The organism is Myroides pelagicus (genome assembly GCF_009711055.1).
GTDB classification, from domain to species: Bacteria; Bacteroidota; Bacteroidia; order Flavobacteriales; family Flavobacteriaceae; genus Flavobacterium; species Flavobacterium pelagicum.
In genome coordinates, this window is record NZ_WMJY01000017.1 from 1 (window position 1) to 52,003 (window position 52,003).

General features: G+C 34.2%; 35 protein-coding genes, 2 tRNA genes, 1 other RNA gene and 1 riboswitch. Of the genes, 13 read left to right on the plus strand and 25 right to left on the minus strand.

Annotation, left to right across the window (positions count from 1 at the left end; genetic code table 11):
* Positions 1-98 precede the first annotated feature (98 nt).
* Positions 99-2,081 (minus strand): S8 family serine peptidase, encoded by a 1,983-nt coding sequence (locus tag GJV77_RS08570; protein WP_155035960.1) that lies wholly within the window; start codon positions 2,079-2,081, stop codon positions 99-101.
* Positions 2,082-2,257: 176 nt separating this feature from the next.
* Between GJV77_RS08570 and GJV77_RS08575 the strand changes: the two genes are divergently transcribed.
* Both GJV77_RS08575 and GJV77_RS08580 read left to right on the plus strand, forming a co-directional pair.
* A complete protein-coding gene (locus GJV77_RS08575) occupies positions 2,258-4,381 on the plus strand; it encodes a M3 family metallopeptidase (RefSeq protein WP_155035961.1) in 2,124 nt (707 codons plus the stop codon).
* Positions 4,382-4,840: 459 nt separating this feature from the next.
* Complete coding sequence (locus GJV77_RS08580) at positions 4,841-6,091, plus strand: alpha/beta hydrolase family protein (protein WP_155035962.1); 1,251 nt, start codon at positions 4,841-4,843, stop codon at positions 6,089-6,091.
* A 436-nt stretch (positions 6,092-6,527) separates the two neighbouring features.
* Here the strand turns inward: GJV77_RS08580 and GJV77_RS08585 are convergent, their stop codons facing one another.
* A complete protein-coding gene (locus GJV77_RS08585) occupies positions 6,528-8,612 on the minus strand; it encodes a S9 family peptidase (RefSeq protein ID WP_377087553.1) in 2,085 nt (694 codons plus the stop codon).
* A 275-nt stretch (positions 8,613-8,887) separates the two neighbouring features.
* Here GJV77_RS08585 and GJV77_RS08590 point away from each other — a divergent pair, with 275 nt between their 5' ends.
* Positions 8,888-9,151, plus strand: a complete 264-nt coding sequence (locus GJV77_RS08590) for a hypothetical protein (RefSeq protein ID WP_155035964.1) — start codon at positions 8,888-8,890, stop codon at positions 9,149-9,151.
* Positions 9,152-9,445: 294 nt separating this feature from the next.
* Here the strand turns inward: GJV77_RS08590 and GJV77_RS08595 are convergent, their stop codons facing one another.
* The 6 genes from GJV77_RS08595 to ffs form a co-directional block, all read right to left on the minus strand.
* Positions 9,446-12,391: an alpha/beta hydrolase family protein gene (locus GJV77_RS08595; RefSeq protein WP_155035965.1), complete on the minus strand. Its 2,946-nt coding sequence runs from the start codon at positions 12,389-12,391 to the stop codon at positions 9,446-9,448.
* Between the two features lie 177 nt (positions 12,392-12,568).
* Positions 12,569-12,901 (minus strand): hypothetical protein, encoded by a 333-nt coding sequence (locus GJV77_RS08600; RefSeq protein WP_155035966.1) that lies wholly within the window; start codon positions 12,899-12,901, stop codon positions 12,569-12,571.
* A gap of 166 nt (positions 12,902-13,067) precedes the next feature.
* Positions 13,068-14,459, minus strand: a complete 1,392-nt coding sequence (locus GJV77_RS08605) for a sigma-54-dependent transcriptional regulator (RefSeq protein WP_155035967.1) — start codon at positions 14,457-14,459, stop codon at positions 13,068-13,070.
* A gap of 412 nt (positions 14,460-14,871) precedes the next feature.
* Positions 14,872-17,181, minus strand: a complete 2,310-nt coding sequence (tamL, locus tag GJV77_RS08610; protein ID WP_155035968.1) for a translocation and assembly module lipoprotein TamL — start codon at positions 17,179-17,181, stop codon at positions 14,872-14,874.
* Positions 17,165-22,207 carry a translocation/assembly module TamB domain-containing protein gene (locus GJV77_RS08615; RefSeq protein ID WP_155035969.1) on the minus strand — a complete coding sequence of 1,681 codons (5,043 nt, stop codon included), beginning with the start codon at positions 22,205-22,207 and terminating at the stop codon, positions 17,165-17,167. The genes tamL and GJV77_RS08615 overlap by 17 nt, the downstream gene beginning before the upstream one ends.
* A 705-nt stretch (positions 22,208-22,912) precedes the next feature.
* Positions 22,913-23,011: signal recognition particle sRNA small type (gene ffs, locus GJV77_RS08620), an RNA gene on the minus strand.
* Between the two features lie 88 nt (positions 23,012-23,099).
* On the opposite strand from ffs, the gene GJV77_RS08625 reads away from it, so the two are divergent.
* The gene (locus GJV77_RS08625) at positions 23,100-24,191 is read left to right on the plus strand and encodes a glutaminyl-peptide cyclotransferase (RefSeq protein ID WP_155035970.1); all 1,092 of its coding nucleotides are present in this window, start codon (positions 23,100-23,102) and stop codon (positions 24,189-24,191) included.
* A 64-nt stretch (positions 24,192-24,255) separates the two neighbouring features.
* Here the strand turns inward: GJV77_RS08625 and GJV77_RS08630 are convergent, their stop codons facing one another.
* The 3 genes from GJV77_RS08630 to GJV77_RS08640 all read right to left on the minus strand — a co-directional run bounded on the left by GJV77_RS08630 (position 24,256) and on the right by GJV77_RS08640 (position 26,400).
* Complete coding sequence (locus GJV77_RS08630; protein ID WP_155035971.1) at positions 24,256-25,236, minus strand: hypothetical protein; 981 nt, start codon at positions 25,234-25,236, stop codon at positions 24,256-24,258.
* 70 nt (positions 25,237-25,306) lie between these two features.
* A complete protein-coding gene (locus tag GJV77_RS08635) occupies positions 25,307-25,981 on the minus strand; it encodes a DUF2461 domain-containing protein (RefSeq protein WP_155035972.1) in 675 nt (224 codons plus the stop codon).
* On the minus strand, positions 25,978-26,400 hold the full coding sequence (locus tag GJV77_RS08640) for a DNA-deoxyinosine glycosylase (protein WP_240142844.1): 423 nt from the start codon (positions 26,398-26,400) through the stop codon (positions 25,978-25,980). Before GJV77_RS08640 ends, GJV77_RS08635 begins: the two co-directional genes overlap by 4 nt.
* A gap of 263 nt (positions 26,401-26,663) precedes the next feature.
* Between GJV77_RS08640 and GJV77_RS08645 the strand changes: the two genes are divergently transcribed.
* Complete coding sequence (locus GJV77_RS08645) at positions 26,664-26,861, plus strand: hypothetical protein (protein WP_155035973.1); 198 nt, start codon at positions 26,664-26,666, stop codon at positions 26,859-26,861.
* A 228-nt stretch (positions 26,862-27,089) separates the two neighbouring features.
* Here the strand turns inward: GJV77_RS08645 and metE are convergent, their stop codons facing one another.
* On the minus strand, positions 27,090-29,399 hold the full coding sequence (gene metE / locus GJV77_RS08650; RefSeq protein ID WP_155035974.1) for a 5-methyltetrahydropteroyltriglutamate--homocysteine S-methyltransferase: 2,310 nt from the start codon (positions 29,397-29,399) through the stop codon (positions 27,090-27,092).
* Positions 29,400-29,572: 173 nt separating this feature from the next.
* A riboswitch (cobalamin riboswitch) is annotated at positions 29,573-29,760 on the minus strand.
* Positions 29,761-29,923: 163 nt separating this feature from the next.
* Between metE and GJV77_RS08655 the strand changes: the two genes are divergently transcribed.
* Together GJV77_RS08655 and GJV77_RS08660 are read left to right on the plus strand one after the other, a co-directional pair.
* A complete protein-coding gene (locus tag GJV77_RS08655) occupies positions 29,924-30,385 on the plus strand; it encodes an Lrp/AsnC family transcriptional regulator (RefSeq protein ID WP_155035975.1) in 462 nt (153 codons plus the stop codon).
* Between the two features lie 101 nt (positions 30,386-30,486).
* The gene (locus tag GJV77_RS08660; protein ID WP_155035976.1) at positions 30,487-30,975 is read left to right on the plus strand and encodes a GNAT family N-acetyltransferase; all 489 of its coding nucleotides are present in this window, start codon (positions 30,487-30,489) and stop codon (positions 30,973-30,975) included.
* Positions 30,976-31,002: 27 nt separating this feature from the next.
* On the opposite strand, the gene GJV77_RS14905 is transcribed toward GJV77_RS08660, so the two are convergent.
* The 3 genes from GJV77_RS14905 to dnaK all read right to left on the minus strand — a co-directional run bounded on the left by GJV77_RS14905 (position 31,003) and on the right by dnaK (position 33,605).
* A complete protein-coding gene (locus GJV77_RS14905) occupies positions 31,003-31,155 on the minus strand; it encodes a hypothetical protein (protein ID WP_240142845.1) in 153 nt (50 codons plus the stop codon).
* Positions 31,156-31,345: 190 nt separating this feature from the next.
* Positions 31,346-31,579 carry a hypothetical protein gene (locus tag GJV77_RS08670; protein WP_155035977.1) on the minus strand — a complete coding sequence of 78 codons (234 nt, stop codon included), beginning with the start codon at positions 31,577-31,579 and terminating at the stop codon, positions 31,346-31,348.
* A gap of 130 nt (positions 31,580-31,709) precedes the next feature.
* Complete coding sequence (gene dnaK, locus GJV77_RS08675; protein WP_155035978.1) at positions 31,710-33,605, minus strand: molecular chaperone DnaK; 1,896 nt, start codon at positions 33,603-33,605, stop codon at positions 31,710-31,712.
* A 346-nt stretch (positions 33,606-33,951) separates the two neighbouring features.
* Here dnaK and GJV77_RS08680 point away from each other — a divergent pair, with 346 nt between their 5' ends.
* From GJV77_RS08680 to GJV77_RS08690, 3 genes are all read left to right on the plus strand, one after another.
* Positions 33,952-35,376, plus strand: coding sequence for an L-serine ammonia-lyase (locus GJV77_RS08680; RefSeq protein WP_155035979.1), 1,425 nt, complete (start codon positions 33,952-33,954; stop codon positions 35,374-35,376).
* Positions 35,377-36,119: 743 nt separating this feature from the next.
* Positions 36,120-36,938, plus strand: coding sequence for a 3-methyl-2-oxobutanoate hydroxymethyltransferase (gene panB, locus GJV77_RS08685; protein ID WP_155035980.1), 819 nt, complete (start codon positions 36,120-36,122; stop codon positions 36,936-36,938).
* Positions 36,939-37,014: 76 nt separating this feature from the next.
* Entirely contained in the window at positions 37,015-37,710 is a 696-nt protein-coding gene (locus GJV77_RS08690) for an RluA family pseudouridine synthase (protein ID WP_155035981.1), read from the plus strand.
* Between the two features lie 72 nt (positions 37,711-37,782).
* Here GJV77_RS08690 and GJV77_RS08695 read toward each other — a convergent pair whose 3' ends face one another.
* Positions 37,783-38,634: a sulfurtransferase gene (locus tag GJV77_RS08695; protein ID WP_155035982.1), complete on the minus strand. Its 852-nt coding sequence runs from the start codon at positions 38,632-38,634 to the stop codon at positions 37,783-37,785.
* 188 nt (positions 38,635-38,822) lie between these two features.
* On the opposite strand from GJV77_RS08695, the gene GJV77_RS08700 reads away from it, so the two are divergent.
* Positions 38,823-41,360: a heavy metal translocating P-type ATPase gene (locus GJV77_RS08700; protein WP_155035983.1), complete on the plus strand. Its 2,538-nt coding sequence runs from the start codon at positions 38,823-38,825 to the stop codon at positions 41,358-41,360.
* Positions 41,361-41,711: 351 nt separating this feature from the next.
* Here GJV77_RS08700 and GJV77_RS08705 read toward each other — a convergent pair whose 3' ends face one another.
* On the minus strand, positions 41,712-42,035 hold the full coding sequence (locus GJV77_RS08705; protein ID WP_155035984.1) for a DUF6804 family protein: 324 nt from the start codon (positions 42,033-42,035) through the stop codon (positions 41,712-41,714).
* Positions 42,036-42,407: 372 nt separating this feature from the next.
* Between GJV77_RS08705 and GJV77_RS08710 the strand changes: the two genes are divergently transcribed.
* Positions 42,408-42,788 (plus strand): hypothetical protein, encoded by a 381-nt coding sequence (locus GJV77_RS08710; RefSeq protein ID WP_155035985.1) that lies wholly within the window; start codon positions 42,408-42,410, stop codon positions 42,786-42,788.
* A gap of 151 nt (positions 42,789-42,939) precedes the next feature.
* Positions 42,940-43,407: a DUF4265 domain-containing protein gene (locus GJV77_RS08715; protein WP_155035986.1), complete on the plus strand. Its 468-nt coding sequence runs from the start codon at positions 42,940-42,942 to the stop codon at positions 43,405-43,407.
* A gap of 75 nt (positions 43,408-43,482) precedes the next feature.
* Here the strand turns inward: GJV77_RS08715 and GJV77_RS08720 are convergent, their stop codons facing one another.
* From GJV77_RS08720 to GJV77_RS08755, 8 genes are all read right to left on the minus strand, one after another.
* A complete protein-coding gene (locus GJV77_RS08720) occupies positions 43,483-45,144 on the minus strand; it encodes an MBOAT family O-acyltransferase (RefSeq protein ID WP_155035987.1) in 1,662 nt (553 codons plus the stop codon).
* A 9-nt stretch (positions 45,145-45,153) separates the two neighbouring features.
* Complete coding sequence (locus GJV77_RS08725) at positions 45,154-46,590, minus strand: LysM peptidoglycan-binding domain-containing protein (protein WP_155035988.1); 1,437 nt, start codon at positions 46,588-46,590, stop codon at positions 45,154-45,156.
* The gene (locus GJV77_RS08730; RefSeq protein ID WP_155036013.1) at positions 46,587-48,062 is read right to left on the minus strand and encodes an SGNH/GDSL hydrolase family protein; all 1,476 of its coding nucleotides are present in this window, start codon (positions 48,060-48,062) and stop codon (positions 46,587-46,589) included. Before GJV77_RS08730 ends, GJV77_RS08725 begins: the two co-directional genes overlap by 4 nt.
* Positions 48,063-48,122: 60 nt before the next feature.
* Complete coding sequence (gene argS / locus GJV77_RS08735; RefSeq protein ID WP_155035989.1) at positions 48,123-49,901, minus strand: arginine--tRNA ligase; 1,779 nt, start codon at positions 49,899-49,901, stop codon at positions 48,123-48,125.
* Between the two features lie 122 nt (positions 49,902-50,023).
* Entirely contained in the window at positions 50,024-50,761 is a 738-nt protein-coding gene (locus GJV77_RS08740) for a hypothetical protein (protein ID WP_155035990.1), read from the minus strand.
* 461 nt (positions 50,762-51,222) lie between these two features.
* Entirely contained in the window at positions 51,223-51,516 is a 294-nt protein-coding gene (locus GJV77_RS08745) for a hypothetical protein (RefSeq protein ID WP_155035991.1), read from the minus strand.
* A gap of 283 nt (positions 51,517-51,799) precedes the next feature.
* A tRNA-Val gene (locus GJV77_RS08750) sits at positions 51,800-51,874 on the minus strand.
* 50 nt (positions 51,875-51,924) lie between these two features.
* Positions 51,925-52,002, minus strand: a tRNA-Val gene (locus GJV77_RS08755).
* Between the last annotated feature and the right edge of the window lies 1 nt (position 52,003).

Below are 52,003 nucleotides of genomic sequence, written 5' to 3' on the forward strand. Positions count from 1 at the left end.
CTCTAGTTTACTTTGTTTTACATATCAATGTTTTTTTTTAGAAAACGTAAATAAGTTACTTTACTGTAAAAGAAGAAATCTTCCCTCCTATTAAAATATTATTTTTTTAAAACCTTCTTACTATACTCTTGACCATTAATTTCATAATAAACAAAATATACTCCTCTTTCAAAATTTGAAATATCAACAATAGCTCTATTTGTAGAAGCTACTTCAACAGACTTAACCAACCTACCATTAATGTCATACAACCGTATCATTCCACTGCCAAACACATATTCTTTTTCTAATTCAATATAAAAGAAGTCCTCTACAGGGTTAGGCCATATTTCGGTACTATGCTCAAAAGAAGCCATACCAATCTTTTCTTCTAGCCCACCATAAGAATTATCACTGACAACCAATGAAAAATCTTGAACTTTTCTTGTAAGATTATTCTTATGTGAAATCACTACTTCATACTCTCCTCTTTCTGGATTATCAATCTCTACTTTCTCTACATTATCTACATCATTATCTCCTTTCTCCGGATATAAATTCATAAAATCCTTATTGAGTCTCCAGGGCTTATATTCTACACCATCTTTAAATACACGAATATCCAAGTCATTCACTAAATCCTTCTTTTGCATATTCATTCCATTACCGACCCTATCACTACCTTCTGGATCAGTCCACACAAGCGTAAAAATTAACTTATCAGCTATAGTATTTAACTTTACAAGATGTTTGCTAATTTGTTGATTAAGCAACAGGGATTCTAAAACCAACGCTTTACTTTTTAGCGAATTTTCAAGTAACCGTATTCCACTATAAGCATTAATTCTTCCCCAGCCATATCGATAACTTGGTCCTTCATATTTTTCAACTTTATTTGCTGTATGAATCATAATCGCCTTCAGTGTTGCTGCTTTTAAAGGGAAATCATTATTTTCAATCGCCCATTGCTGCCATAGCGTAAGTACCCCTGTTACTACAGGAGCTGCCATAGAAGTACCGCTTAAACGTGTGTATACATTTCTATGAAAAGGTGCACCTTCAAACAATGGAGTTGAAAATCCTGTAGAAAGAATCGCTACTCCATCAGTAACTATGTCTGGCTTAATTCGAAAGTCATTTGTTGGACCAGTACTACTAAAAGAAGTCATCACATCATTGCCTACATACTCGGCAACCTCAATTGCCCCAACCACAATCGGGTTTTTAGCTGTAGTATATCCTACTAAAAGAACAGCTCCTTTCATAGCTGGATTAATAATATCTGCTGAGGCATAATCGTTTCCTGCAGCAATCACAGGAGTAAAATAAGGAAACAAGTTACATAATCGATCAAAGTCATGAGCATCTCTATTATATGTACCAAAATAATAATTTGGCAATATTGGGTTCCCTAAATTATCCAGAACAGCTATACCATATGAATGATTCGAAACCAAAATTCCTTCTTTAGCTATATTCGCTATTTTTTTCACATCATTTTGCCAATTATACGATAACACCTTTGCCTCAGGAGCCATGCCTTTTGCTTTCGGATTTATTCCTTTCGCTATAATAGTACCTGTAACATGTGTAGCATGAATCTTAGACTCTTCTCTTTTTTTCTTTAAGAAAACATCAGTAGGATACAAGTCAAACTGCACATCACCCGTCCTTACTCTTGACTCGTTATTTGAATCAACAAACTCTATATGTTTATCAAATGCAACATCTCCATCCACTACAGCCACAATCATTTTATTTCCTGTTAGATACTCTAATCCATTAAAGCTATTCAACTCATCCACACCACTAGTGTAACGAGCTCTCTCATTACTCAATGTATAATATATAGGTATCGTTTGATTATCTACACGCTTTAGTAATGCATGAGAATTTGATAATAATAAATCAGATGAAGCATTAGCATGTGTCCAATAGCGAACGGCAAGCGAATCCTCCAAATTACTTTTATCCATATAATGCATAAAATAACTTATATTCTCTTGACTATATTGCTCAACAATTTTATCCCTAATTACAAAGGTTTGTGCACAAATAGCACAATTAACAAAAACAAACAATACCCCAACACCTATACGCATACGCTAACTTCTTAGTTTACAAAACTATCTTTTTTATAATCACATCTAATTACCAATTATAAATATATCAATTATTTCGATAGTGTATTTCCTTTTCCTTTCCTTATCGTAATAAGAACAACAATTCTACATTATTTACCTATATTTGGAGCAAACTAACGTTAACTTTAAATATAATGTACGCAAAAAAAGCAATTTTGAGTGTTGTTATAGGAGCTTCTATATTTAGCACCTCTTGTAACAACGCAGCAAAACAAAAAGATGAAGCTATTGATTGGAACGAAAATAATGCCTTCTTTTCACCTAGCAAACTACCTTATCAAACAGCTGATTTTAACCAAATCAAAAATAAGGATTTCAAACCAGCCTTACTAGAAGGAATGCGTCGCCAAGTGGAAGCGATTGATTCAATCACTACTAGTACAGACAAACCAACATTCGACAATACACTTGTCGCTCTTGAAAAATCTGGAGAATTATTTGACCGTGTAACTTCAGTATTCTTCCTTTTAACTGGTGCACACACTAATGATGAACTTAAAGCCATCAACAATGAATTAGCTCCTAAATTCGCTGCACATAATGATGCTATTTACTTAAATGATGTATTATTCCAACGCATCAAATCGCTATATGATACTAAAGAAACCTTAAACTTAAAACCTGAACAAGCTAGATTACTAGATGTTTATTACCAATCTTTTATCAAAGCTGGAGCAAACCTTGATAAAGAAAACAAAACTAAGCTTAAAGAACTTAACCAAACAATTGCTACACTTAATAATCAATTTGGGGACAAACTATTAGCAGCAACAAAATCAGGCGGTGTTTCTTTTACTAAAGAAGAGCTAGCTGGATTAAATGAAGACGAATTAGCTGCTATCAAACAAGAAGATGATACCTACCTAGTTGAGTTAAACAATACAACTCAGCAACCAGATTTAAGCAAATTAACAAATAAAGAATCTCGAAAAAAGCTTTTCGACCAAGCATGGATCAGAGCTGAAAAAGGAGATGATAACGACACACGAGCTATAATAATCGAAATAGCTAAGAAAAGAGCTGAGAAAGCGAAACTTCTAGGCTTTAATAACTATGCTGAATGGAGCTTACAAGGTACAATGGCTTCTACACCAGATAATGCTTTAAAAATTCTTAAAGATTTAAGTCCTTTTGCTGTAGCTACTGCTAAAGAAGAAGCTAAAGAAATTCAAGACTTAATTAACAGAGAGTCTGACCCTTTTACACTATCTGCTGCAGATTGGAACTACTATGCAGAGAAGATCAGACAAGACAAATATGATTTAAATCAAAACGACTTAAAACCATACTTTGAAATGAATAGTGTATTAGAAAACGGCGTTTTCTACATGGCTAATCAATTGTATGGATTAACATTCAAAGCTCGTACTGACATTCCTGTGTGGCAAGAAGATGTAAAAGTTTATGAGGTATTCAATGAAGATGGTAGTAAAGTAGGTTTATTTTACACTGACTTCTACCAACGTGATTCAAAACGTGGAGGTGCTTGGATGAGTAACATTGTTGGACAATCAAAATTACTGAATCAATTACCTGTAATTTACAATGTTGGAAACTTCCCTAAACCAGCTGAAGGTCAACCAACTTTACTATCTTTAGATAATGTAATAACAATGTATCACGAATTTGGTCATGCATTGCATGGATTCTTTGCAAACCAAACTTATCCAACCTTATCAGGAACAAATGTATCTAGAGATTTCGTAGAATTCCCTTCTCAGTTTCACGAGCATTTTGCTTTCGAACCTTCTGTCTTGAAAAACTATGCGAAACATTACAAAACTGGAGAAGTTATCCCTGACGCATTAGTTCAAAAAATCAAAAGAGCTTCAAACTTTAATAAAGGGTATAGCTTAACAGAATTACTTGGAGCTTCATTAATCGATATGGAATGGCACGTAATCGGTGCGGACAAAGACATCAAAGATGCCGTTCAGTTTGAACAAGAATCACTTAAAAAATATGGTCTAGACTTAGCAACTGTTCCTCCAAGATATCGTTCTACTTATTTTAACCACGTATTCGCAGGTGGATATGCTGCTGGATACTATTCATATAAATGGTCAGAAATGCTAGACTATGATGCTTATGATTGGTTATTAGCTAATGGTGGTATGACAAGAGCAAATGGTCAAATCTTAAGAGACAAAGTATTCTCTAAAGGAAACTCTATGCCACTAGAGGTTATGTACAAAGACTTCCGTGGAAAAGACCCTTCTATTGATGCACTATTAAAGCATTTTGGATTTACAAAATAATATTAAAACCAGCATTAGTGCTGGTTTTTTATTTCTTCACAATTAAGAGCAACTCCATCTATCCACATTAACTTTCCCAAAAAAGTCAAAGCCTGCTCAGTCCTCAACGATCACCCTTCCTTATACGGTAACGCAAGTCAGAAGATATATAGACACCTTTTTGTTTGTCCAAAAATTAGCGCACACGATTGAACGAAGCACCTAGTTTTCCAATTCTTTTCACTTCACACTTAACTAAGAAAACTAAGTCAACAGAATTAATCACTGTTCAACCTCATCAACTACTACTTTTAATCCGCTAACATTAATCACTTACTCGATATAAAATATCTAAAACAAAACACAAATAGCGAATAAATCATTCAATTAGTGTTAAATGAAAGGATAAACCTAACACAAATAGTATATTACTCTCCATAATGTCTATATTTGATTTAATACTAACCAAACTTAATTAAAATGAAAAAACGACTTTTATTAGCAGGACTAATCTGCATATCAACCTTGAGCTTCGCAACTTTTACTTCTTGCAACAGCGACAATGGAAGTATCGATAAAACTCCTCCAAGCAACAAAACCTACGTCAAAGAAGAACCTTATACCTTAGGCCAATTAGAAGGTGCCTCAGAGATTAAGACCGCTACCTATAAGATGCCAAATGTACTAGAACTACAAGCAGAGGCGACTGCCTTAGTTTTCTACCCAAAAACTGCCAGACCAGCTGACGGATGGCGCACAGTAGTATGGGCTCATGGTACTGTAGGTGTCGGAGATGCTTGTGCTCCAAGTAAGAATGAGCTAGGAGCCAACTTCAGCATCTTAGCTGAAAGCCTTTTAAACGAAGGATATGTAATCATAGCTCCAGACTACGAAGGACTAGGAACCCCAGGTATTCACCCGTATCTACACTTAGAAAGTGAAGCTAATTCAGCTATTTATGCTGTAAAAGCAGTACACGAAAAATACGAAACAGAATTTAACCCAGACTGGATGTCCGTAGGACAATCCCAAGGAGGACAAGCATCCTTAGGTATTGCAGAATATGCAAACAACAACCCTAACTTCAAAGGAGCTGTAGCCGGAGCTCCTGCGTCAAGCTTAGGAAAAATCATCCTAGAAGTTGCTCCTTTAGCTTTGGCACAAATAGAAGCACAGGAAGATGCAGCTAATATACCGCATGAAAACAGAACTTCTATCAACTCTTATGCAACATTATTATCTTATGCAGGACTTGCAGGAGCAGGAATAAAAGCTTATCAAACAGATTTTGATTACATTAAATTATTTATGAGTCGTTCACAAGCTTTCGCTCCCTTAGCAGAAGGAAATAATGGTGAATGTTTAGATGAAATTCGTCAAGCTTTTAAAGGTGATATTATTGCCTTTATGAAAGAAGATAAAACTCATAAAATAATGGATTATCCTGGACTAGATGAAAACACTTTTAAGAAAGATCCTATTGTACAAGACTTTCTTAAAAGAAGTCAACCAGGCACAAAAAAAATAGATAAACCTGTACTAGTTATTCAAGGGACGAAGGACACAAATGTACCCTATCCTGTAACGGAAGAAATGGTAAAAAACTTACAAAATCTAGGTTCAGAAAACATTACTTTCCTACCTGTAGTAGGAGCTTCACACACAGAGGCAATCGTACAAGCAAACCCACAACTCGTGAAATTTATCAAACAATACTTACCAGCAAAATAAACAAAAAAAGCTAACCTTTCGGTTAGCTTTTTTTAATAGTTTCCACTAGCAAGGAAACTTAAAAATTCAATCTAAGTAATTTGAAAAGAATAAATACAAATCAACCAAAAAACTTCTTTTTTATAGATTTTTTGCTTATCCCCACAAATATATAACATTAAAATATATTTTTTTAACAAATAAATCGAATAACTCTCTACTTTTTAATGTCAAAAATTTACTCACTTTACCAATTCTTCAAAAATCAAAAATATTCCTTATTAATCTAATGATTTTAATTCTATAAATTTCTATAGTCTGTATTTTTAAAAACTATTTACAAAATCTGTATTTACTCAAAAAAACAACTCTATAATAGTATTTTTTAATCAATCTAAACAATAACTTCTATAAACTAAGCAAAAAAACAGACTATTAGAATCTATTGGATTCCTAATTATTTCAAATACTGAGATAAAAAACCTAACATACATTCATAAAAGCTAATGCTATTTTCTTCTTTTGCAAAACCATGACCTTCGTCATACTTCACCATATACGGAACCGCAAAGCCTTTTTCTCTAAGGGCTGATACTATTTGATCTGATTCACCAATTTTAACTCTAGGATCATTAGCTCCTTGTACTACAAACAGAGGTTTTGTAATTTTGTCTAATTGATATACTGGAGAAACTTCAGTTGCAATTATGCGCTCTTCTTCTTTATCTAAATCATACCAAATCTCTTTAACCATGTCTTTATAAGGTTTCCAATACTCTGGAAAAGATTCAAAAAAAGTAAATATATTAGACACTCCCACATAATCTACTCCACAACAATATAGATTTGGTGTTTTGACCAATCCCATTAGTGTCGCGTAACCACCATGACTTGCTCCATAGATTGCAATTTTTGACTCATCTACCCAGCCTTGCTCAATCACATACTTTACCCCATCTTCAACATCATCCATTACCTTACGTCCAATCTGCTTAAATCCAGCCTTAAAAAATGATTTACCATATCCTCCCGATATTCTGAAATTCACTTGTAACGTAGCATATCCTCTACTAGCAAACAATTGTGCTTCTGGATTAAATCCCCAACTATCTCTAATCCCCTGTGGACCTCCATGTGGATTAACAACCAATGGAGCTTTCTGCCCAACTTTCGATTGAGCTGGTAATGTAATATAACCATGAATTGTCAATCCATCACGACTAGTAAACGAAATCGGACGCATCACTCCCATGTCTTCTTCTTTAAGCTGGGGCATTAAATCATAAAGCAATGTTACCGCGCCTGTTGCTTTGTCATAGGTATAATACTTTCCGTACAATTTATCACTCTGAACAATGATTAGATAACGATCCTCCTTCTCCGTTTTAGCAGCAATACTAAACTCATAACCTTCAAAATGATTTAATAAGTCATTATTAATTTTCTTGAATGTTTCACTGATAGGCTCTATCACAACCTTTTCTCCTTCATACCCTAAATAGTCAATCTCCCAGTTTCGGTTACGCGAAAGCCCTATAATTGAAGCATCATAGTCCTCATTACTATATATTTCTTTAACAATAGTTTTTGTTTTGAAATTATACAAAATAATACGTTGCTTATCACTATCTAAATTTGTCAATACATAAGCTTCATCGCGGTCTGAAGATGCGTAATTAAAAGCCATCAGTGAAAAGGTATCTGACCAATCTATCGTTTGAAACAATTGGAAATCGCTGTCCCCTTCTGCTTTGTAGAAGTATTGAGATTGAACACCATTATACATTTTCGTATACCCTCTTAAAGTCCCATCTTTATCAAAGTCATAACCAGCAACAGGATTTGTTGGATCATTATTAGTAAACAGTTTTTCGTACTCACCTGTATGAATATTAATTTTATACGGCTCAAATATTTGAGCATTATCTAAATTCATACTAATAATCATATAATCCTTTTGCTCCCTCAAAACATTGAGTATTCCCGCTTGTACTTTGTCAAATGGCGTCAAGTCTATATTATTCGTCCCATCAACATTGACCGCGTATAAATGATAATTTTCATCTCCTCCCTGATCCATTACATAAACTAAACGATCGTCATTAATCCATCCATAGCCACGAATAAGTTCTGTCGATTCTTCTATAATTTGCGTTACTTTAGCTGTTTCAATCTCCTTTACATAGACATGTCGCTTATTATTCTCATCCTTTTCTCGATAAGACAAATACTTGCCATTTGGAGACAATTGAAACCCAGAAGAGCTCGGTCTTTGGAAATAATCTTTTACTTTATATGGATATGTACCAGATTCCTTTTGAGCTAAATTCACTAATTCTTCTTCCGAAGAAACTAACGTAGGATTACCTGGCAATTTTATTTCTATTTGTTCGAATACTGCTTCTATTTTATATCCCTGTATAGATAACTGGCCAACTAGCGTATTTGATGCAACTACACCAACAAAACTAGCACCCATTTCACGTAACTCAAAGCGAAGCTCACCCTCTTCACAACTACAATTTACTGCATTTAACCCCATAGCACCCTGTGCTGGAATATCAATTACCACTGTCACCTCACTTTCTAACTGATGCAACGTCAGCACTAACTCTAATTGTATTCCTTCTACTACTATATTCCCTCTATATCGTTGAATTTTATCAATCATATTATCTATTTTTACTGTCAATAACAAAGTTAATTGTTTTTTTGTAGAGTCAATGAACCATCAACTGGTATAAGAAAGTAATATAGAGAATTAAACAAAGCTGAGATGCTTATTATTTTTAGACTAACTAACAAATTGAGCACAATATGCAATGTACACTAAAAGATATATCGACAGAAGATTGGAACACAATTCTAACTTTTTTGCGTAAAAACAAATGGACAGTAATCAAACAATACCCACTACTTGCCTTTGACAAAGGAATAGATCAAGACTACTATCACCTAAAAAAGGAAAACACAATAATTAAAATGGATTGGTGCAATTGGTTCGAAGGAGAAATAACCGCAGATTCATTAATCATCGAATGGTTACTCAGTGAACTTAAATTCACTTATCTGTCTTCATAAATACTACTGTATTACACGACAATGAAGTAAAAGACTAGCATGTCTATCCTTTTTAGAACTTCTCCCCTTTCAACAACCTAAGGTATGAACAATCTATACGTAACTTTTTCTGACATGCTTCCACAATACGTGCAGTTTTCTTGCCCTTTTCTTGCCAAGAAGTCAACTCTGGGGTAGTATACTGCACCTATACTGCACGAATACCTCAATCTTGGCAACAAATACAGTGAAAAAAAGCCAAAAAAAACACTGCACAATTGTATTGTGCAGTGTTTTTTCAAATATAAAATAGAACTACTTTACTTCCTCATCTGTCAATTCAAACCCCCAATCTTTTCCTTTCATAGTAGCAGGAACTCCCTTAACCATCCATACAGGAGCTTGTTTACCCTTTAAGTAATAATCAAAGAACTGTTGCTGACGTATTTGAATATCTTTTCTATTTTGGCGTTTCATCAAATTGTGTTCATCGTCATTATAGTTAAGCAACCAAGCAGGTTTACCTAAACGACGTAAAGCCATAAACATTTCAATTCCTTGATACCATGGCACAGCTCCATCCATATCATTATGCATAATAGCTACAGGTGTGCTTACCTTCGTCATATGGAACAAAGGAGAATTCTCAATATATAAATCATATCCTTCCCACAATGTTTTGCCAATTCTACTTTGCGTACGTTCATATTGGAATTGGCGGCTCATTCCACTCTTCCATCGAATACCTCCGTAAGCAGAAGTCATATTTACTACTGGAGCACCAGACCAAGCTGCAGCATACATATCATTCACTGTAATAAGGTGGGCTACTTGATAACCACCCCAACTCTGTCCTTGGATACCAATCTTCTGTCCATCTACCCAACTGTTTTTCTTCAAGTATTCTACTCCAGAATTGATAAATTCTTCCGCAGACTTCCCAGGGTGCCCATCTTCGTAACTAATATCTGGTGTGAATACTAAGTATTCATTACTAACATAAAATGGGATATTCAAACGAGATGGCGTTGGTGCAGGAGCTTCATAACGATGTAAATTATCAGATAACTTCTCGTAAAAATACACAATCATTGGATACTTCTTCGCTGGATCAAAGTTCTCAGGTTTAAATAAAACACCTGTTGCTGGATGACCTTTTGGCGTTGTCCAATGCACTAGTTCATTAGTCCCCCAGTTATAATCTACTTGTTGTGTATTTGTATTACTTATCTTAAGCTCTTTATTGAAATCATTAGTCACATATAAGTCAGAAGATTCTGAAAAAGATCCTTTCAAATAAGCATAAACCTCACTTTCTTTTGCTTTAAACAAAGATTTAAATCCATCATAAGCCTGCATAAACACGACTTGTGGTTCTTTTGAAGATTTAACCGAAATACGGTAATATCCTGCATCTTTAGTTTTTTCGTTAAAAGCAGCTAAGACTAACACATCTGAACGATCATAAGCTTTCTTTTCTTTGTCTAGATTTAATAGTTCAAAGCGTACGTGATTTTCACGTCCATAACCTTTCGTAATCATACGAGGGGCTTTATTACTAGATAAGAAGAACTCCCAAATATCATAACGATCACGTATAAGAACAGACTCATCATTTGCCGTCCATCCTTCTATTCCGTAAGCATATGCATCATCAGGCATATCGAATAACTCATCTGCAAAAGAAACTGACAAACCTTTGTTTAACAACTTCTTTGTTTTTGACTTTACGTCATAAGCATACCAGTTTTTTTCTTCACTATTATAATAGACTACAGCTTTTCCTTTTGGAGAAATACGAGCAGTACCCTTTAGCCCACTAATCACTTCCGTACGCTTTCCAGTCTGTATATCGACAATATAGTAACTTGTATGCCCTGAAATATCCCATTGCTTCTCTACTCTATACCCAAAATCAGATGATCCAAAAACAATAGAGGCATCTCCCTGATCAACCAAAGACACACGATCCATCTGATCATCAGCTAAAGGTACAACTGTACTTCCTTTCGTAAAATCAACAACAGCTAAATAAGATTTCTTCAAATCTTTATCTAAATTAGCTAATTGCTGTGGTTGTAAATAATCCTCTTTGTAGTGCCAAATATCAAGTATAGCATGGTCTTCTACAACTAAAGTCGTATCCCTAGCAATTGGTCTAGGTGCTATTCCGATAAACATACGCTTACCATTTTTACTAAATGCTGGCTCATAATTCTCTGAAACCACCCAGTCTGAAGGTATTCCCTTTGACTGATCAGAAATCATAGGTTTTGCAGGTTTTGGTAACTGAGTATGGTATACAGTATACGTTTTCACTAAAGTCTTCTCCTCATCTTCATTAGCAATAAAGGCTAATTGATTACCCGTTTCATCAAAACTAAATTTAGTATACTTCCCTTTGCCTTCTAATAAAGTGTACTTCTTTTTACTTTTTAAATCAATAGCAAACACACCAAAAGGACCAGTAGCTTCTACTATATCTTGATCAGCCCTTGATTCTGCTTTTGTATTATCTTTTGCATCACTATCTGCTATCTCTTCCTCTTTCTTATCGTCATCATCCTTTTTCTTTGCACTTGGATCTTTAGTTATTACAACTAAATACTGTCCATTCTTATCAAAAAAGTAATCCACTACATCATCATAAGTAACCGTAGAATCAGCTAATAAATCTTTTAAGACCAATTTTAAAGGCGTATCTTTATCTGCTTTCTTTTTTGAAGCTTTCTTATCCTTAGCCTTAGCGGTATCCTTTTCTTTTTCCAATAAGTACGCTAAGAAATCTCCTTTATCTTCAGGTGTTTTAAAAGATTTCACATTTGCTATTTTATGAACATCACCCGTTTTCAGATTAAAAATACCTAAAGAATCTTTTGCGATTTCATCTTCTTTTTTCTTTTTAATCTTTACTGCTTTCAAATCAGCATAGGTAGGACGTATAGAAACGACAGCAAAATTAGAACTCCCTGTAAATACAGGTTTTTCACCTCTATCTACTTTTAATTCTTGTTTACCATCAATTGTTTTAAAATAGACTGTTTTATCACCTTCTTGAGGTTTAACTTGATACATGATCCACTGTCCATCATTTGTAATGGCTTTCTCACCGATAGACTCCCAACTATCATAAACAGAATGATCTAATGGTTTTTTTTGAGCATGTAATGATAAAGTACTCATTGCTAGTAAAGCAAACCCTAGATTTTTAAAGAAGCTAGTATTTTCCCTACTTGAGTAGGTTGGTTTTGTTTGTTTCATTATGTTAAGGTTGTTATTAAGCTTGGAAAGATACCGTATTTCCTTATATATGTCAAGTTATACACTAATTCCAACAGATAAATACATGAAATTTTAAATACGCAAAAGGCCCAATGAAATAACTATCATTGGGCCTTTTAATTATGTCTTTATTATTTCTTTATTCAATCAAATAACTTAGCTTCTTAAAGAAGCAATAAACTTTTCTACATCGGCATCAAAGGTTGTTTCTTGAATTAACTCTAAAGCAAGCTTAGTCATTTTATTAAAGTGAACTTTTGAAAAGCTTCTTCCACCAAAGCTATCTCTACAAAAATCTCCAATTATACCAAATACGCCATTCACCTCTTCCATCGTCACTTCCTTCTGATTAGCATAGCGTCCTCTTAATACAGCAGCGCCAACATAAGCGCCAATTTTGACTACTAATTCAGTATCTAATATCTCTTTCTTATCTGCTAAGTAAAACAATTCGTCTAAATTATGATGTATTAGCGTTTGTATATCCATAATTACCTAATCTAATTTATGCAAAGGTAAAAAGAAAATGAGATACTTTACCTATCCTAATATCGAAACACTTGAACAGAAGAACTAATCTTATGATTACCTTTTCATTATAACTAAAAAAGGCATTAATCCTTACAGAAGTAATGCCTTTTCAATAATTTATTATTTACAACTCGATATTGTATAATTTCATTTTATTATAAAGTGTCTTTCGGTCTATACCTAAAACTTGAGCTGCTTTTGTTTTATTAAACTTAACCTTCTCCAAAGCCGTACGAATCGCTTGTTCTTCATTTTTAGAAGAAAACAACTTTAGATCCTCTTCATCAACCACCGTTCTATCTTTAAGCGTAGTTTGCATTCTTGGTGATAGAATCTCTTGTGGTAATACCTGAACCTCAACCACATCACCTCTTGTCAAAAGAACAGAACGCTTAATAATGTTTTTCATCTCACGAAGGTTACCAGGCCAATCATAAGTTAGAAACACACGTTCCACTTCAGATGAAAACTTACCTACTTGTTTCTCTAATTCTGTATTAGACGTTTTCAAAAAATAATTGGCAAACATCAATATATCTTCTCCTCGATCTGCCAATTTCGGAGCAACAATTCCAAACTCATTAAGACGATGATAAAGATCTTCTCTGAACTCCCCTTCCTGAACAGCCTTCGGTAAATCTTCATTAGTAGCCGCTATTACACGAATATCTACATCAATCTCAATACTGCTTCCTACAGGTTTCACTTTTCTTTCTTGAAGTGCACGTAAAAGTTGCACTTGAACTTCATAAGATAAATTACCTACCTCATCCAAGAAGATAGTACCTCCATTCGCTGCTTCGAAGTGACCTACTTTATCTGTTACTGCCCCTGTAAAAGAACCTTTAATATGCCCAAAGAATTCACTAGAAGCTAAATCTTTAGGAATAGCACCACAATCAACTGCAATATAAGGTTTGTCCTTGCGCTTACTATTCAAATGAATTGAATGTGCAATATGTTCTTTACCTGTTCCACTATCACCGATAATTAGTACGGACATATTAGTAGGAGCGACTAATTCAATATATTCGTTTAATTGCTTAGAAACATTACTACTGCCTTTCACATAATCATCACCATCAGAAGGTGAGGAAGATTTTGTTTGTGTATTAGAAGAAGAATAATTGCTCGATTGTACTGTCTTAGCTTCCCGTTTCTCTAACGCTTGATTGATCGTCATGATGATCTCATCAGGGTTGATTGGTTTGGCAACATAATCAAATGCTCCTAATTTCATAGCATTTACAGCAGTTTTGATTTCTGTATAACCAGTCATTAAAATTACTTGCGTAGTCGGACAAGCTTTTTTGATATACTTCAATAATTCGATACCATCACTATCTGGTAATCTCACATCTGTCAATACAATATCAAAACACTCTTTATCTATCAACTGCTGCGCTTCCTGACTATTAAAAGCATTAGCTACACTATATCCTCTTTTTCCCAAAAAAGTCTTTAGCATTTCGCAGAAAGGAACATCATCATCTATTACAAGAATCTTCTGACTCATATTAATTTGTTTTACGTGGTAATCGCAAAAATAGCATTTTTATTGCATACAAACTATAACCAAATCAAATAACCTCTATAAACGATAAAAGGGAGCTATTGCTCCCTACTTACCTGAAGATTTCTCTTCTTCACCTTACTAACGATCTATTTGCTACTATTAAAAGCAGCATAACTCTTTTTAAACAAACACTTAAATTTTCTTTTTCTTAGCAAGACTTTCGTCTAATTTATTATAACACCTTATACTAATTATACTGTAAAAATCATGCCATGATAAACAAACTATCTAACAAAAATATAAAACACCTATTTACAAACACTTACACATATACTATTTTAGTATAATAAAATACTTTAAGAGAAATCCACAATTATTCCACAGTTTTAAATGTAGAATAATTCCACAATATTTAGAATGGATACCCAATTGCAAAGTTCAACATCAAGTTATCTTTACGCCATTGACGATCACCTAAGCGAATATCATCAATCACCCAACGACTACCTTCCTCGTAATACGGAACACGAAGTGGAAATGCTAAATCAAAACGCACCACTAAAAAGGTTATGTCAAAGCGAAGTCCTAAACCTGCTCCCATAGCAAATTCCTTATAAAAGTCTCCACTAAACTTTCCTCCTGGTCTATCTGACACTTCGCTTAAGTTCCATACATTTCCTGCATCCACGAATAAAGCACCGTGTATAATACTAATTAATTTCTTTCTATATTCTAAATTCATTTCAATCAAAACATCACCTGATTGATCTGGTATAAAGTTCGAATCTATAGATCTTGGGTCAAAAGAACCAGGACCTAATGTTCTTGCTCTAAATGCTCTAACGCTATTTGATCCCCCTACATAAAACTGCTTCGTGTAAGGCATCGCTGTTGAATTACCATAAGCATAACCTACTCCAGCATGAATACGACTAACAAACTGACTGGTACGGCCTAACTTTAAGTAATGACGAAAATCATGCTCCGTTTTTATGTACTGACTAAAAGGAACTCCTAAAATGGTTTTCTCTTTCTCCTTATTTACATCAGCCCCCATCACTAATCCTGTAATATTTCCTGAGAAATCCAACGAACCTCTATAGTAAAATGTATGAGTCTTATGTTGCTTCATTGTATTAGTGAACGTAAATGTATAAGTTGGTCCAAAAATCAACTGTTTGTCCAATACACGTTCTAATGAAGGATTCCCCTTTGCATACTCCTGATACAAAGCAGTAACATTATTAGGGCTTACATAATTTGTTTCCAACACATTAAACTGGTGATCAATTGTAGTACTTTGTTTCCACAAATATCCCCAAGACGCCTTAAATGAATTTAAAGAATACAACTTACTACGCTGAAGAAACTCATATCCCACTGTTGTTTTTGTTTTTGGAATATGCCCCGTCAAAGGATTAAAATCAATTGGTGCTATCAATCTAGGCCAAGTAAGACTTGCTTCTAATCCGGCTTTATATACATTATATCCATTATTTCTAGCTGAACTTTGAAAGTCCGCACCCCCATAAGCTGATACAGAAAACAATTCAGCACCTTTAAAGAAATTCTTATTACTCCAATTTACATTTAACTCTGCGCCATTATAGCTTGCTGAATTTGTTTTACCCAATAGCTCCACCCGAATCGCTTTTGGATTATCTGGCGTCAGAAAGTAATAAGCATCTAGTTTATTATTGATTGAATCAGAAATTTCAAATGAATTCTTCACAAACTTAAACACACCTAAATTAACTAAACGATTCAGTGATAAGTTATGATCATTTCGATTATATGTCTCCCCTTTCTCTAAATAAATTGTACGATCATAAATTGATGATTTAAACTTGCCCTTAGGATCTACAATAGTCATTCCGTTGTACTGGTCAGCAGAATCAATTCCTTTCATATAGTCACCATCCGAAATGTTATAATCTGCAAACACATATACTTTGTCAATCGTATAAGCTTTCAAAGCAGGCTTAGGTGCGTCATCTTTAACTTTAACGAATAGATCAACCTTGTGATTACCTACTGTACTATCCACTTGCACTAAAAGGTTATTAGGACTGAAATAGTAATAACCTTTATTCTTTACATAATTATCAAAGCGTACTCGTTCTTCTTTGATATCATCTAAGTTATAAGCTTTCCCTTTCTTTAATCTTGTCCAGTTTTTAGCATCATAAATTAATTGTTGCAAAGGTGTTGAATCGTTCAAAAAAGTTACCTCATTAATCTTGTACTGCTCTCCTGGTGTAACGTGATAACGCACCCCTTTCTTCTTATCTGCTGTTTTTAAAGTATCACTTTCGATTGTTACATTAAAAAAGCCGTGGTTTTCCAAACGATTAGTTAGTATTGCACTATTGTACTCTAAGTCAACTTGACTAAACAACACAGGAGCCTCACCAAGCTTATTGCGCATCCACCTTCTCAATTTACTTGTCTTCTCAGGATTACCAGCCATGTTATACAAAGCTAAATTCGGATACACACCCAATACACGTGTATTGGGTACGGGACGCAATAAATCATTAAGAGCTAGCTTCATTTCCTCTTTGTGCTTTTTAGACAGTGAATCACTATCTATAACAATGTCTGGTCCTACATAAAGTTCTTCCCCTTCTTTTAAATAACGAGTACTACTACAAGAATTCAGTGTGAACCCTATTATTCCTAATGCAATTGCACTTAAAATATCTTTACTTCTCACTTTCATCTTTTAACTGTCTTTTTAATTCTTTTTTATCTCTAGAACGTTCAAATAGTTCTCTAAACTTATCATAACTCATCGTAATAATAAAACCTACTCCTGTCTCCACCACTTGCCCTTGCAAAGCAACTTCATATTGGTTTTTTCTATAAACACGCATTAAGTAACGTCCGTCTTTTGACAAAGTATATTCTAATTCAATATCCCCAGCGATATTAGTAGCCTGCTCGTTTTGACGCTGACTTCCTTCGACCTCAAAACTACTACCCACCGTTACTTTCAAACGATCAGAAAACAAACGCTTAGAAACAGCTATATTTAAATCTGTACGATTCTCTCTTGAACCACTCGAAAAATCCTCACTTGACTCCAAGTTAAAGTTTAATTCAACTCCTTTAATCAACGAACTAGCTAAATTGTTTAATTGATCTGACAATAGTCGATTTACACTTTGTCTTGCTATTGCCCCTGCTGTCATACCACCAGCACTACTCTCAAATGGATTCTCTCCTATAAATCGATTCAATAGTAATAAAGCAAATACCTGTTTGTTCAACTCAGACTCATTTGCTCTCAATTGTGTCAATTTATTCTTAGTGTCATTAATCACATCACCTGTAGCAGATGTTACTCCTTCTTTTAACTTTATGTCAAAGGACAACTCTGGCTCTAACAACTCCCCTTTCATCTTTAATAAAGCTTGAAATGGTATTTTCTGTTTATATTGATTCTGTTGTGTAGGAGAAAGTGTAGCTAACTGATTTTGCAATAAATCTATAGGAGCTGTACTCACTTCATAGATTGCTGTTAAATCTAATATTGCATCTGTTGGTTCTCCTGCAAATACAATAGAACTTCCCTTTTGCACTTCAAACTTTCGCTTCATCATATTGAAAGACAAGTCATACGAACCTTCTCTAAACTCATATCTTCCCGTCAAGTTGACTTTACCAGAAGGATCTATCCCTCCCATGATTTCTCCTTCTCCTTTTAAAATCAATTTATCTCCACTCTGCTTATCCATCAACATTGTAAATGTTGCATCTTTATCTACTTTAATAGCAAGAGATACATCTAATCCTTTTATCTGTGAGTTATTTAGCTCCTCTTGTAGTTTCTTTAATTCTGCTGCTTGTAAACTCTCTTGATCGATAAACTCAACTATTCCCTCTCTATCTGCAATAGAAGGATCTTCTTGAGGCATTACAACAGTTAGATTAGTCTTTTTACCTACCTCAATACTTCCATTAACAATTGGCTTATCCATATTACCCTTAATTTGAATATTGGAATCAAAAACTAAAGTTCCATAAACTAAGTCATTATCTTTCGCTGTAGAATTTATCGCTTGAAAATCCACTGCATTAATTCCTAGATCAAAAGCAAAATCTTGATAATTCTTCGTCAAAACAGCACCGTTTACTACAAGTAAGTTTCCATTACTATCGGTAATACTAAACTTATCAAACTCAACACCTTTATCTGTAAAGGCAATAGTTTCATTTATTTTTCGAAAATCAGCATTGATGGGTTCTACATGAAATCCAACATTATTCATTTTAAAGTCTCCTAAAACACTCGGCTTGTCAAACTTTCCTCCAATCGCGATATCTCCAGAAAAATACCCCTCAGAACCTGAAATACTATTCATTGTAAAACGCTCTAATGCACTCATTTGCAATTGATCAATAACTACATTCATTTCTATTGAACCCTCTTCGACATCCGCACTTCCATTCAGTGATACGCGATTTGGCCCTCCTTCTAATACAACGTTAGCTAAATATTTGCTCAATGATTCATTACTCACTCCTATATGCAAATTACCTATTAAAACCTCCATAGCATGTAAGTGACTTATATCAATATCTGAAACAAAGCGAAAATCTGAAGATAATTCCTCAAAATCAAGTGAACCGTTAATCAATCCACTTGCCAATAGTTTATCATTCTTCGCCATCTTCGTCAAAGATTCAATACTAAAATTATTAAAACCTATATGTAATGGACTGTTACCTATTTCTTCTTTAGATTCCACAACAATTCCTCCTGCATCATTGGATAATGCCAAATCCTTGACATAAATACCCTCTGCACCTACCACGATTCGGTTATCCGACGATACCTCCCACTGGTCATAGTCTAACATAAAGCCATCTTTGCGCAAACGTGAAACTAGCACATTGTCTATCGTCTCAAGCTCACCAGCAATGATATAACAATTCACATCTTGCTTATCTTTCAAGTTGAAGTCGTATGTAAGTTTATTGTCCTTTGCACGTCCATGAAGACTTAGTCTTCTCAAACGAACACTTTCATTAGCGATACTACCTATTCCGAAACTATATGTAAGTGCATCATTATTAGGAACAACATTCATCTGAACTCCCTCTATCTTACTTCCTCCATAAACTAAATTACTAATTTCCCCATTTAAACTAAGATAGTCTGTCACTTGATCATATTTACCAGATATATGGATAGGCTCTAATACTTTCAAGTTTGGTAACATTGAAGTATACACTTTATCATACTTCACTTTTAAGTCATAAACAAAAGACTGATTCTCTTTATTTAGCGTTTTTTGTGTATCCTCTTCAGACTTAATTGATTTAAAATAATACGCTAATGTACCCTTTAAAGCATTGCCTAACTGTGGTAGTCGATAATCTCCTGTCATATCGAAATCAATAATTTGTGAGGACAAATTCATTTTTCGATAGTTGGGCTTAGCTACGGCAATAAAATCAATTGGTTTTAGACTAAACTTGCGACTTGCACTTGCAAAAGCAAAATCGCGAATTTGAAACTTACCAGACAAACTATCTGGTAAAATATTATCCATTTGTACATCTACAACAGTCGTCAATCTACTAAATTCATCACTCAATTTTAATTGATACAAATCGACATTTTGTACATTGGCTAACAGCTGTAAACTGATATATTCATCTGTCCAAAGCCCTTGCGCTCCTATGTCAAATGCTAAATTAGAATCTGTGTTTACTGAAGAAATCTTGTATGCTCCCTTATCAATACTGGCATCTAAACGCAAATGATTATAATCATACCCGTTAAATTGAGCTTTGATTAGCTCAATAGCAGCATCAGCCTTTATTGTTTTTGAATCTAAACTAGTTCCATTCACATGTACAACTAACGATACATTGCCGATTGAATCGTTTTGAATCAGCTTCCCTACTTGAAGTTCTTTAAGTTTCAAATCTAAGAAATAAGCCTCTTTCCCCTTCAAGCGTTGATCAAACTTAGCAGATAAATCAACATCTCCTAAACTAGTTTTCAAAGCCATCTGTGAAGTAACATCTTTCATAGTTCCACGTACAAAACCTTTTAAAGACATCTTTGACGGAATACTAATCTCTTCGGGCATAGATCCCTTAGGTGCGAGAACTTGTACGTCTGTAGCCGTTGTTAATATATCTTTTAACTGTAAATCTAAATAAGCTTTATTGGCATCAGGCAAACCTTTCACTTTACCATCAAGGGTCAAATAAGTAGACTTCAATGTCTTTACTACCAAATGTTCTAGAGTCAAATCATTGACCTTTCCATTTGCTTTAGCATCTAATCGAATATTTTCATTCTTCAACTCTGCGTAACCAAGCTCGGATAATAGTCCAGGCATTAGGATATCCACATCCTTTAGCCCTAAAAAAGTATTAGACACTACTGCATCTATTGATGTATCTCCAACTTTATTTATTAACTGATCAACATCTGTATAGTTTAAAACAATAGACGTATTTACTTGGGTATTTGGCGTCTGTAATACAAAGTCTTTTAGAAAAGCAGTTTGATTACTATATAAAAAATAGGTTTGAAACTTTGTTAAAGCAAAACCACTTTTCTCTTGAAAAGTAAAGCGATCTAACTTTCCACTAAGCGTATTCGGCACAAACAATAAGTCCTTCATTCGAAAACGCAAATCACTAATCTCTAAATGATTAGGATCCAATCCACTTAATACTTTTTCCTGGTTGTCATCATCATATGCTACGTCAATTTCATTGAGAATAATATCTCCAATAGCAACCTTCCATTCAAGTGCTTTAACTTGACTTTGTTCATTTGCCTCACTTGGACTAGCTTCTTCTAGATGAACAGTTGTCTTTTCTACATGACGCTTACCTAACTGAACCGAAGCTTTGAAGTCTTCTAACTTAACTTCATTTAGTGCAATGTCTTGATTCTGTAAATCCAACGATTTAAAAGAAGTTTGGAACTCTCCTAACAACATCTTAGCAGTGACTTTACTCTCCTGATCTCTATAATTAATATCAAAATTAACAAAGGAAAGTTGTCCTAATTCAAGTTGAGGCAAAACAGTCTTAGCCGTATCTACAGAAGTTTCTAAAGCCTTAGCAACTTGATTAAGACTAGGCTGTTTTAAATAATCAACATACACTCCATCTATTCCTATCTTCGAAATATCATAGCGCATAGCGGTTAAATCAATATCTTTAAAACGAGTTACAAAAGAATTCAGCTTAAAGTCTAAATGATGTCCCTCAAAGTCATCGTCAAAACGTACCGCAATATTCTGTAAACTAATATCACCTAAGGCAATTTCCATAGAAGAATCACTCTCTTCTTGTTCAGTTTCACTAGCGAACGCCTCAATGATATAATCAAAATTAAACGTTTGCAAACTATCGCGTTTAACAACAGTCTTCAATCCATCTAATTCTAGTGAAGAAACCTCAACCTTATTCTTTAATAACTTTAAAAGACTAATATCGACACCTAGATACTTTGAATAAAGTAAGGTATCTCTTTGCTGAGATTCTACATAAATACCTTTCACTACAACCTTTTTAGGAAAGGCTATTTCTATACGATCAAGAGATACAGGTGTACCGATCTTTCCATGAACGAAAGATACTGCATAGTCCTTTAACTTATTTTGAACATAAGGAATCTGAATGGCTACAGCTATAAGTATAAATAATACTAATATGACACCTATAGCCCAAGCAACAACCTTACTCAGTCTAATAGCTATTTTTTTCAACGCGACAATTTTTTATCAAAAATAGCAAAAACTAAACCATTAATATTCATAGTCTAAAGAGAAATTTAGAGATTAAATCTAAATACTCAAAACGCAAGTTAAACCAATATTTTTTATCCCTAACTATTGCTACAACAAGATTATACGCAAAATGCAGTACTTCGAAACTACTCCTTATTCTACAAAAAACAATTCAAACCATACTAAATTAATTATTAAGCAAGAAGATTTGCTACTTATAGTATTGATTCTGTATTGATATAAAAAAGTAACATCTGTTGCCAAGCTAGAGCAATAAGTGCAGTATTCCTGCAGTATACTAGCCCAGAAGCGCATTCTCGGCAAGGAAAGTGCACCTATTCTGCACCTATAGGTCAAGGAAGTGTGGAAATAAGATAGATATGAACAGATAATCTATCACAAGTCTTACTATTGATAATAACAAAACAGTATAAACCAATCTGACAACAACCAAAAAGTCTCCAACTTATCTACTACAAAAAGGGAAATTCAGTTTCTGAAATACGTACAGCAAAATATACAATTAATCTTCACGAGTCAACTACCTAGATTAATAAACATCTACAAGTCTTAAGATCAATCAGTTTTGGGGTATTGGTCCCAAAGTTTTAAAAAAGTGAAATGAATAACTAAAAGGTCTATAAAAAAAGAAAATCCCCTAAGAAGGAGATCTTATAAAAACAAAAAAGGCAAGCTACCTACATCGCACCGCTACGACCTCATACCTTTGCTGCGTTCCCACCCTGGAGGATTAAGAGGGAGCTGGTCGTGTAGGACTTGCCACTGCAAATATACAACGGTTTTTTATTTTTCCAAGCTTTTCCTACATTTCTAATAAGATTTGTATCTTGCTAAAAATTAAAAAAGACACATGAAAAAATATAACCTTCTAGTAGCGTTAAGTTTAGGAATAGCTTTTATTAGCTGTTCGAATAAAAAAAATTTAGAAAAAAATGTTATTTCAATTGATACAACACAATTAAAACGTACTTATTCGGCAAATGAAGAGGCTAAATTCACATTAAAAACTGTAGAAAATGCAGAAATAGACTCAGTCGCATACTTCCTAGACAATAAAAAAATAGGTAGTGTAAAGAATAACGATGTTCTAAAATATGCTTTAAACCAAGAGAAATTAGGAAAAAAGGAAGTGAAAGCTATCGCCTATGCAGATAATAATACAAGAGAGTTTGACTACACCATAGAAATTGTGTCTGCCTTCAACCCTATTGAGTACGACTATAAAATCATTAAAACTTATCCACACGATCAAAATGCCTATACCCAAGGGTTAGAATTTCACAAAGGAATACTATACGAGAGTACTGGAAATGGTGAAGGCGGTGGTAGCACGGGAAAAGGTACAGGAAAAAAAGGTAAATCAAGTGTTCGAAAAGTTGATTACAAAACAGGAAAAGTTATACAGATAAACGAACTAGATGATATTATTTTTGGAGAAGGGTGTACAATCCTAAACAATAAGCTTTATCAACTAACTTATTTAAACAAAGAAGCCTTCACTTATAATCTAGAAACTTTAGCAAAAGAAGAAACACTTAAATACTTTGCTGATGTGGAAGGATGGGGATTAACTAATGATGGAGAATTTCTATACATGTCTGTAGGAAGTGAAAAAATCTATAAAGTAAACCCAAAGACATTTGAACTAGTGGATACAATCAGTGTATATAGTCCTAAAGGAGCTCTTCCGTATATCAACGAATTAGAATGGGTAGATGGTAAGATTTATGCAAATGTATATGGATATAATAGCATCGTAATCATAGACCCAAAAACAGGAGCATTAGAAGGATTGATAAACTTCAATGACCTATTAAACTTAACAACTTATCACGATGACCGTGATGTATTCAACGGAGTTGCGTATAACCCCGAAACAAAGACATTTTTTGTAACTGGGAAAAACTGGGACAAACTCTTCGAAATACAAATAATCAAATAAACTTACAAAACTTTATCATAAAAAATGCCGACCAATGGTCGGCATTTTTTATACATCTACGCTATTATTCGTCATAATAATTTCCTTCGTTAATAGCTAAAAGATTTAATTCTTCATCATAGATAAAATGAATGCCATATTCGTCCTCCCAATAACAATCATTATAGTGTATAAGAATCAATCTACCTTCTTTCAAAGCGACCTCTATCCTACTGGGAGGAGCGACCAATTGCCTCAGTAAGCTTCTATCCTCACTAGCTCTTTCTAAAACTAAATCTTCTTGATACTCCTTGTCATAATCTTGCCAAGTATAATTAAAAGAAATTTCTAACCGAGAAGCACCCTTCAAAAACACCTCTTCTACCTCCTTCTTTTTCAATAATTGAATACAGTTGTCTATCCTCTGTTCAATTCCTTCTATAGCAAGTACGTCTTCTTCAATATAGAGCCTACATCCACCTATAATCCCCCAAACACTCGTGTTTATGACCTGTGTACTTACCCACATATAAACATCTTCACTAAAATACAACCTCATGCCTGAAGGCAATAACTTATACTCTGTATCCATAGATAAATCCCAATCTCTTACATCTCGACCAACGAATAGCCCTGTCGTTGTAAATAAAACATAGACACTAGTTCCAAACCCACTAACATCAAACTTAAACGACCATTCCCCTGAATCTTCATTCAATAAAACGACTATATCCACTTTTAGATAATCCCATAACTGAACAGGAGATATCTTATCGAATGGTGCAGTATATACACAGTTATGCTTATCAAAGACGTATCCTTTTTTCACAATGAACTGATAGTATAAATACGCTGTCAATTCTTTAAACGTATTCTCCCATTTTGCAGAGTGAACTTGGGAAACAAACAAATCAACCTGTTTAATCAAGTCAGCATTTTCGCACATCAAATAACTGTCCAACACAACATTAGCCAATATACTTTCTGATAGCTTTAGCGGTTTTTCAAACTGCCAACTTGCAAACTGAAAAGGTTTAAGACTTCCTAAATATGCAGAATATACCATCTTAAATCATTATAATAATTAATCAACAAACTCTCTTTCTATTCAGAGTACTATATCAATACGGAATAAACTATTCATACAAACACACTCCATTGACATCTGTAGTTAAAACATCTGACATATAATCAAACAGTGGTCTCATCGCCATAAAAGTTTTTACCACTTCTTCTTTAAAATTGGAGGCTAATACCTCTTTATCCGTAAAAGAACGCATAACTAGGTATTGCTTTTTACGCAACAAATCAATTGCAGGATGCTCTTTATCAAATCCTTTAGGTGCAGTCTTTAACTCTTCCCCTTTAAGCTCTCCAAAATACTTCTGAAACTCAGCATCTGCTATAATCTCTCTAAGTTCACTATCGTCTGCTTCTATCTCTTTTCGAATACGCAATAAGTCCTCTTTATTTGGCTCCCAAAAACCTCCTCCTACAAAAGTATTACCCGGTTCGACGCTCAGATAATACCCACCTCTAAGCATTGGCTTCGTACGCCCTAAATGCAATCCAAAATAAGTCTTATAAGGCGTCTTATTCTTAGAGAAACGCACATCTCTATAGATACGATGTACATGAAACAAGTCTATACCATCAACAAGAGACATCTCATCGTGTACTTCTTTAAAAAAAGTTTTCACTTCTGTAAATATCTTGTCAAACTCAGGTTTATGTTCGACAAACCAAGGTTTATTGTTATTCTCTCCTAAAGCAACTAAGAAGTCAATATGATTTTTTTCTAACTGTTTCATAGTAGTGTTTTTAATACCTTCCAATAATTTAATTTTTCTACAAAAGACATTCGCGCATTTGCTCCACTCGGTGAAGGTAAAGTCACTAATTGTATGCCTTCAATTTTACCAATGTACTTCCTAAAATACTGACAAGCTTTCTGACTAGAAAACACAAGAGTTTTAATCGTTGGATATTGTTCTATTAGTGCCTGAATATCATTAGGCACTTCATTTATAATATCACTATCTAGGCTACTTTTTCGTTCACAAGACTGCAATACATCCCATAAGCCAATATGATTCCTTTTAATCAATTGCAGCTTTAGAGTATAGTCATCGGAAAAGTTCTCATCAAAAACAGCAAACATCAACTTCCAAAACACATTCTGCCTATTGCCATAATATTCCTCATGAGCCAATGACTTTATGCTAGGCATCGTACCTAAGACTAGAATCTTAGTATTCTAATCAACAATTGGAGCAAAAGCTTGTATTCTAGTATTTTTTGTCATCAATCAAAGTTATCATTATTTACCTTAATACACGAATTTGCCATTATACAATTATCATTTACTATGAATTAGGACACTACACCTTATCTATTACCAACGTTATCTATTTCATAAAAAACGATATGACTTATCTCTTTTTTTCTAGTTTAATTATATTTGTCTTGAAAAGAGAATCCAAAAAAACAACTATGAAAACATTAAGACAGCTTGGACTAATCGCTTTGGGGGTTATGCTAGTGACCTCTTGTGCACCACATTTAAAAACAAATGGAAATAACGGTCTTCCGCCAGGACAAGTTAAAAAAGTAACTGGAGCCAAATCAGCTAAACACTATGCTCCTGGACAAACAAAAAAAATGCATAAAAAACATAAAAGTCATTATTAAAACACTAAAAGAGGTATTACTAGAGTTATATAGTAAAAAGTAGTGCCTCTTTTAGCTAATAGTAATTTACTTCACGCTCTCTACCTATCTTTTACAAGGGATTAACCACTTTCATTTCGAAAAAGAAGAAAACACAAAAAGACCTACCCTGAAGGATAGGTCTAATCACAAATCAGTATCACAACAATAAATACTTCTTTTCTATTACTTTGAAATCTTTTAGAGCAATTAAACTGCCTCTACTAAACTTTCTTTTCGCAATCGCTTAGCGACATGTACCATAGCGATCAAAGCCTTCTCCGTTTCGTCCCAATGACGTGTTTTAAGACCACAATCTGGATTAATCCATAACTGCTTACTTGGGATAAAGTTTTCCGCTTTTTTAATCAAGTGTAACATCTCTTCTTCTTTTGGCACTCTAGGTGAGTGAATATCATAAACACCTGGTCCAATTTCATTAGGATAATTAAACTCTGCAAATGCGTCTAATAAATCCATTTGAGAACGAGAACATTCAATAGTTATTACATCAGCGTCCATTGCCGCTATATGCTCAATAATATCATTAAATTCAGAATAACACATATGCGTATGGATCTGTGTTTCATTTTTAACTCCAGCCGCTGATAGCCTAAAAGCACGTACTGCCCAATCTAAATATGACGCCCACTCTGCTTTCCTCAATGGTAATCCCTCGCGAATAGCAGGTTCATCAATCTGTATGACTTGAATATTTGCCTTTTCTAGATCAAGCACTTCATCTCTAATCGCTAAGGCTATTTGTGTACAAGTCTCTGAACGAGGAATATCATTGCGTACAAATGACCATTGAAGAATAGTTACAGGTCCTGTAAGCATTCCTTTTACAAGTTTACTTGTTATAGACTGTGCATATGCAGACCAGAAAACAGTCAAAGGTTTACTTCTATACACATCTCCATAAATAACAGGAGGTTTGACACATCGACTACCGTAACTTTGTACCCAACCATTTTGAGTAAATGCAAATCCTTCTAACTGCTCGCCAAAGTACTCCACCATATCATTTCTTTCAAACTCACCATGTACTAGTACATCAAGTCCTATTTCTTCTTGCCAATGAATAGCTCTTGCCGTCTCCTCTTTTAACAATTGCTCATACTCCTGAGCGGATAACTCCCCTTTTTTAAACTTTGCTCGCCACTGTCTAACTTCTGTCGTTTGAGGGAAAGAGCCAATAGTAGTCGTAGGAAATAGAGGTAACTCTAACGCTTTGTGCTGTAACGGTTGACGAATACTAAAAGTATCCTTTCGATTACTATCACTTTCTGTAATCCCCTTCACACGTTGCTTAACAGAAGTATTGTGAATAAGTTTGGACTCTCGTTTATTTGTATGTACTAACTTATTATCTCTATAATAATCAACACTTTCCCTGTCCGCTATATGAACTAATTTAGCCAATTCACTAACCTCGTTAACCTTTTGTTTTGCAAAAGCTAACCATTGTTTTATTTCACTAGAAAGTTTTATTTCACTAGCTAAATCAAACGGAGAATGTAAAAGAGAACACGATGTAGCTACTATTACTCGGTCACTTCCCAACTTCTGAACTGCTTTATCAACCAAGATCAATGACTTCTGATAATCATTCTTCCAAATATTACGCCCATCAACTACCCCTAAAGATAGTTTCAATGATAGTGGTACTTCATTGAGAATCTTGTCTAATTGTTCTTCACCTCTTATCAGATCTAAATGAAGGACTTCGACGGGCAGCGATAAAGCCCATGTAGTACACTCTCCTAGATCACCAAAGTAAGTAGCTAAAATAACTTTCAACTTAGGAAATCTAGCTTGAATTTCATGGTAAAAAGAAGTAATCACCGCTTTTTGTTCTACTGTCAAATCTAATACTAAAAATGGCTCATCAATTTGAATATATTCAACTCCCTCATCTACTAATCGCTTAATTACATCAACATAAACCGGTAATAGGCTATCAACTAAACTCAATACATTAAAGTCTTCCTCCTTAGCCTTACCAAGCAGTAAATAAGAAACCAATCCTAGAATTACAGGTTTAGTTTCAATCCCTTGCTTCTTAGCCTCTTTATACTCCTCCACAATCTTTAATGAAGTCAAGCTAAAGGATTGGCCTTTATAAAATTCAGGTACAATATAGTGATAATTGGTATCAAACCACTTCGTCATTTCCATAGCCGTAATGTCTAAGTCACCTTTCTGATACCCCCTAGCCATCGCAAAGTATAAATCCAACTGTGACAATTCTTCTATTGCTTGTAATGGTTGATAACGCTTAGGAATAGCTCCTATCGTTAAACTCCAGTCTAAAACTTGATCATAAAAAGAAAAATCATTTGAAGGGATCAAATTAATTCCTGAGGATTGTTGTAACTCCCAGTTTTGGCGACGAATATTTTGAGCTACTTGCTGTAATTCATCTTTTGAGATTTTACCAGCCCAATACAATTCATTTGCTTTCTTCAGCTCTCTTTGGCTACCAATACGCGGATAACCTAATACTTGTGTTTGCATTTTTTAAACTTTTTAAAGATTATATAGCTTAAAAAGTTCTCTTACTTCTCAAATGCATTTCGATTGTATAAATAAGATAAAGTAGGTATATAGCAATATTATGTCCTATTTAGATATAGGAACTTTGATTTCTAATTGCATCAAATACGACTTTAGCTCTATAACGCGAAAGCATTGTCCACTCAAAAATGGCAGGTATCCTGACTTGTAACTACTTTAACCGCCCTTCCCAATTAATCAATCAGTGAGCATAATTTGACTAAAGTATTATCATTACTTACAGTTGCGCGACAGTTCGTGATTTACACACGATTCCCTTTTAATCTACAGCTAAGTAAAACCTATTTTTGTTTGATGAAGTTCTTAAAGAACAATTCATTTATTTTCTACACAAAGATACATACACAGAACAAAACATAAATACACACATCATTAATAAGATTTTTTATCTTACATTTAATACTTGATTAGATTTTTTATCCTAAAACACTAATTTTTATACCTTCAAACAAAATATTATTCTAATGCACAACTTAGACGAAACCGATTTAAAACTATTCAGAATACTCAGTGACAATTCAAATCTTACAACAAAAGAGATTGCCCAGATGGTAAACCTATCACCTACACCTGTTTTTGAACGTATAAAACGACTAGAAAAAGAAGGCTTTATCAAGAAATATGTAGCATTAATTGATGCTGAGAAACTAAATAAAGGATTTATTGTATTCTGTAACATCAAGCTTAAACAACACGAACGCTTTATCAACAACAAGTTTGTCGAAGATATTATGCTAATAGATGAAGTTGTTGAATGTTATAATATTTCCGGAGACTATGATTTTTTACTAAAAGTCTTTGCCAATGATATGAAGCACTACCAAGACTTTGTCTTTAATAAATTAGCTATGGTCGATAGTATTGGAAGTACACACAGTTCATTTGTAATGAGAGAAATTAAAAACGGTCCTAATGTTTCGTTTTAATTCTTTGATTAAATATGTACTATAAACTATTTCGATCATAAAATAGCTAAATATAAAAATCACCTTTCAAACAAGAACTATTTAGACCATCTAAACAAATTATGATAAGACCAACAGAAATAACTGACCTACCTCATATATTAGAAGTTTTAGAGGAAGTGAAACAGCACATGTTTTATCAAGGTATTGATCAGTGGGATGAGGAATATCCCAACGAGAATATTATTCATACAGACATTAAAAAAGAACAAGCTTACATCTATACTCAAAACAATAAGATAATTGCTTATATGGTTTTAAATGAAGAATACGACATAGAATACAATGCACTCAACTGGACTACTCCTACTTCATTTATCGTTATTCATCGTTTATTTGTAAAACCTACTGCTCAAGGAAAAGGTATATCAAGTCAGATGATACAATATGCAGAAGAATACGCTAAGACAAATAACTACGCCTCTATACGCTTTGACGCTTACTCACGAAACAACACTGCCAATGCAGTATATCTAAAAAAGAACTATCGTTTAGTAGGTACTGTACAGTTTAGAAAAGGAGTATTTAACTGTTATGAAAAGGCATTATAGTAAAAACCGAGCTTATTAACGGCTCGGTTATATATTTTTAGTACTTTGATACTGTATAGGTTCTTCATTCAGATACATCTCAGTAGGTGATTGTTTAGTATAAAAGATATCTAAGATAATTATATCTTCTTCTACTATTTCATAAAGAACTTTATACTGATAGATTAGGATATATCGCATCGCGATTTTTCTATTTAAGGTAGAATACTCTGTTTGACCTAAATAAGGGAAATGCAACAAATCATCTACTCTTAAAACAATTACATTAACAATCTATTCAGCGTTCTCTATACTAACATAATTGACATAATAGTCATATATTATTTTCAATCTACTTAAAGCATATTCAGACCATATTATCTTCATAGTATTACCACTTAGTAATCATTTCTTTTACTTGCTCTTGTGTATAATATCTCCCCTCTTCATAGTCTTTACGAGAAATAGCTAAGCGCTCTTCTAACTCTTCTTCGGTCATTGGAGTAAACAGAGCTTCTCGCTCTACCAAAGTAGTTACATAAGCACTAATTGTGTCCAATAGTTGCTCATCTTGTACACTGTTTAGGTATTCTACCAATCTCTCTTTCTTTGCCTCTATACTCATAACCTGTTCATTTTAAATCACAAAGATAATGATTACTCAATAACACAAAGTATTATAATTCAAACATTAACAACAAAAAAACCGAGTCCATACAGACTCGGTTTCTCTCTTTATAACTATATAAGTGGTTTTACTTCACTTCTTCGTACTCTACATCTTGTGTACCATCAGCATCACCACCTTGGTTTGGCTGTCCTTGTTGAGGACCTGCTTGACCACCTTCAGCTTGTGCTTTGTACATTTCTTCAGATGCTGCTTTCCAAGCTTCGTTAATTTTATCTAACGCTGGTTGGATAGTATCCACATTTTTAGTTTCAAAAGCCGCTTTTAACTCAGCTAAAGCACCTTCAATGTTTGTTTTATTTCCTTCAGATAATTTATCTCCGAACTCTTTTAATTGTTTTTCCGTTTGGAAAATCATAGCATCAGCCTCATTGATTTTCTCTACGTTTTCTTTTGCTTTTTTATCCGCATCAGCATTAGCCTCTGCTTCTTTTTTCATTCTTTGGATTTCTTCTTCAGTCAATCCAGATGAAGCTTCGATACGAATATCGTGAGATTTACCAGTTCCTTTATCTGTAGCAGATACTTTGATAATACCGTTAGCATCGATATCGAAAGTTACTTCGATTTGAGGTACACCTCTTTGTGCTGGTGGTAAACCATCTAAATGGAAACGACCGATTGTTTTGTTATCGTTAGCCATAGGTCTCTCACCTTGTAATACGTGGATTTCAACCGATGGTTGGTTATCTGCTGCAGTAGAGAATACTTGAGATTTCTTAGTTGGGATAGTCGTGTTAGACTCAATCAACTTAGTGAATACACCTCCCATAGTCTCGATACCTAATGAAAGTGGAGTAACGTCTAATAATAATACGTCTTTTACATCTCCTGTTAATACACCACCTTGGATAGCAGCACCGATAGCTACAACCTCATCAGGGTTAACTCCTTTGTGTGGTTTTTTACCGAAGAACTTCTCTACTTCTTCTTGGATTCTTGGGATACGTGTAGATCCACCTACTAAGATTACCTCATCGATATCTGATTTAGATAAACCAGCATCTTTTAAAGCTTTCTCACATGGCAACATAGAACGACGTACTAAATCATCCGATAATTGTTCAAATTTAGCTCTTGTTAATGTTTGTACCAAGTGTTTTGGTCCTGAAGCAGTAGCTGTAACATAAGGTAAGTTAATCTCTGTTTGTGTAGCAGATGATAACTCAACTTTAGCTTTTTCAGCAGCTTCTTTCAAACGTTGTAATGCCATAGCATCTTTACGTAAATCTACTCCTTCAGCAGCGTTAAATTCGTCTGCTAACCAGTTGATGATTACGTTATCAAAGTCATCTCCTCCTAAGTGAGTATCTCCATTAGTAGATAATACTTCGAATACACCATCTCCTAGTTCAAGGATAGAGATATCAAATGTACCACCACCTAAGTCATATACTACTACTTTTTGGTCAGTTCCTTTTTTATCTAATCCGTATGCTAACGCAGCCGCTGTAGGCTCGTTAATAATACGTCTAACTTTTAATCCTGCAATCTCTCCAGCTTCTTTAGTCGCTTGACGTTGCGCATCATTAAAGTATGCAGGTACTGTAATTACAGCTTCTGAAACTTCTTGTCCTAAGAAATCTTCTGCTGTTTTCTTCATTTTTTGAAGAGTCATAGCTGAAATTTCTTGTGGTGTATATAAACGACCGTCAATATCAACACGTGGCGTATCGTTGTCTCCTTTTACTACTTTATATGGTACAGCTTCAACTTCTTTCGCCGCTGTGCTGAATTTCTCTCCCATAAATCTTTTGATAGAAGCAATAGTCTTAGTTGGGTTAGTTACAGCCTGACGTTTTGCAGGATCTCCAACTTTAATCTCTCCTCCTTCAACAAATGCTACAACTGAAGGTGTTGTTCTTTTTCCTTCTGCATTTGAAATTACTACTGGTTCATTTCCTTCCATTACAGAAACACATGAGTTCGTAGTTCCTAAGTCAATACCAATTATTTTACTCATAATATTTTTATAGTTTATTTTTTACAATTCATTTAATTTGAGTTTCACACTCGATTACTAATTAGTCAATCTTTGTGCCAACCCAAGATTATGACCAATTTGTCTGTTTTCATACAATAGTCATTTCTTTTTTGTGACATATTGTCATTTTTAAGAAAAGTAAATCAGTTTATCCTGTCGCATTCGTCAGATTTTCTGACAGAATTAAACGAACCAATACCCTATTATCTATCTTTGAAAATCATTTATTCTAATTTCAACTTAATTTTAAACCTCACAACATTACAAAAAAATTGCAACTGATAAGAATTTAGCTATCTTCGTAATACTTAAACAAATTGACTTTATGGAATGTATTTCTGTATTTGATATGCTCAAAATAGGTGTTGGACCTTCTAGTTCTCATACGCTAGGTCCATGGAGAGCAGCCGAACTTTTCTTAAAAGAACTGCGTGAACGCCTTATTTTTAATAAAGTTTACCATATTCGAATTGATCTTTATGGTTCACTTTCTCTTACTGGTGTTGGTCACGCTACTGATTTAGCAGTTATGTTAGGTCTAAGTGGTGCTGATCCAGAATATGTACCTGTAGAAGATATTAGTAATATTATTGCACGTATCAATGAATCTCAAACACTACACTTAGGTGGAGAGATGTATATCAATTTTATTCCTGAAACAGATATTGTATTTAACAAAGACTTTCTTCCGTTTCACGCAAATGGTATGTCTTTCACAGTTGAATATGAAGGTGGTGAATCCTATACTTCGACCTTCTATTCTATCGGTGGAGGATTTGTCGTAAAAGAACATACAATAGAAAACACCGAGAACGAAGAGATTAAAGCTAGTTTCCCTTTCCCAATTGACAAGGCTACAGAACTTCTTGCCTATTGTCAACAAGAAAATAAGACAATATCTGAAATCGTTTACGAAAACGAGAAATCAATTCGTACAGAAGAAGAAATACACAACGAATTGCTTAGAGTGTGGAATACGATGCTCGAATGTATGTACATTGGTTGTCATACTGAAGGAATACTTCCTGGTGGACTAAACGTACGCAGAAGAGCCTATGACATGCATGTTAAGCTGAAAGGTGAAATACCTTATAACACACCTTCTGAATGGTTAGACACTATCCGAAAAACAAAAGTTTACTTCAGACAAATACTGAAATGGGTAAGTTGTTTTGCATTAGCTGTTAATGAAGTTAACGCTTCATTAGGTAGAGTTGTAACTGCTCCAACAAATGGTAGTTCTGGTGTTATACCGGCTGTATTAATGTATTATCTTGTTATTGAAAACCACAAAGCTAGTGACAAAGAGATAAAACAATTCTTATTAGTTGCTGGAGAAATTGGGAGTATCTTCAAAAAAGGAGCAACAATCTCTGCTGCAATGGGAGGTTGTCAGGCAGAAATTGGAGTATCTAGTGCAATGGCTGCTGGAGCTTTATGTGAATTAATGGGAGGAACACCCGAACAAGTAATGATAGCTGCAGAAATCGCAATGGAACATCACCTAGGATTAACTTGTGACCCTATCGGTGGATTGGTACAAGTACCATGTATTGAAAGAAATACTATGGGTGCCATCAAAGCTATTAATGCTGCTGAACTAGCTTTAGATACTGATCCTAAAAATGCAAAAGTTCCTCTAGATAAAGTAGTAAATACCATGTGGGAAACGGCAAAGGACATGAATAATAAATACAAAGAAACCTCCGAAGGTGGACTTGCAATAGCAGTTAATTTAGCAGATTGTTAATCCCTTAATCATTACTTTCATTCATCAAATACTAATTTGATTAAAGGAAAAGGTGTTTGTCTATTAGATCTAATAGCGCTAAAAAAGTTGATATTTATCTAACTAAACAACATAGCATTACTTTTAAAAAAGAAGGTATGCTACCTTTTAAATTTTTCAAAAAACTGCTACTTTTTCCACTAAATTATTAACTTGATACTGAATATAGAAACATTTTTTTTTAAGTACCTTGTTTTAGCTCTTGGAGATCTCAAAACAACAGTATTTGTTACCAAGTTACTGCTATAAGTGCAGAATACGTGCAGTTTGCTAACCCAGAAGTGGATCCTTGGCAAGAAAAGTGCACGTATTCTGCAAGTATAGGTCAAGAAAGCGTGGGAAAAAAATGTATATAAATAAACTATCAGTTTCAGTAACCTGATCGACTTCAAAAATTATACTAATTAAAGTACTAAATAGCTTGTTTTATAAGTCGCTTATGAATGTCTATTTGATGTTAGAAGGGTATCAAGTTAATATTTTTCAAAGAAAACAGCGTAGAACTACTTTTTCTAAAGTTTGCATAATAGTCGTTATGTTTTTCGAATACCTCCTCGTTTTCTCACCAAATCATGGTTATGATACTAGACAGATATACATAAAGGAAAATGATATAATTGAAAATCAATATGCATAAAATCAAATTACGTTTGATTTTGTACATATTTATTTACCTTTACCCTTGAAACAAAAAAACAACAAAAATGTCAGTAGCAAAAAAAGATTACAAAAAAGTGACTACCAAGTCTCTTATTGATATGAAAGCTAATGGAGAAAAAATATCTATGCTAACGTGCTATGATTACTCTATGGCTAAAGTATTAGAAGCAGGAGGAGTTGATGTTATGCTAGTTGGAGACTCAGCTAGTAATGTAATGGCTGGACACGAAACAACCTTACCTATAACACTTGATCAAATGATTTATCACGCTCAGTCTGTGGTACGTGGAGCTGATAGAGCATTAATCGTCGTTGACTTACCTTTTGGCTCTTATCAATCTGATCCTAAAGAAGCACTTCGTTCAGCAATCCGCATCATGAAAGAAAGCGGAGCTCATGCTGTAAAAATGGAAGGTGGAGAAGAAATTAAAGAAGGAATCAAAAGAATTTTAGATGCAGGAGTACCTGTAATGGGACACCTAGGACTTACTCCACAATCTATCTACAAATTTGGGACCTATACAGTACGTGCAAAAGAAGACCAAGAAGCTGAGCAGTTAATGAAAGACGCAAAAATGCTAGAAGAGATTGGATGTTTTGCCATTGTACTTGAAAAAATACCAGCTGCCTTAGCGAAGAGAGTTGCAGAAAGTATTTCGATTCCAGTAATTGGTATTGGAGCAGGAAATGGAGTTGACGGACAAGTATTAGTCATCCATGATATGATTGGATTAACACATGAATTTAATCCTAAGTTTCTAAGACGATACTTAAATATTTTTGACCAAATGAAGGAAGCCGTTTCACAGTATGTCGATGATGTTAAGTCTCTAGACTTCCCTAATGAAAACGAACAGTACTAAGTACAAAAGACAATATATGATTAGTAAAATATCCTTTTTGAAATAAAAAGGATATTTTTGTTTCAAATTAATACAGATGAAAATAGTCTCAACACCTGAAAACTTACAAATACTACACGAAGACAACCATATAATCGTTATCAATAAACGTGTAGGAGATATCGTCCAAGGAGATCAAACAGGTGATATGCCTTTAAGTGAGATTGTCAAAATCTACTTAAAAAACAGATACAATAAACCTGGTGAAGCTTACTTAGGCGTGGTTCATCGTCTAGACCGACCAACATCAGGTATTGTCCTTTTTGCTAAAACTTCTAAAGCATTAACACGCTTAAACGAATCTTTTAAAAACAGAGAAACTCAAAAGACTTATTGGGCAGTAATTAAAAATGCTCCTCCAAAAGTGGAAGATACACTAGAGCATTTTTTGGTAAGAAATTCTAAAAACAATACATCTAAAGCGCACAAAAAAGAAGTACCTAATAGTAAAAAAGCAAAGCTATCCTATAAGTTATTTCATCAATTAAAAACATACTCCGCATTAGAAATAGACTTACATACAGGCCGTCATCATCAAATTCGCTGTCAACTAGCAGCAGTTGGTTGCCCTATCAAAGGAGATTTAAAATATGGTGCTGACAGAAGCAATCCTGATGGAGGAATACATCTACATGCCAGAAAACTAACTTTTACACATCCTGTTACAAAAGAAACGCTGACTATAATCGCACCTACACCTCCTGATGTCATTTGGGATGAAGTATCTAAATAAAAAAAGAGCTTAATAGATTAATAGATAGAAATGCCCAAAAAAGTTAGACACTTTATTGGGCATTTTTTATATCTATTTCTCTGTAGCAATAGCATAGCCACTTCTAGACCACTCACTCCAAGACCCCACATAAAGTTTTGGAATGTCAAAGCCAGCAGACGCTAAAGACAATAAAGTATGACAGGCTGTAACACCTGATCCGCAATGCACAATAATCTTATCCTTATCAAAGTTTTCAATGATCTCCTGATACTTAGCACGTAACATATCTGGGGGTAAAAAATATCCATGTTCATCTAAATTTGACATAAAAGGTATATTAATAGCACCAGGGATATGTCCTGCTACTAAATCAATAGGCTCTGTAATACCCTTATAGCGATTAGGTTCACGTACATCAATAACCAAATAATCAGTATCCTCTGAATGTGCTTTAACTTCATCTATAGTTACTTGTGGCAAAATCCATCTATCTATAGTATATAAACCAACCTCTGGAATGGGCTCCACCTCACTTGAAGTCGGTACTCCTGCTTTTACTGTAGCTTGGTATCCTCCATCTAGTACTTGAACTTTTTCATGTCCTGCTGCACTTAACATCCACCAAAACCGTGCTGCTGAGTTTCCACCATTTTTATCATCATAAATAACAACATGACTTGTCTTAGAGATACCTAAATCTTGGAGAATCCTTCCAAACTTATCAATACTTGGCAAGGGATGTCTTCCCCCTTCAGAAGCATCACTACCTACTGTAGCTAAATGCTCGTTTGCATCAACAAATATAGCACCAGCTAAGTGTTCCTTTTCATAATTACTCCTTGCAGTTGCGTGATTACTAGCATCTATAAGAACTAAATTTGTAGGTTGACTAGCTATTAATTGTTTAAATGCTTCTTGTGTAATAATCGGTTTTAATTTCATTCGTTTTTGTCTTCGGTTTATACGTTTTTCGAATGTAAACTATTTTTTTCAAATGTCGTATAACTAGATAGTCAATTCATTCATTACTGATCAAATTAAAAAACATACAATCCTTTTTTCTAATTGTATAACACTATTTCTTAAATTTAATGGACTTTTGTTTAATAAAATCAAGACTTTTAATAGATATGAAAAAGCAATATAAAGTAAGTGGTATGAGCTGTAATGGTTGTAGAACCAAAGTAGAAAATACACTTAATGAACTACACGGAATTAAGGCAGAAGTATCACTAGAGCAAGAGCAAGCCAATATAGAGTCTCATCACGAAATAGACACTTTAACACTTCAGAAAGCATTACTTCAGAAAGGAAATTACATACTTCAAGAAGTTGTAACAAAAGCCGATGGTAGTCAAGAAATACTTCCACCAGTAGAAGTCAGTGAAGAAGATCTATATCAACAAGAAATACCGGAAGGCATGGCTGATAAAGCTGGTAAATACTTTTGCCCAATGCTATGTGAGGGAGATAAAGTATACGACACTAATGTAGGGTGTCCTGTATGTGGTATGAATCTTGAACAAATACCTGCGCCTAAAATAGAAAAAACGGTTTACTATTGCCCCATGTTATGTGAGGGGGACAAGACATACGATGAGCCTGGTAATTGTCCTAAATGCGGTATGAATCTAATCGCTAAAACAATCCTCATCGAAGAACCTGAAGATACTACCTATACTGATATGCTAAAGAAGCTAAGAATATCAGTTGCCTTTACTATACCTGTTTTCATTCTTGCTATGGGAACAATGATACCCGGAGACCCTATAGGTCAAGTTATTCCACACCACATCAATAATTACCTACAACTAATCTTGACAATTCCTGTGGTCTATGCTTGTTGGATGTTTTTTACTAGAGCATGGACTTCTTTTAAGACTTGGAACCTAAACATGTTTAGTCTAATAGGTCTTGGAGCAATGGCTGGTTTACTTTTCAGTATTATTGCCTTATTCTTTCCTAACCTCTTCCCTGATGATTTTAAAGGAGAACACGGAATACACCTATATTTTGAATCAGTTGCAGTTATCTTAACGCTTGTACTTGTAGGACAAGTAATGGAAGCTAAAGCGCATAGTCGAACAAACTCAGCGATCAAAGAACTACTAAAGTTAGCTCCTTCAGAAGCAACCTTAATAACTGATACTGGAGAAGAAACTATTGCTTTAGAACAAATTGTAAAAGGAAATAAACTACGTGTAAAACCTGGTGAGAAAATACCTGTAGATGGACAAATTATCGAAGGGCATAGTAATATCGATGAATCGATGATTTCAGGAGAGCCAATTCCCGTAGATAAATCTAAAGGTGATCAAGTAGTAGCTGGAACAATAAACGGCAATAGTACTTTTGTAATGATTGCTGAAAAAGTTGGCGATGAAACTCTACTAGCACAAATCATAGAAATGGTCAATAGTGCTAGCCGCTCTAGAGCACCTATTCAAAAGCTAGCAGATAAAGTAGCTAAATACTTTGTACCGATAGTAGTGTTAATTGCTATAACTACATTCTTCTTATGGAAAATATGGGGTCCTGAACCTAGGCTTGCTTATGCATTTGTCAATGCACTTGCTGTATTAATCATTGCCTGTCCTTGTGCACTAGGACTCGCCACTCCTATGTCTATAATGGTAGGTGTGGGGAAAGGCGCACAAAATGGAATACTTATCAAAAATGCTGAGGCATTAGAAACAGCTAATAAGATTGATGTATTGGTCACTGATAAAACTGGAACATTAACTGAAGGAAAACCTTCTATAGAAAAGATTGTATCACTATCTCCTTCTTATACTGAGGAAGAGTTACTTTTCCTAACCGCATCATTAAACCAAAATAGCGAGCACGCTCTAGCGCTTTCATTTATTAAGAAAGCAAAACAACAACAACTAGAATTAAGTGCGGTTAAATTTTTCAATAATATCACAGGTAAAGGAATACAAGGAATTGTAAATAAAAAGCGCCTATCACTTGGTAATATTGCTCTAATGGACACAGTACAAGCTTCAGTCTCTATAGAAATTAAAAAAGCTGTTGAAAAAGAACAAAAGTTAGGAAAAACAATATCTTACATTGCTGAAGGAAATGAAATTATTGGATATACCGTCTTATTTGACAAAATAAAAGAGTCTAGTAAAAAAGCGGTTCAACAATTACAACAAATGGGGATTGAAGTAGTCATGATTACAGGAGACAACCCAAATACTGCTAAAGCAGTAGCTGACGAACTACACATTACCCACTTCTTAGCTGAAGCAATGCCTGAAGACAAACTACAAGAAATAAAAAAACTACAGGAAAGCGGTAAAATTGTAGCTATGGCTGGAGATGGTATCAATGATGCTCCTGCATTAGCACAAGCTAACGTTGGGATCTCTATGGGAACAGGAACAGACGTAGCCATAGAAAGTACAGAAATTACCCTACTTAAAGGTGATCTAATTGGTATTCCTAAAGCTGTTCAGCTTAGCCATGGCGTAATGACGAATATCAAACAAAACTTATTTTTTGCGTTTATATATAACTCAGTTGGAATTCCTATAGCAGCAGGTCTACTCTATCCTATTTTTGGTATTGTACTATCGCCGATGATTGCTGCTTTAGCCATGAGTTTTAGTTCGGTATCAGTAATAACAAATTCACTTCGTCTAAAAAATTTAAAACTTTAAATACTTATAGATAACTCCATAAAAAAAGGTCACTTGTACAAGTGACCTTTACCTTTTTGTATTTAGTTCTTGATAGAAAACATGTCCCCACTCTGCTTACTATCCTAAAGCTACAATAGGATTTAATTCTTTCTACGAATAGATAGACACAATATATAGATTTTTTACATATATTATGATAAAAAACACAAAATATTATACATTATTTTTATCAAAGCAAAATATATAAGTTCATATTAACAAATACACTCTACATCTCACGATTATTGACTTTAATCCAACAAAAGAGCTTATAATTTAAATTTGATATAAAAGACAAAAATAGACAAAGTATACTCTATTCTTCTAATGTTAATAGTTCTCTTCTTTTAACTGTGAATTTTCTCTCTTTTTACTTCCATAAAAACAACTACCTATAAGGTAAAAAGCAACAAAAACTACAATGACATTCCATACAATAGCAGGTAATGTAAAGACATATAAAGGTTGAAATATAACTAAAAAAACTAGATAAGTAATAACTTCTATTGGTCTCTTATTTACATAGGAGTTATAAGAGAGGATCGCCAGTAAAACTACTGCTATTAAGCTAACGAACTGATGTAAGTCAAATGATAAAGAAAACATTGTACATATCAGTAAAAAAGCTACTATAATTTTTAATGCTTTTTCCATAATACTTCCTTTTTAGTTTACCTTAAAATTAGTAATAAATAACCTAAATACCTAAAAACAAACCAAATAACACCACAATCTTATTCAAATTCTTTTAAAAGAAAGTTGTTTTTGTTTAAAAAGTAAACTACAACAATAGTCTCTTTAGGATCAAATCTAAACTAAATTAGACTATTGACCTAGCTATCCTAAACATTATAAATAACTAAAATATATACAATACTTGTTAAATTAAACTTTAACATACTTACTCTATTCTAATTTTTAGAAGTATCTTTAACAATAAATCAAATAACACAAACACAAAGAGTTATCAATTGATCACTAATAGCAGTAAACCATTGTTTTCACAGGCACTGTAACGTTTAAATTATGAAGAATAGATTTAACCAAAAAACAGACTTCTTATTTCACCGTGTAGTCAATAATCCGCAATGGGATGATAGAAGTGAAACTATGCTGGTAGTCTTAGGTATGATTTATTATGGTTATAGTTTAGGGATCAACAAAAATGGAGAACTAAGTGCCTATGATATGAATCAAGCGACCAAACACAAATTAAGAACCTTAAATATCCAAGCCAACTATATTGATACAATGGTAGACTACGCTCATAAAATCAGTCAAGCTCCACAGGATAATATCTATTGCCGTTTGATCGCTTTAGGGAAAAACTATGCCAACCACTATGATATTGATCCCTTAGTTTATAGTGTTTTTGAATACACAGAAGAAATAAAACTCAATAGATAACTCCTGCACACTATATCAAACAAGAATTGTTTTTTTATATTTTAAAGCATAAGTTTTTATTGATTGTGCCTTTTACCACCTATCTTTGTACCCAAGCAAATATCTAAACTTTGCTGTCCATAAATAATTCAAGTCAGTTAATAAATCCAAAATGAGTGAGCAATTAGAACAAGTTGTAATCAAGTATTATAGTGAAGTATTAGAAAAAGATACAGAAGAAATACTGTGGGGGGTTGTTATAGACACTAACAAAGGCCTTTATCGTATAGACAATATTCCTTACTATGGCCCAGAGCTTTCTTGTGAGGATATCGTACACGCAACAAAACAAAAAAATAACGACAGACCAGTTGTTCAGTACATCGAAACGTATTCTGGTAATAGTACAGTACAAGTAATTGTACAAAAGGATAAGTACGACAGAGACGATTTATACAATGAAATTCTGTATGCTAATACTGAAATAGAAGTAGTTGATGACTACTATTTCGTTATTAATGTACCTAGTCAAACAGATTATAAAAATGTCTATGCTATTCTGAGTGCTTTAGAAGATGAAAAGGTAATCTCATTTGCAGAACCAATGCTTTCACCAAAGCACCAATCTGATATTCGATAATTTATTTGTAATACATCAAAACAAAAAAAGGAAGGCATTCTATATATAAATTGCCTCCCTTTTTTTATCTTTTATTTAAAATTGAAAATATATAAATGGTTGTGGTCCTGCAGATGCAGTTGCATAAACTATCCAAAAAATAAATCCCATAAAAACAGACTTTACAAACACATTTGAGTTATTAAACAAAGCATGTGGAACTTCCATCCATTTCTTGGGGATAAAATGCCATACAAAGGCTATTGCTATCAATAGAAAAACATTCTTATACCCTTCAATAATAACCATCCAAGCGTGCCAATCCCATTCTATTTTTGATATATTATCAATCACACTTAATGCTACATCAAAAGATCTGGCTCTGAAAAATATCCAACAGAAGGTAACAAAGTGAAACGTGATAACAATAGAGGCAACTTTCCATAAGAAACTTGGTTGTTTATCCTTCGCACGTGGTATCAACTCCATAAAGATTTTATGTACTGCTAATGCTATACCATGCAATGCTCCCCATACAATAAATCGCATACTCGCACCATGCCATAAGCCGCCTAGCAACATAGTCGTCAATAGGTTAAAATTCGTGAATAAACTTTTCTTCTTTTCTTTCGAAAACACTATGGTCAAACCAAAGACTACAATTGAAGCTATAGCTATTATTAATGGAATAATACTCGTTTGATAATAATAAATCCCCCAACCTAATACTCCTACGAAAAAAAGCGAAGGAAAAAAGAATCCTCCAAAACTTCCTTTTCTATTCCCTCCTACTGTGATATACAAGAAATCTTTTAACCACGTAGATAACGATATATGCCAACGACGCCAAAACTCAGTTATTGATTGTGATTGATAAGGCACATTAAAGTTCATTGGCAAACGATACCCCATTAACAAAGCAATACCAATTGCCATATCTGAATAACCCGAAAAGTCACAGTAGATCTGTATCGCATAACCATATGATGCCATTAAGTTTTCAAAGGCAGTATAACTATTTGGTGAGTCAAAAACACGATCTACAAAATTGATAGATATATAATCAGATATAACCGCTTTTTTTAATAATCCTCCTACCATTAATAACATTCCCTCATTTACATTATCACGTGTTACTAATACATTCTGATAAATCTGAGGTATAAAGTCTTTTGCACGGACGATAGGTCCTGCTACTAACTGAGGGAAAAATGAAATAAAGAATAAGTAATCTAAAAAACTCTTCGTCGGTTCTATTTCTTTACGATAAATCTCAATGATATAACTTATTGACTGAAACGTAAAAAACGAAATCCCAACAGGCAATATTATATCATCGATATGAAAACCACTATGTGTAAAAAAATTAATCCCGTCTAAAAAGAAATTTGTGTACTTAAAGTACCCTAACATTCCCAAATTAACAATTATACTTAATGTCAGTAATAACTTGCGCTTTGCTTGATTAGTACTATTGTTAATCACATTGGCTAAATAATAGTCCAAAACTGAGGAACCTACTAAAATTAGAAAATATAATCCACTCGATTTATAATAAAAAAACAAAGAGAACAAAACCACGTATAACAATCGTACATGGAATGTCTTTCGCATAAAAATATAAAACAGATAAAATATAATAAAGAACCCTAAAAATAATCCTGAATTAAATAATAAAGGTTCTTTTGGATTAAATGTAAACCAATGAATAACGTCATCCATTGATAAAGTTGGCAATTCAATATTAAACAAACTCATTAACTACTACTATTTCTTTTTCTCTAAATATCTTTGATACGCAGCAATTATCGCATCAAAGAACAAGTCTGCAGAGTACTCATACCCTTTGACTGTATAGTGTACTAGATCCCTTCCTAGTAAACTTTCTTCTCTCAATTGTTCTAATCCTAAATTACCGCCAAGATTATAGTATAAATCCCATACTGCATAGTCACTATTCATACCATTGATTAGCATTTCATTACTAAATTCTGTTGCTAACGTATTAGGCTCCCCTTTTGAAAAATAACTCGGTGGCGGCGTTGTAATCAAAACATTTACATTCGGTAACTTCCTTTTTAACTCTAATAAAAAAGCATTTACCTTCTCTTGGAACTCTTCTACACTCATGCGATCAAAAGCTTCATTCGTCCCCATTGACAAAACCAACAAATCAGGCTCCAATCCCTTCAATTGCTCAAAGAACAAAGGATATTTTGTATAGTCAGAAAACTTAGCTCCATTCACTCCTATAGCGTGATAAATCAATCCTGCCTCACTATTTTCTAATACAATACCATTAAGGTCATATAAATCAACATCTTCTTTTGGATAAAAATATATCTTATTTTGTTCCTTATTGAATGAAAAATCATAGTAGCCTTCTGCTTTTACAGCTTCAACCTCTTCAAACACACTCGGATTAACAAATACTGGCTCTTTCGCTTTAGTTGGCACACTTAATCGTTTACCTGCATGTATTGTATTATTTCTTAAGCGGTTTGTCTTTTTAAGCTCCGTAATTGTTGTTCCATACTTTCTAGCAATACTAGATAGCGATTCTCCACTTCGGATCGTATGATGTACTTTCTTTGACACACCCGAATCTAATGACAACTGTTTATCAGTGCGACCTAAATTAAACAACTGCTCTTCGGTCGGTGTAAAAACCTTCATACGCGAAAAACTGTATTCATTATCTCGAATTTTCATTTCAATTACGAGATTCTTATTTTCCGTCGATAGTGATATACCACTTAACCCTACATTAGCGCCATTGACAGGGTAAATATTTCTCCTACTATCCCAATCGACATTAGAAGTGTATCTTACTGCTGAATTTCCATTTGTTTTGGCTAAGCGATAGGGAAATACAAAACCTAATCCTCCATTGCCAAAACGAGATTGCATAAGCTTCCTAATTTTCCCCGTAAGAAAATCTGCTTGGATATGAGAATCTCCTACGTGGACAATATTTACCTTACCTTGCTTTAAGCTATCCAATAAATACAATTGTTCAAAGAAATTGTCCAATCGATCAGCATAGTGTATATGGTTTCCCTCTTCAATAACTTCTTGATTAGATAAAGTATCTAATGAAGTTTCCGAATTTACTTGATATCGTATTGTCTTATTATCTTGAGCGAATGCCCACCCCCCTAAAAAAATGCTTCCTATTATAAAAGCAATTTTACTTTTTATCATTTTTCAACTGTGTCTACTACCTTTGTACTATCTTTTTGTTGTTCTGATTGACCTATTGTTTTTTCTAACTCTTCCGCAACTTCCCCTACAGCAGGTAGTCCATGTTTAAGCTTATATGCTTTATATCCTTCATCTAAATGTTTATAGATTAAATTAGCTACCTCTTGCGCACCTCTGAAATTAAAGTGAGTATAATCTTTATTAGCACGAATAGGTGTCTCCTGAACCCACTTAATCATTGATCCACTTCCTCCCATTGCATCGTACAAATTGAAAAAACCAGATTGTGTCTCAATAGCATATTTGCGCTGAGCTTTCACTAATGGGGATACTGCTTTGTCCGTCTTCATTTCCATTTCGTACTTTGTTGACTTATCTGCTGTAGAAATTACTAAGATTGTCGCATTTGGAAAACACGTCTTCAGATGATTTACTACTCTTCCCATCTGTTTCGTGTACCAACGATAATCTAGCGACCCATAATTTAACACATTCGTACCATAGTGAAGAATAATCAAATTATAACCTAAGTTGTTCTGGAATTTATTCATCAAACTTACTCTAAACAAAGACAATGGGAGTCCTGAATTTCCTCTACTTGAAAAATTATCTACCTGAACACCTGTTCTACTACTTACGTCAATACCGTAAATAGGAATAGAATCAGCGGACTTAAATTGTACTTTCAAAGAATAAAGGCTACCTCCATATAATTGAAGTTTATTTAACTCACTATTTGCCGAAAGATTCTTAACAATGGTATCCTTTCCTATTATAACTTGTACTTTACCCTTTTTATTATTCGAACTACCATAATAAAGTGTCGGTGAGTTTAAAGTAGTCATATGGCGAATTCCTCCTGCTTGTAAACTTACCCAAGTTTCTCTAACCGTGTCTTTGACAAAAAAGACCTGCCCTGACACACCAAAAGGTCTAATAGGTCGTTTAACATTTAAGAATGATTGTACTCGCCAATTCGAAGAATAGCGGTGTTTTACTGAACCTCTAGACTTAGCTGACTCCACGTTAATTGGGATAAAACCAACTCCTGAACCGCCAAAATTGTCTTGAAAATTCTTGCGTAAATCTTGTACAATCAAGTCTCCATCAGTCATCGAATCTCCATAATACGCTATACGTACTTGTTTTCCTTTTTCTTTCTCCAACGTATATAACTTCGCAAAGAAAGGTTCTAAATACAACATTCCTTTATAAGTTGACTCATCTTCTTGACTTAATAATGTTTCTTCCGAAACTACTACTACTTGTCCGTCCGATGACAAACTATCAGCTAACTGTTTCTGCTCTTTATCCTTAACAACTACGGGTAGAGAATCTACCTTCTCTTGAGCATCTGCAAAAGCTTCTAAAAGCAAACTATCAATAACTACATTCCCCGTTTTTATAGGAGACTCACTAAAAATCTTTGAGGGTAAATTACTCTTAAAGAATAAAAAAAAGCCACTTGCCATTACTAGAATGACAAATGACTGAATTATATATGATTTGTTCTTTTTCACAAAAAAGATTAATTACATACGTTCAGGAACAGCTATCCCTAGTAAAGCAAATGCGTCTCTTACCACCATACCTACTTTCTCAGATAGTTGTACTCTAAAAATCTTCAACACAGTATTTTCTTCTCCTAAGATAGACACTGTTTGGTAGAAAGAATTATACTCTCTTACCAGTTCATAAACATAATTTGCTACCAATGCAGGACTATGCGTACGTCCAGCATCTTGTATTACTACAGGGAACTCTGCTAGCAATTTCAACAATTCCTTTTCTTTAGGTTCCAAAGTGATTCCTTCTACCTTAGTAGAATAATCAAAGTCTGCTTTGCGCAGTATAGACTGAATACGCGCATAAGTGTATTGAATAAATGGTCCCGTATTTCCAGCGAAATCTACTGATTCCTTTGGATTAAACATAATTCCTTTGCGTGGATCTACTTTTAGTATAAAGTACTTTAAGGCACCTAAACCAATTGTTTTAAACAACTCAGCTCTTTCTTCCTCTGAATATCCTTCTAACTTCCCTAACTCTTCAGAAATAGTCTTTGCTGTATCTGTCATCTCCTGCATCAAATCATCTGCATCTACTACAGTTCCCTCTCTACTCTTCATCTTACCTGATGGCAATTCTACCATACCGTAAGACAAATGGAATAAACTCTCTGCCCACTCGAAACCAAGTTTCTTTAAAATCAAGAATAATACTTTAAAGTGGTAATCCTGTTCATTTCCTACCGTATAGACCATTCCTCCTACATCGCCAAAATCATTAACGCGTTGTATAGCTGTACCAATATCTTGAGTCATATACACAGAAGTTCCATCTCCTCTCAACACTAATTTTTCATCAAGTCCCTCTTCTGATAGATCAATCCATACTGAATTATCTTCTTTCTTAAAGAATACCCCCTGTTCTAATCCTTTTAATACCTCATCTTTCCCTAATAGATAAGTATTGCTTTCGTAATATACTTTATCAAAATCTACTCCCAAATTCTTATACGAAACATCAAACCCAGTATATACCCATTGGTTCATCATTTCCCATAGCTTGATTACTTCTGGATCATTATTTTCCCAATCCACTAGCATTTGTTTTGCTTCTTTGATAATTGGTGCCTCCTTCTTAGCTTCCTCTTCCGTCATTCCTTGAGCCATCAATTCCTTGATTTGACTCTTGTACTCTACGTCAAATTTCACATAGTAGTTACCGACTAATTTATCTCCTTTTAAACCTGTTGTTTCTGGAGTTTCTCCATTGCCGTATTTTTGCCAAGCCAACATTGACTTACAGATATGAATCCCTCGGTCATTAATGATCTGCGTTTTATATACTTTCTTACCAGAAGCCTTCAAAATCTCAGAGACCGCATACCCTAACAAATTATTACGTACGTGCCCCAAGTGAAGTGGTTTATTTGTATTTGGAGAAGAATACTCGACCAATACAGCTTTATCGCCCTCTTCTGGAGTCTTATAACCAAAGTGTTCTTCTAAACGTATTGCATTGAAAAATTCAATATAATATGCATCTGAAACTACTAAATTCAAAAATCCTTTAACAACATTAAACCGCTCTATTACAGCTGTATTTTCTACTAAATACTCTCCTATTTTCGTCCCAATTTCTACTGGATTTCCTTTTATCTGTCTTAAAAAAGGAAAAATAACTACAGTAATATCACCCTCAAACTCTTTTCTTGTCGCTTGATATTCAACTTTATCTATAGTTACACCATACAATTGTTGAATCCCCGCCTCTATCTGTGGAGTTAAAATCTGATTTAATGTCATTTTGATTATTTTTATTAAAGACGCAAAGATAATTTATATTTCCGCATTTCAATAAACCTAGCACTAGGAATTTGAATATTCTTCATTGATTCTATTTTCAGATCTGTTCTTTTCTTACTTCCTTATTTCGCATACACCATCATACTGGGATTATACACTTTACTATTATAAAGCGATAGTCGTTGTGGCACACTTTTAATCGGATAAAAAAACTGAATATCAGCTACTACAACTTCAAATTTCTCTTGTTCTAATAAAGAATTACAATCCTTGCTAACTTCTTCTACGAAGCTATCCCCTAACCTAAAACAAATACTAAACTCCCTAGGGGGTTCTGTTAACTCATCTTGAGGTGAATGTATAGTCACAGTAGTTAATCGCAACACTGCTTCTATACACCCATTGGGAAAGATGACCTGCTCACGTGGTATAAATCCAGGAATAGTCACCCGCAATGACGTAACTGATTCACGATTAACCACTACGGGTACATGAAAAGTATCTTTAAACAATGTATTTGAATTACACTCAAAACCAACCAACCCACTACAGTCTAAAGAAAAAACAGAACGCTCTGCCAAAGGGACCTGCTTTTCCTTGTATAGTATCTGCAACACCTTCCCCGTCAGACGAGGTTGTAAATAACTATCCAAACGTCTATCCATTTGCTGGACAAGCTTTCGCTTCAAAACAGACATCACTAGTGATACTTTTCGCATAAAATTAGCACTTATATTCTTCTCTTTATCACTTGATGTGCGTTGCGGTCTTGATTGCATAATCTTTTTCCCCCTAAATGTCCTTACATACACAGGACCTACCATCCCTAGTATTCCCTTACTCTCTGTAAATTTAGCCATAATAAAAACTTTTACAGATTGACAATCAGAAAATTAAAAAATTTCTTATCAACTACAAATAGGGTGTAGAATCCTTTTTTGCATGATATCCAAATGTTCGGATAATGCTAAGGGGGTGATCAGGACTTTTTGTTCTAAAATATCCCGACCACCTCCCCATCATATCCCGACCATATCCCGATCATAGCAAACGTAAAAGGGCAAATTCATCTAGAATGAACAATATCGTCAAGCAATTATCATAAAAATTAGACGGGCAAACAAAAAAAATGAGGAAGAAATCTAAAAAACTTTCGCTCCATTCAGATGAAAGTTTAAACTATAAAACGAGGTCAATTACGACATAATAATTAAGCGTTTGTCTCTTAAGTAAAAAAACAGGAGGAAAACGAAGTAAAAAGGAAAAACAAATAGAATAAACTGAGTGCTCATTAAGCAAAATATCTACGGCATGATACAATCTATTTAGACAATAACTCAGACATTACGCCAATCAGCATATTCTCCACAAACGCAAAGTCCTGCCTGTAATGATAGCTGTTATCACACTTCATCGACGCTCCCGAAAAATCTAAAGTTACTCCGCTATTAAATGCAACATTCGTATTTATGTAATAATATTTGTATCGCATAAGTATCTGCACATCCATAGGTTCTTCATATCTACTGCGTTTGTCAGAAACATACTTGACAGACCGTTCTACAAAGAAATGAGGATCGGACTTCTCTAAATATAGTTGAGGCTGACATCTCATCTTTAATAGATTATAGAGGCTGAATTATTAAAATACACTCTAGTACCTAGTGATTATCCATAAGTATAAACACTGAACAGAAAAAACATCAAACACAACGATACAACACATACCTTATTCATAAAGGCATCCTTTCATTGTCCTTAAATACACCTTATTCAATTGACATAATCCACTACAAATCAAATAAAAACAACTTATTTAACAAATTTAATACCCCCTCTAAAACAGATCAATATAGAGCAAAAAAAAACTCCATTAGTATCTAATGGAGTTTTTCTAGTGGGCGATGAGGGATTCGAACCCCCGACCCCCTCGGTGTAAACGAGGTGCTCTGAACCAACTGAGCTAATCGCCCAAAATATCATTTAAATAATTTGGTGTTCCAATATGTGAGTTAAAAAAAAATGGTGGGCGATGAGGGATTCGAACCCCCGACCCCCTCGGTGTAAACGAGGTGCTCTGAACCAACTGAGCTAATCGCCCA

Excerpts from the sequence above, each read along its gene's own strand:
- GJV77_RS08570 (WP_155035960.1), bottom strand. The coding sequence starts at position 2,081 with ATGCGTATAGGTGTTGGGGTATTGTTTGTTTTTGTTAATTGTGCTATT.
- GJV77_RS08575 (WP_155035961.1), top strand. The coding sequence starts at position 2,258 with ATGTACGCAAAAAAAGCAATTTTGAGTGTTGTTATAGGAGCTTCTATA.
- GJV77_RS08580 (WP_155035962.1), top strand. The coding sequence starts at position 4,841 with ATGAAAAAACGACTTTTATTAGCAGGACTAATCTGCATATCAACCTTG.
- GJV77_RS08585 (WP_377087553.1), bottom strand. The coding sequence starts at position 8,612 with ATGGGGTTAAATGCAGTAAATTGTAGTTGTGAAGAGGGTGAGCTTCGC.
- GJV77_RS08590 (WP_155035964.1), top strand. The coding sequence starts at position 8,888 with ATGCAATGTACACTAAAAGATATATCGACAGAAGATTGGAACACAATT.
- GJV77_RS08595 (WP_155035965.1), bottom strand. The coding sequence starts at position 12,391 with ATGAAACAAACAAAACCAACCTACTCAAGTAGGGAAAATACTAGCTTC.
- GJV77_RS08600 (WP_155035966.1), bottom strand. The coding sequence starts at position 12,901 with ATGGATATACAAACGCTAATACATCATAATTTAGACGAATTGTTTTAC.
- GJV77_RS08605 (WP_155035967.1), bottom strand. The coding sequence starts at position 14,459 with ATGAGTCAGAAGATTCTTGTAATAGATGATGATGTTCCTTTCTGCGAA.
- tamL (WP_155035968.1), bottom strand. The coding sequence starts at position 17,181 with ATGAAAGTGAGAAGTAAAGATATTTTAAGTGCAATTGCATTAGGAATA.
- GJV77_RS08625 (WP_155035970.1), top strand. The coding sequence starts at position 23,100 with ATGAAAAAATATAACCTTCTAGTAGCGTTAAGTTTAGGAATAGCTTTT.
- GJV77_RS08630 (WP_155035971.1), bottom strand. The coding sequence starts at position 25,236 with ATGGTATATTCTGCATATTTAGGAAGTCTTAAACCTTTTCAGTTTGCA.
- GJV77_RS08635 (WP_155035972.1), bottom strand. The coding sequence starts at position 25,981 with ATGAAACAGTTAGAAAAAAATCATATTGACTTCTTAGTTGCTTTAGGA.
- GJV77_RS08640 (WP_240142844.1), bottom strand. The coding sequence starts at position 26,400 with ATGCCTAGCATAAAGTCATTGGCTCATGAGGAATATTATGGCAATAGG.
- GJV77_RS08645 (WP_155035973.1), top strand. The coding sequence starts at position 26,664 with ATGAAAACATTAAGACAGCTTGGACTAATCGCTTTGGGGGTTATGCTA.
- metE (WP_155035974.1), bottom strand. The coding sequence starts at position 29,399 with ATGCAAACACAAGTATTAGGTTATCCGCGTATTGGTAGCCAAAGAGAG.
- GJV77_RS08655 (WP_155035975.1), top strand. The coding sequence starts at position 29,924 with ATGCACAACTTAGACGAAACCGATTTAAAACTATTCAGAATACTCAGT.
- GJV77_RS08660 (WP_155035976.1), top strand. The coding sequence starts at position 30,487 with ATGATAAGACCAACAGAAATAACTGACCTACCTCATATATTAGAAGTT.
- GJV77_RS14905 (WP_240142845.1), bottom strand. The coding sequence starts at position 31,155 with ATGCGATATATCCTAATCTATCAGTATAAAGTTCTTTATGAAATAGTA.
- GJV77_RS08670 (WP_155035977.1), bottom strand. The coding sequence starts at position 31,579 with ATGAGTATAGAGGCAAAGAAAGAGAGATTGGTAGAATACCTAAACAGT.
- dnaK (WP_155035978.1), bottom strand. The coding sequence starts at position 33,605 with ATGAGTAAAATAATTGGTATTGACTTAGGAACTACGAACTCATGTGTT.
- GJV77_RS08680 (WP_155035979.1), top strand. The coding sequence starts at position 33,952 with ATGGAATGTATTTCTGTATTTGATATGCTCAAAATAGGTGTTGGACCT.
- panB (WP_155035980.1), top strand. The coding sequence starts at position 36,120 with ATGTCAGTAGCAAAAAAAGATTACAAAAAAGTGACTACCAAGTCTCTT.
- GJV77_RS08690 (WP_155035981.1), top strand. The coding sequence starts at position 37,015 with ATGAAAATAGTCTCAACACCTGAAAACTTACAAATACTACACGAAGAC.
- GJV77_RS08695 (WP_155035982.1), bottom strand. The coding sequence starts at position 38,634 with ATGAAATTAAAACCGATTATTACACAAGAAGCATTTAAACAATTAATA.
- GJV77_RS08700 (WP_155035983.1), top strand. The coding sequence starts at position 38,823 with ATGAAAAAGCAATATAAAGTAAGTGGTATGAGCTGTAATGGTTGTAGA.
- GJV77_RS08705 (WP_155035984.1), bottom strand. The coding sequence starts at position 42,035 with ATGGAAAAAGCATTAAAAATTATAGTAGCTTTTTTACTGATATGTACA.
- GJV77_RS08710 (WP_155035985.1), top strand. The coding sequence starts at position 42,408 with ATGAAGAATAGATTTAACCAAAAAACAGACTTCTTATTTCACCGTGTA.
- GJV77_RS08715 (WP_155035986.1), top strand. The coding sequence starts at position 42,940 with ATGAGTGAGCAATTAGAACAAGTTGTAATCAAGTATTATAGTGAAGTA.
- GJV77_RS08720 (WP_155035987.1), bottom strand. The coding sequence starts at position 45,144 with ATGAGTTTGTTTAATATTGAATTGCCAACTTTATCAATGGATGACGTT.
- GJV77_RS08725 (WP_155035988.1), bottom strand. The coding sequence starts at position 46,590 with ATGATAAAAAGTAAAATTGCTTTTATAATAGGAAGCATTTTTTTAGGG.
- GJV77_RS08730 (WP_155036013.1), bottom strand. The coding sequence starts at position 48,062 with ATGGCAAGTGGCTTTTTTTTATTCTTTAAGAGTAATTTACCCTCAAAG.
- argS (WP_155035989.1), bottom strand. The coding sequence starts at position 49,901 with ATGACATTAAATCAGATTTTAACTCCACAGATAGAGGCGGGGATTCAA.
- GJV77_RS08740 (WP_155035990.1), bottom strand. The coding sequence starts at position 50,761 with ATGGCTAAATTTACAGAGAGTAAGGGAATACTAGGGATGGTAGGTCCT.
- GJV77_RS08745 (WP_155035991.1), bottom strand. The coding sequence starts at position 51,516 with ATGAGATGTCAGCCTCAACTATATTTAGAGAAGTCCGATCCTCATTTC.